This window comes from Mycobacterium malmoense, assembly GCF_019645855.1.
GTDB classification, from domain to species: Bacteria; Actinomycetota; Actinomycetes; order Mycobacteriales; family Mycobacteriaceae; genus Mycobacterium; species Mycobacterium malmoense.
Genome location: NZ_CP080999.1, coordinates 1,424,703 through 1,481,886 on the forward strand (window position 1 = coordinate 1,424,703; position 57,184 = coordinate 1,481,886).

Consider the following 57,184-nt stretch of genomic DNA (forward strand, 5'->3'; position numbering starts at 1 on the left):
TGTGCTCGAATTCCTCCGGATGCTTGGCCATGGCAACGCATGTCGAGTCGGCGCCCAAACACACGCTGAGCAGGAACGTCGTCATGGAGGCGGTGTCGGGTCGCGACTTCGCATACCGGACGGATCCGATCACGTCGCGGTACTCCAGCAGGCCGATGCCGGCCGTGCCGCCGTTTCCCGATCCGCTCAACCCGTGGTTGCGGATGTCGTAGGCCAGGATGTTGTAGCCCGCGTCGTGCAAGGCCTTGTACTCAGGCAGGAAGTTCACCTCGAATCCACCCAGGCCGCCAAACTCCGGCAGATGCCCCGGGTAGCCGTAGCGATTCCCGGGCAGGAAATGGTTGTGGATGATCAACGTGTCCGAATCGGCGGGGATAAACCAGCCTTCGAGCGATACGCCGTCCATCGACGGAAAGAACACGTCTTCGTAGTCCAGGCCGACCTCGCCGGGTCGACGCAAGACCGGCGCACGCCGCCCGGCCGTCGTGCCCGTCACCCACATGTCCAGGAAACTGTCGAGCGCAGCTTGGCCCCGCTGTTCTTCGTTCGGCATGTCAGACCTCCTCTAGAAACGAACACATCCGACGCTACGCATGCCCGGTCTGCATAGACAGATGCCCTTAACCGCTCAATCGGTGCATCAATTGGCCGGCGGCGTAGCGGCCACTGACCACGGCGCCGGTCACGGTCGCCGGATTGTTGACGCCGACGGCCTCACCCGCCAGGTAAAGCCGGTCGCCGATCGGTTCCTGCAGCCGGCGCCGGTCGTCGAGGCCGGATCCGGGCGCGTGAAACGAATATGTGCCGCGCGCGTAGGGGTCGACGGTCCAATCTGAGGTTCGCACCTCGACCGGGGAGATGTCATCGCCGAACAGCCGGCGGGCGACGGGCAGCGCGCCGGCCATCAGGTCACCGGGGGAGGACGACTCCACCGACCGGCCGCGGTCACCGGCGTTGAAAGCCAACACGATTGGGCCCGCGGCGCTCGGCAGGGTGAACCACTGCGACCACAGGCCCGGCCCGGCGCCGAGGAATTGGTAGAAGGCGTTCTCCACGTTCCAGGTTCGCCGGTCGAAGCGGAAGTAGCTCTTGGACAGCACGCCGAACCCCAGCGCGTTCACCGCGTGGGTGTGTCCGTCGGGAAGGGGCGGGTCGAACGCGATCGCACCGGATTTCAGCACGCCGAGGGGAACCGTGACGATCACGGCGGGTCCCTCGAACGATCGGTTTCCGGCCCGCACGACGACGGAGTCGTCGCGCCGGGCGATCGCGGTCACCGGCGTATTCAGCACGATATGAAGGCCGTCGGCAAGCAGCCGCGGCAGGGCGTCGTAGCCGCTGGTGATGACGTCCTGTTCGCCACCGGCGTATTCGCCCTTGTCAAATGTCTTGGCGGACAGCTGGTTTGCGTCGGCGGCGTATTCGTCCTCGATCTCGGTGGTCAGATAGAAAGCCAACTGGGCGTGGTCGGCATCGGAAAGCCCCGCGCTGGTAGCCGCCGAGTCGACGGCGGCGCCGAGGCTCCCGCCGTCGACCCGGTCACGGGCCCGTTCCACGAACTCGCGCCAGGTTTTCGGGTCGTAGTTCAGCGGCTGCAGCTGGGGATCGACCGCAAGCTTCGCCCACCCGTAGTAGTCGGTCGGGACGAGCTGCGCCCGCGCCCGCTGCGCCAGCTCCATCAGCGGATTGTCCGTCGCGCCGTGGATCCAGGACGCGCCCATCTCGAGCGGCACGCCCCAGTCGCGGTTGGTGTATACCCTGCCGCCGATGCGATCCCGGGCTTCGATGACGCGCACCGGCCGCCCCGCGTCGGCGAGGCTACGCGCGGCCGACAGGCCCGCCATCCCGGCGCCGACGACGAGCACCGACTCGGTGTCCGGTGCCGGCCGGCGACCCGACCCGCAGGCGGCCATCAGCCCGCCGCCGACCACGCTCGTCGTTGCAGCGAAGAACTCCCGACGGGACACCGGGGACATGGCTGTCAGGGTCTCACATCGCAACCGGCGCGGCGCTTTGCGTTTAGTTATTGGACGGTCGTGCCGAAATTCCCGGCGTGTATTCGGCCGATTTGGATCCGTTCGGCGTTGACTTCGGGCTAAACTCCCCACCATCCAGGGTGCGGCAATGCGGCCGCGTTCGAAGGGGGAGCGGCGATGGGTGCTCGGCGATCGACTCGCACAACCGAGCGGCTCCCGGACGGACTACCGCCGTGCCGCACCGTAACCGTGCGCGCGGCCGACGGAACCCCGTTGCACGCCGAGGTTTTCGGGCCGGCCGACGGCTATCCGATTGTGCTGACGCACGGCATCACCTGCGCGATCCGGGCGTGGGCGCACCAGATCGCGGACCTGGCCGCCGATTACCGGGTGATCGCGTTCGACCATCGCGGCCATGGGCGCAGCGGCGTTCCGCGCCGCGGCGGCTACAGCCTGAAACACCTTGCGTCCGACCTGGATTCGGTGTTGGAGGCGACGTTGGCGCCGCGCGAGCGCGCGGTGCTGGCCGGGCATTCGATGGGCGGCATCACCATCGCCGCCTGGTCGGCGCACTACCGGCACAAGGTGCGGCGGCGCGCCGATGCCGTCGCGCTGATCAACACCACCACCGGGGATTTGGTGCGGGAGGTGAAACTGCTGTCGGTGCCGCGCGAGTTCTCGCCGGCGCGAGTCCTGGCCGCGCGTGCCCTGATCAACGCGTTCGGCGGGTTTCCCCTACCGCCCGCGGCCGGGATCCCGAGCCGTTACCTGGTCGCGATGCTGGCGGTCGGACGCGACGCCGACCCGAGCGCCGCGCGAGTCGTCAACGAGTTGTTCGCCAAGACAGCGCCCGCCGGACGCGGGGGCTGTGCGAAGATGCTCGTCGACGCGTTGGGATCGCGGCATCTGGACCTGGACGGATTGACGGTGCCCACCCTGGTCATCGGCAGCGAACGCGATCGGCTGACGCCGATCAGCCAGTCCCGCAGGATCGCCCGCACCGCGCCCAACATCGTCGGCCTGGTCGAGCTGCCCGGCGGCCACTGCTCGATGCTGGAGCAGCCCGGTGAGGTGAGCCGGCACCTGCGGGCACTCGCGGAATCGGTGACCCACGACGTCCGGATCAGCTCATAGCAACGCCGTGATCTCGGCGGCCGCCCGCTGGCCCGACCTGACGGCGCCGTCGAGAAACCCGGTCCATTCGTCCGCGGTCTCGGTGCCGGCCCAGTGGATCGGCCCGACCGGTTCGCGCAACCACTGTCCGAACCGCGTCCATGACCCCGGCGGTACCGCGGCCGTCGGACCACCCGGCGCGAAATCCTCTGCGCCCCAACGGTAGTCGACATAGTCGAGGGGTTTGAGCGCCGCGTCGCCGAACAGCCTCGCGAGGCAGCGCAGCGCGTCGCGGCGGCGCTGCTCGGCGGGTAGCGAGTCGAACGCGCGGGCGTCGACGAAGCCCATCAGGATGCCCGGCCCGTCGGCGTGCGGACTGACGTCGAAGGTGATGAACACCGGGCCCTTGTCCGACAGCGCCTGGCCGGAGAATCCATCGGCCCGCCAGAACGGCGTCTCATAGGCCGCGTAGGCCTTGCTGAGCCGGCCCTGCGGCCAGTGCTGGGCGAGCTGTGCGTACTCGGCGGGCAGTGGGGGAGCGAACTCGATCGCCGCGCGATGGGCCGGCGGGATCGCGACGATGACGAACCCGGCCTCGGCCGCGCCGGCGTCGCTGGTGACCGTCACGCCCGCGCCGTGCCGGTCGATGCGGCGGACCGGTGCGTTGAGCACGACGCGCGAGCCCAGTTCGGCGGCCGCCGCCTCGGCGATCTGCTGGGTGCCGCCGCGGAAACGGTCCTGCTGGGCACCGTTTTCGACGTCGAGCAGCCGGTCCAGCCCGCCGGCGGCGTGCGTGTAGCGGGCGGCGTGCAGCATCGACACGTCGTCGGGTTCGCACCCCCAGGTCACCCGGGCCACGATGGCCAGCAGATCGCGCGACGAGGCGGTGGCGCGCACCGAGCGCAACCACTTGCCGAGCGACATGCCGTCCAGCTCGCGGGCGCGGCGAGCGTCCCAGGGGGCCGCCACCGGAATGCCGCGGGCGATCCTTTCGAATTGCCAACGCAGCCGGCCGATGTCGAGCAGTCCGGTCAGCGAAAGCTTGGGGATGGTGCCGCGGTAGGGACGCACCCAGCCGCGCCAGTGGATCACGTTCTTACCGTCGTTGTGGGTCGGAATGGTCGGGACCGCAAGCTCGGCCGCCAGCGCGAGGACGGCGTCTTGGGTCGGGCCGACGAAGGTGCCGCCCAGATCGGCGGGCAACCCCGCAACACTGCCGGTGAACGAGCGGCCGCCGACCCGGTCACGGCCCTCGAAGACCAGCACGTCATGGCCCTGTCGCGTCAGCTCCCGCGCCGCGGAAAGCCCGGCAAAGCCGGCACCGACCACGACAACGTCGACAACCCGCGGCGGCTTTGGCACGTCCCCTAGTCAACCGCATTTTGACGGATTCGTAGGATAAATTTCGATCGCCCGCCTTTCCAGGGCGGTTGCACGCCCGGAACGGTTAAGCAGGTACATGAGAGTCTTCACCGCGTTGTACGGGCCCACCGACGCCGTCGAGCGTGCGCGGGCGCTGCGCGACGCCGGGGCCAGCGGTGTTGCCACCTTCGAGGGTCAGCACGACGTGTTCGCCCCGCTGACGCTGGCCGCCACCGTGGGCGACCTGGACCTGATGACCAACGTGGCCATCGCGTTTCCGCGCAATCCGATCCACCTGGCGCACCAGGCTAACGATCACCAGCTGCTCAGCGGCGGGCGCTTCTTCCTCGGCCTCGGCACCCAGATTCGCCCGCAGATCGAGAAGCGGTTCGGGGCGCAGTTCGACCACCCGGTGGCCCGCATGACCGAGCTGATCGCCGCGCTGCGCGCGATCTTCGAAGCCTGGAACTCCGGTGGCCGCTTGAACTTTCGGGGCGACTACTATCGGCACACGCTGATGACTCCGGCCTTCAACCCGGGCCCGAACCCCTATGGCCCGCCGCCGATCTATGTCGGCGCCCTCGGGCCGAGGCTGACCCGCGCCGCCGCCGAGCACGCCGACGGCCTGCTGGTGATGCCGTTCGGCTCCACAAGGTTCCTGCGCGATGCCACGATGCCCGCGGTGCGCGACGGGCTGCAGGCCAGCGGCCGGCGGCCCGACGAGTTCGCCGTCATTCCCGAGATCATCGTGTCGGCGGGCGACACCGACGCCGACCGGGAACGGGCCGACGCGGGCACCCGTCAGCTGCTGGCGTTCTACGGGTCGACCCCGGCGTACCGGCCGGTGCTGGCCGCCCACGGCTGGGAGGACCTGCAGCCCGAACTCAACACGATGTCCAAACAGGGCCGCTGGCAGGAGATGGGCGGGCTCATCGACGACGAGATGATGCACACCATGGCCGCCTGCGGCACACCCGCGGAGGTCGCCGCCCACATCCGCGATCGCGTCGACGGCGTCTCGGACACCGTGTGCCTGTATCAGCCGGCGCCCATCGGGCCCGAGATCCTGGCCGCGATCATCGACGAGCTGAACCGCGAAGGGTAGCGCGCACGTTCGCATCACGGCGATGGCAAACATTCGCCGACGTCGACGCGTTGGCTAGCCTGCCACCACGTGATCATCACGGATCCTCCCTCGACGGCCGACCGGAAACCCCGTCTGCGGACGGTAGCGGTCGGCAGCATGATCGGCACCACCATCGAGTGGTACGACTTCTACCTTTACGCGACGGCGTCGGCGCTCGTGTTCAAACCGCTTTTCTTTCCCAACGTTTCCGCGACGGGCGGAACCTTGGCCTCGTTTGCCACCTACGCCGCCGGGTTCGGCGCGCGGCCGATCGGTGCCATCGTGTCGGGTCACTTCGGGGATCGGCTGGGGCGTAAGGCCGTTCTGGTGGCCGCGTTGCTGTCGATGGGTCTCGTCACGACCGCGATCGGAGTGCTGCCGACCTATGCCGAGGCGGGTCTGCTCGCGCCGACGCTGTTGGCGGTTCTACGTGTGTTACAGGGGCTTGCCGTGGGCGCCGAATGGGGAGGCGCCGCCGTGTTGTCCGTGGAGCATGCGCCGGCCGGCCACCGAGGACTGTTCGGCAGCTTCACCCAGCTGGGCTCCCCGGCCGGTATGTTGCTGGCGACGTCCGTCTTCTACCTGACCCGAAAGTTCACCGGCGCTGCCGCCTTCCTTGCGTTCGGATGGCGAATACCCTTCCTGCTCAGCATTTTTCTGGTAGCCCTTGGGGTGTTTGTCCGACTCAGGTTGGGCGATGCCGAGGTCTTCGAACGCGTTAAGCAACTCGATAAGCTCAGCCGCCTGCCGGTGGTAGAGGTGCTGCGCACCGATCCGCGTAATGTCTTGATCACCACGGGGTTACGGCTATCACAGATTGCGCTGTTCGTCCTGCTGACCACGTATTCGCTTACTTACCTTCAGGATTCATTCGGCAAGGGCAACGGGATCGGTTTGATCGCGGTGCTGATATCGTCGGCTCTCGGATTCGCCAGCACGCCGGGATGGGCGGTGCTGTCGGATCGGATCGGCCGGCGGCCACCGTATCTGTTCGGCGCACTTGCCGGCGTCGTGGCCCTGGCATTGTTCTTCGTGGCGGCGGGAAGCGGGTCGGCGATCACGGTCGCGGCCGCCTATGCGGCGCGGGAGACCTGCGGGGACACAATCGGGTGACTGCGGGGTGAGTTCATGAGCAGGATCTTTCTCAACGCCTTCGACATGGCCTGCGTCGGGCACCAGTCGGCGGGGCTGTGGCGCCATCCCGACGACCAAGGCTACCGGTACCGGGAACTCGGCTACTGGACCGAACTGGCCCGCATTCTGGAAGCCGGCGGGTTTGATGCGCTGTTCCTCGCCGACGTGCTCGGCGTCTACGACGTGTACGGGGCCTCACGGGACGCGGCGGTCCTCGATGCCGCGCAGTTCCCGGTCAACGACCCGACCGCGGCCGTTTCGGCGATGGCCGCCGTGACCGAGACCCTGGGGTTCGGGATCACGCTGTCGCTGACCTACGAGCAGCCCTACGCGCTGGCGCGCAGGTTGTCCACGCTGGATCACCTCACCGACGGCCGCGTGGCGTGGAACATCGTCACCTCCTATTTGGACAGTGCCGCACGCAATCTCGGCCTGGACGCGCAGATTCCGCACGACCAGCGCTACGAGATCGCCGACGAGTATCTCGAGGTTTGTTACAAGCTGTGGGAAGCGTCGTGGGAATCCGACGCCGTGGTGCGCGACCGCGAAAGGGGAGTGTTCACCGACCCGGCGAAGGTGCACGACATCGAGCACAAGGGCCGCTATTTCTCCGTCCCCGGTCCGTTTTTGTGCGAGCCGTCGCCGCAACGCACCCCCGTGCTGTTCCAGGCCGGCGCCTCGTCGCGGGGCGTCAGGTTCGCCGCGGCCCACGCCGAGGCGGTGTTCGTCTCCGGCCCGACGCCGCAGGTCGTGGGTGGTCCCGTGCGGGCACTGCGAACGGCCGCCGCCGAGCTGGGCCGCGATCCCCGTTCCATCAAGGTATTCACCATGGTCACCCCGGTGGTCGCCGAAACCCACGAGCGGGCCGTCGCCAAGCTGGACGAATACCGCCGGTCCGTCAGTCCCGCCGGCGCGTTGGCGCTGTTCGGCGGCTGGACCGGGATCGACCTGGCGGAACTCGACCCCGACGAGCCGTTGCGGTACGTCGAGACCGACGCGAACCGGTCGGCGCTGGCCTCCTTCACCACCGCCGCTCCCGAGCGCACCTGGACGGTGCGGGAACTGGCCGAGGAGATAGGCATCGGCGGCCGCGGCCCGGTCGTGACCGGTTCGCCGACCGAGGTCGCCGACGAACTCGAGCGGTGGGTAGCCGAAGCCGATGTCGACGGGTTCAATCTGGCCTACGTCACGACTCCGGGCACCTTCGTCGACTTTGCGAAGTTCGTGGTGCCGGAGCTGCGGCGCCGCGGGCGGGTCCCGGGGCACGTGCCGCGTTCCACCCTGCGCGAACGGCTCGGGGGCACCGGACCGCTGTTGGCTGACGACCACCCCGGCGCCGGATACCGATTACGGCGCCACCGTTAACCAGTCTTTGAAACCGGTCGGGTCGTGGCGGCCCAGCGCGCCGTGCTCGTAAAGACCCCAACCCTCCACCGGTTCGGAGTCGCCGTCGCGGCACAGCGCGCGGCCCACATGGTCGATCACGCCGAAGCCTGACCGCGCGACGATCGCCGGGTCGGTCATGTCGTAGGTCAGCCGTTCGACGAACTTTTCGCCCTTCCACATGCCGTGCAGCCAGTCCGAGTCGCCGCCGTAGCCGCCGCCGACGTGGATGGGGACCGGAAGCTTGGACTCCACGTCGAAGTGCACCGGAGTGCCGTCGGGGGTGGTCGCGTCGATCGTGGCGCCGGTCGGGATGCGGGTGCCGGAACGGTAGTGGATTTTGACCCGTGGCCAGCCCAACTGCTCGACGCGGCCGTCGCGCCACACCCGGGTGCAGTCGTTGAGTGAGCGGAACCCGTTGGGCTCCTCCTGGATGATCAGCACGATGGCGAAGTCGTCGAAAGCCATTGGCACGTAAAGCCACCACATGCCCTCGAATGGCGGGTCGGCGGGCCGGCCCGCGGGCTCGGGCTCACCGATCGGCCGGATGCCCCAGGACCGGTCGCGGCTGCCGAGCCAGGTCGCGGGGTCGACGGCGATCTCCTCGCCGTCGACGGCGATGCGGCCGCTCCAGCTGCCGAGCTGGGCGAACCGCTGGGCATCGAGCGTCACCCGGTTGCCGGACCGCAGGACGTGCGGCTGTTCCTGGACGACGTCGAACAGGCCTTCCCAGGTGAGATCGGCTGCGATGCCTTCGGTTTCGTCGAGGATCAGGCGCAGTTTGCGCAGCGGCTCGATCACCTCGATGCGGTAGCCGTTGACGTTCTGGTTGAGCCGGTCCTGGTCGATGGCGTCGGACAGGTGCACCGCTGTCTGGGTGTCCCCGCGGCGGATGAGCACGAACGCGTCCTTCACGCCCAGGTTCGGGTAGTAGCCGATGCCGCTGATCACAAAGATGTTTCCGGTGCGGTCGTGGGCGTTGAAGTAGGAGCGGTCGTAGAAGTTGCGGTCCGAGGAGCCCGGCCACGCGATCGGCTGCGGAAGCTGATGTACCGGGAACTCGTCGAGCGGGCCTAGCGCTTGCGGCATTACTGATCCTCTCCGATAAGACGTTTCATCAATCCGGCGTGGTAGAACAGCGACTCGACATCATCGGGTTTGTCGACCTCGCCGAAGTGCACCCGCCGCGCGCCGGTACGCATGAACACGCAAGCCCACATCACCCCGGAGTAGGCGTAAAACCACCGCAGGTCGCCCACTTCCACGCCGGTGAGTCGCCGGTAGGTGGCGCGGACGTCCTCTTCACGCATCACCTCCGGCAGGCCCGGCAGCGTCGCCAAACCGGCCAGTTCCTGAAAAACCATGTGCGCGTAGATCATCCACGCCACGTCCAGCTCGCGCGGCCCCAGCGTCACCATCTCCCAGTCCAGCACCGCCACCGGCCGAAAGTCGCGGTACAACACGTTGCCCACCCGGGCGTCGCCCCAGAGCAGCACGGGCTCGCGCGCGGCCGCCTCGGCCGGCCAGTTGTCTTCCAGCCAGTCGAAGGTCCGTTCCAGCAAGGGCGATCGGCCGATGTCGGGCACCGCGAAGTCGTACCAGGATCGCACCCAGTTGAAATGCCTGCGCAGCGCCGTGTCGCCCTCCCGTTGCCCGGAAAGGAAGGGGAATGTCTTCTCCGCGTTGGGGATTGAATGCAGGGCGGCCAGCAGGCCGACGGTGGTGTCCTGCAGTTCGCGCTGACGCTCGGCGGGCGCGTCGGCGAACCAGTTGCCGCCGAAGGTGTAGGGCATGACGTCGGGCGGCACCACGCCGTCGACGTAGTCCATCACGAAGAAGGGCGTGCCCAGGACGTCGCCGGTGGTCTCGAGCCAGCGCACGCGCGGGACGGGGACCTCGGTGAGTTCGCCGACCTTTCGTATCACCTCGAATTGGTGGTCGAGTCGATACGTCGGGAAGACCTGCACGTCCTCGGCGGTGGGTGCCACCCGCGCCACCAGCTTTTGCTCGATCGGCCGCCCGTCCTGCCGCCAGCGGGCGGTCAGGATGATGGTCTCCGACGACATGCCCGTCGAGTCCACGCCGCTTTCCACGGTCACCTCGGGCTCTGGATTCTCGGCCCCGCCGGGTAACACGGTCGACAGCCATTTCGACATCACCGCCGGCAGGGTGGTGACGTCACGGCTCGAGCGCTGCAGTCGGTCGATCTCTCCGATTACCGGTTCATTGGCCACAGTTGCCTCCATTCGCCGAGACTTCCTCGCGGCAATTACGATACGGTAGGTAGCGTTATGAAAGCAGACCCATCCGCCCTTGACAAGGCCCCCGGCGCCGGGAGGCCCCGGGATCCGCGCATCGACTCGGCCATCCTGTCGGCGACCGCGGAACTGCTTGTGGAGATCGGCTATTCGAACCTCAGCCTGGCGGCGGTGGCCGAGCGCGCCGGCACCACGAAATCGGCCCTGTACCGCCGGTGGTCGAGCAAGGCCGAGCTGGTGCACGAGACGGCGTTCCCGACGGCGCCCACCGCGCTGGAGTCGCCGGCCGGCGACATCGCCGCCGACGTCCGGATGATGATCGAGGCCACCCGCGATGTGTTCACCACCCCGGTGGTGCGCGCGGCGTTGCCCGGCCTGGTGGCCGACATGACGGCCGATCCCGCCCTCAACGCCCGCGTCATGTCACGCTTCACCGACCTGTTCACCGCGGTGCGGATACGGCTGGGCGAGGCCGTCGACCGGGGTGAGGCGCATCCCGGCGTGGACCCGGATCGGTTGATCGAGTTGATTGGGGGAGCGACGATGCTGCGGATGCTGCTGCGCCCGGACGAGCCGCTGGATGACACGTGGGTGGCGCAGACCGCCGCCATCGTCGTGCATGGGGTGACGGGGTGACGCGGCGACTGGCGGGACGGGCCGCGATCGTCACCGGCGCCAGCCGCGGCCTGGGGCGGGCGATCGCGCTGGCCCTTGCCGCGGAGGGCGCCGCCGTCGCCGTCGCGGGGCGCACCGAACAGGTGTGGGATGACCGGCTGCCGGGAACCATCGGTGAGACGGTCGCCGACATCGAGGCGGCGGGCGGGCGCGCGGCGGCGGTCCGGGCCGATCTGACCGACCGCGACGACATCGCCCGACTGGTGGGTTCGGCGCGAGATGCGTTGGGCCCCATCACCATTCTGGTGAACAATGCGGCGTTTACCGCACCGGGGCGCCCGCCGGTCGGCGGCGCCGAGCCGCGTGCTAAGCCCGCGTCGGCGGCGGCTAAGTCTGCATCGGGCGGCGGCAAACCGGATTGGCCGCCGTTCCTTGGTACGCCGTTGGCCGCGTATCGCCGGCATTTCGACATTGCGGTCTTCGCCGCCTACGAGCTGATGCAACTGGTGTGCCCCGACATGATCGACGCGGGTGGCGGCGCGGTCGTCAACATCACCTCGGTCGCGTCGCGGTTGCCCGGCGACGGACCCTATCCGGAACGCGGCGGCGGGGTCCTGCCCGGTTACGGCGGGTCCAAGGCGGCGCTCGAGCACCTCACCCAATGCGCGGCATTCGATCTCGCCGGCCACAACATCGCGGTAAACGCGCTATCGCCCTCCAAGCCGATCCTCACGCCGGGGCTGGCCTACTACGCCCGCGAATTTGTGGACACCGCGTCGGCGGATGAATTCGCTTGGGCAGCAGTGGAATTGGCACTGGCGGACCCGGCGGTGGTCACCGGGCGCACGATCGGGCATCTGCAGGTGCTCGACGGCAGCTTCCGGCCGTTCACGCTGGGCTAGCCGTGGGACGCGGCTTGGTTGCCGTCACGGCCTTGATAACCACGGCGTACAACCTGTGCCAGTGCGGGGAAGCAAACCCCGCGCGGAGCACGAGGCCGGTGGCGCGGCTCTTGGTGCGGGCTTTACCCCGGCGGCTGGTGGCCAGGGTTGGCAGCAGCCACCGCGAGAACTGGTCGACGAGCACCAGGTGACCACCGGGGCGCAGCACCCGGGCGCATTCGACGAGTCCGGCTTGTTGGTCGGCCCAGTGATCGAACGATGTCGTGCTGACGACGAGGTCAAAGGTGGCGTCGGGGTAGCCGAGCCGCTCGGCCACCCCGACGGTAAAGCTCAATCGATCGTCGTGAGTGAAAGTCCTTGCGGTTTCGACCATTTGGGGTGCGGGGTCGATGCCGCAAAGCTGTTGGGCAGCCGGGTAACGGCGGGCCAGGGTGCGCAGCAGGTAACCGGTCCCGGACCCCACATCCAGCACTTGACCGGGAGAGGCGGTGGTCGCGACGGCGAGATCGGCGGTCCGGTCGCCAATTTCATGGTGCAGCCGACCACGCCAGCCAAGGTCATACCCGGGCGCTCGATCGTCGAACGCGGCCAGGTCACGATACGGGGGCACCCGCTCAGTGTCCCACCGGCGAGCTCGACCTGGCGAGGGTTACCGTTCTGGGGCGCCCGGCGGTCCCACTGGTCCCGGTGCGCCAGGTCCGCCCGTGTCCTCTTCGGGTGGATCGGGGTCGGTGTGGAGGAGTTCGTCGGGCTTGCACGGCGGCCGCCAGCTCCGGCAGCTCCGGGGGGCGTGGGGGGCCGGTCAGGCAGCGCCTCGGCCGGAGGCGGGCGGCGAGCCGAAAGCGGCGCAGGACTTTCTTTGGGAGGCACGCGTAGTCGCGCCCATAGCATCTCGCGGACCGCGGGGACGGATTCGCTGCCGTCGGGGGGTTCGGCGATCTCGCCGAAGACCCGATACAGTCCGCGGTTGGTGCGTTCCTGAGTTTCGAGCCGCTCAGCGACCCCGACGCGGAAATGGTTGCCGACCAGATCCGAGCTGGTCTCGCGCAGCAGGTCCTGGGCGGCGTCGATCGCATCCAGCGCGGCGCTGATGCGTTCGCGTGCCTGCTCGGCGCTGATCGAGGAACCCACACCCGAATGCTATCGAACGCTTGTGCGAATACCGCCTGCCCGGCCGTCTCACCGCCCGATCTGTGCACAAAACCCCCACTGTGCACAAAACGGCCCCCGGCCGCCTCGTGCCACCGCGGCCATTGCTGGCGGATTGGCCGCCTGACGTGCCAGTATGAAACAAGCCCGTGCCGCAAAGGCGGCAGGTGACCGGTCGAGTGGTGTGCCAATGCCCGGTATTGACAAGCCGACGGGGCGCGTCGTCGCCCTGATCGTTCTCTTGATCTTTGTCGCCGCCGCCCTGCGCGGATACCTCCCGGCCCAAGGTCGTGCGGTGCGCGCGGAGCCCGGCAGCGGTCGGGCGGCGTTGATATTCGTCATAGCGGCCCTCAGCGCGACGCTCACCCTGCTGGCGATCGCGGTCGTTGCACGGTTGCGGGATCCCCGCGCCGCGGCACCGAATGTGGGAGACCTGTCCGAACTGCTCGGCACCGGCAAGGGCCGACGGAGTTGGCGCGTGTTGCTGATCGGACTCGGGGTGATCGCGGCCTGGCTGCTGATCGCGATGCTGCTGATCCGGCCCTTGGTGCCGCACGGTGCCATCCCCTCCGCGTCCGACCCCGCCCAGACCGCGTCGCTGTCGGGGCATGCCACCGGCCCGCCGCCGCGGCAACACCCGCAAAACGACGGCGGGGACATGTTCGGAATCCTGCTCGCCGGCACGGTCCCGGCGTTGGCGGTGATTGTCGCCGGATCGCTTATCATGTCGCGGCGGCGGTGGCGCGCGGCCGCAGCGGGTGCCACGGCCGACGACACCCCATACGCCGCGCCGGCGCCGCGTTCGGACTCTCTCGCGCGGGCGGCCGAGCGCGGACTGGCCGAGATGGCCGACGCCAGCCGTGAACCGCGGGAGGCGATCATCGCGTGCTACGCCGTGATGGAACATGAGCTCGCGAACGTTCCCGAAGCCGCCCCCCAGGACTTCGACACCCCAACCGAGGTGTTGGCCCGCGCCGTCGAACACCATGCGCTGCATGGCGATAACGCCGTGCGGTTGGTGAACCTGTTCGAAGAGGCACGCTTCAGTCCCCACGTGATGGACGAGGGACACCGTGAGGTGGCGGCACACGTGCTGCGGCTGGTGCTCGCGGAGTTGCGGAGCCCCCTGTGAAAAAGCTTATCGCGTTGGGCGTTTGCCTCATTGCCGGCACGGAGCTGTTGGCACTGATACTGCACGATCGCCGGTTCTTGCTGGCGGCCTCAGGCGCCGCCCTGGCCCTGGTGCTGCTGAATGTCCGGCATGTCCTGGGACGCGGAATCCAGCCCACGGTCGAGCTGGACCCCGACGATATGGGGGATTCGTTGCGCCGCTGGCTTTCCGCCACCGAGACGACGATCCGGTGGGCGGATTCCACCCGAGGCGACTGGGATCGCCATCTGCGTCCGATGCTCGCGCGGAGGTACGAAATGACAACGGGACAAAGACGATTCAAAGATTTGGCGGCCTACCACGCAAGCGGCCGCATGCTTTTCGGCGCCGAACTGTGGGAATGGGTTAATCCGAACAATGTCGCACGCGCCGTTGACCGCCAGCCCGGCCCCGGCCGTGCGGCGCTGGAAGAGATTCTGCGGAAGTTGGAGCAGGTATGACACTGCCGGTCGCTATGCCAGCTGGTAAGACCACCGCACACTGCGAGGCGGTGCTCGACGAAATCGAACGTGTGGTGGTGGGCAAGCGCTCGGCGCTCACGCTCATCCTCACCGCGGTCCTCGCGCGCGGCCACATTCTCATCGAAGACCTGCCCGGTCTCGGCAAGACGCTCATCGCAAGGTCTTTCGCCGCCGCATTGGGGCTGCGATTCACCCGGGTGCAGTTCACGCCGGACCTGCTGCCCGCCGACCTGCTCGGCTCGACCATCTACGACATGCAGTCGGGCCGCTTCACGTTCCGGGCCGGACCCGTGTTCACCAACCTGTTGCTCGCCGACGAGATCAACCGCACGCCACCCAAAACGCAGGCGGCGCTGCTGGAGGCGATGGCCGAGGGCCAAGTGAGCATCGACGGCGAGACGCATAAGCTGCCAACGCCATTCATCGTCCTTGCCACCGACAATCCGATCGAGTACGAGGGCACCTATCCACTGCCTGAGGCGCAGCTGGATCGGTTCGCGATCCGGCTGGAACTGCGGTACCTCTCCGAGCGGGACGAGACCTCGATGCTGCGCCGCCGCCTCGAACGCGGTGCGGCCGAACCGATGGTCAATCAGGTGGTGGACGCTCAGGATCTGCTGGCGATGCGCGAATCGGTCGAGCGGGTGACCGTGCACGACGACGTCTTGGGCTACGTGGTGTCACTGGCCACCGCCACCCGGCACCATCCGCAGGTCGCCGTCGGCGCCAGCCCGCGCGCGGAGCTCGACCTGGTCCAGCTCGCCCGGGCCCGCGCGCTGTTGCTCGGTCGCGACTACGTCATCCCCGAAGATGTCAAGGCGCTCGCCATCGCCACCGTCGCACACCGGATCACCCTGCGTCCGGAGATGTGGGTGCGAAAGATTCAGGGCGCCGACGTCGTCGAAGAACTGTTGCGGCGTCTGCCGGTGCCCCGAACAAATGGGGGAACCGGATGAGCTCGCTGTGATTGAGGGCCGTGAAGTCGAATTCCGCTGGCGCGCATCGCAACTGACGCGGGCGATCGGGACCTGCGCCGGGGTCGCGCTGGCCGCCGCCGTGATCGGCGCGCGCTGGCAGCTGATCGCCTTTGCGGCACCGCTGCTCGGTGTGCTGTGTTCGATCAGCTGGCAGCGCCCGGTGCCGAAGATCCGCGTGCACGGTAAGCCGAATTCGCAGCGATGCTTTGAAAACGAACAGGCGCGGCTGACCGTGTGGTTAACCGAAGAGTCCGCGGCGGCCGGACCGGCCGAGCTCACGGTTTCGGCCGTCCCGGGCATGCGGCTCGACGTGCTCGACTCCGATGCCCGTCACGCGAAAACCGTTGCGGTAACCGCACAACGGTGGGGCCGCTATCCCATCCGGGCCCGGGTCGACGTGGTCGCCCGCGGCGGGTTGCTGGCCGGAACGGCCACCGTCGACGCCGCCGACGTCATCGTGTTTCCGCTGACGCCACCGCAGTCGACGCCAATCCCGCAGACCGAGTTGCTCGACCGCCTGGGCGCTCACCTCACCCGGCATATCGGCCCGGGCGTCGAGTACGGCGACATTCGCCCCTACGTGCCCGGTGACCAGTTGCGGGTGGTGAACTGGCCGGTGACCGCGCGCCGCCGCCAATTACACGTGACGCAACGACTGACCGACCGTGCCCTCGACGTCGTGGTGCTGATCGACACCTATCGGCAGCCCGCGGGTCCCGCGACCGAGGCCACCGAACGGGTGGTACGCGGCGCGGCTCAGGTGGTGCAGACCGCGTTGCGGCACGGTGATCGCGCCGGGATCGTCGCCCTCGGCGGCAACCGCCCGCGGTGGCTCGGTGCCGACATCGGGCAGCGCCAGTTCTACCGGGTGCTCGACACCGTGCTCGGCGCCGGCGAGCAGTTCGAAAACACGACCGGCACATTGGCGCCGCGCGCGGCCGTTCCCGTGGGGGCGATCGTCATCGCGTTCTCCACGCTGCTCGATACGGAATTCGCGCTGGCGTTGATCGACCTCCGCAAACGCGGCCACGTCGTGCTCGCGGTCGACATCCTCGACGGCTCCCCGTTCGAAGGCCAGCAGGATGCCCTGGTGGATCGGATGTGGGCGTTGCAGCGCTCCGCCATGTATCGCGACATGGCCACCATCGGTGTCGACATCGTGTCTTGGCGAGGGGACAGCACCCTGGAGCAGTCGATGGGGGTGCTGCCGGATCGCCGGCGTCGGGTGCGGGGACGGCTCAGGTGAGAGCGATGGCACGTGCCTTGTCGACCGGTTTCGGCCTGCTGATGGTGGGCTTGGCCGCCGTCGGGTCCCATGGACCGGCGTTCGCGGCGGGTGCGGTAGCGCTGGTCGCGGTGGGTGTAGGAATGGCGTCTCGTCCGACCGCGACGTTCGCCGTGCTGCTGTCGGCGGCCACGATCGCGCTGTCCGATCCACCGCATGTGCTTGCCGCACTGTCCGGACTGTGCGCCGCCGCCTACCTGGCGTGCCGCCACGCAGCCGGCACGTCCCCGGGGGACGTCATGGGGAGTCGTCCGACAGTCGTTGCGGTCGCGGGGTTTACGCTCGCCGGAGTGGTCGCCACATCGTTCCCGCTGCAGTTGCCGTGGTTGCCGCTGGCGGCGCCGCTGGGAGTCCTGGCGATCTATGTGCTGGCCACGCGCCCGTTCTTCACCTGATCGACCGCCTGACACACGGGCCGTGCCCTTTCGCTGGCCGCAGAGCGAATCGCTTATTAAAGGTTTGTGAAAACGCAGGTTTTCACGTCGCGATTTCCCTAGTCTGTTGTCACCGATCGAGCGATATGCGCGATCGCCTAAGTCTTTGGCGGGACGTGAGGTCCCGAGGATCAATAATCGTTGCCCCGATCTGGGAGACCCGGGAGACCGAGGAAAGGACAGGCTCATGAGCTTCTTGACGGCTCCGCCGGAAATCACTTCGTTACTGATGTTCTCGGGTGCGGGTTCGGGGCCGATGCTTTCGGCCGCGGCCGCTTGGGATGGGTTGGCCGCCGAGTTGAGTTCGGCGGCAGAATCGTTTTCCTCGGTGACGTCGAACTTGGTGGGTGGGGCTTGGCAGGGTCCGGCGTCCCAGGCGATGGCCGCGGCGGCGGCGCCGTACTCGGGGTGGTTGAGCGCGGCCGCGACCCAGGCCTCGGGGGCGGCCGCGTCGGCCAAAGCGGTAGCCAGCGTGTTTGAGTCCGCGTTGGCGGCGACGGTGCATCCGGTGGCCGTGGCGGCCAATCGTTCTGGCCTGGTGCAGTTGGTAATGTCCAACGTCTTCGGCCAGAACGCCCCGGCGATCGCGGCGGCGGAGTCGGAGTACGAGCAGATGTGGGCGGCTGACGTGGCCGCGATGGTCGGGTATCACGGTGGCGCGTCGGCGGCGGCCACGCAGCTGGCGTCGCTGCCGCAGCTGTTGGAGAACCTGCCGGCCCAGGTCAGCGCCCAGATCGGCGGCCTCAATCTGGGCCTCGGCAACCTCGGCAACTTCAACCTGGGCGGCGGAAACAGCGGCAACGCCAACCTGGGGGCCGGAAACACCGGCAACTTCAACCTGGGCGCCGGGAACAGCGGCAACGCCAACGTGGGCGCCGGGAACAGCGGCAGCGGCAATGTCGGCTTCGGCAACTTCGGAAACAACAACTTCGGTTTCGGTAACGGAAGCGCCTACACCCGCCCGGTGGGTGGGGACGGGAGCACCCACATCAGCACCCCGTCCAGCTACAACGTGGGTAACGGCAACGTCGGCAGCTACAACCTGGGCAGCGGCAACGTCGGCAGCTACAACCTGGGCAGCGGCAACAGCGGCAGCGGCAACGTCGGCTTCGCCAACCTCGGCAACAGCGACTTAGGCTTCGGCAACGCCGGCAGCGGGGACATCGGCATCGGGCTGACCGGCAACAACGAGATCGGCATCGGCGGCCTGAACTTCAGTACCAGCAGCCTCAACTTCGGCCTCGGCAACAGCGGCAACCTCAACTTCGGCTTCGCCAACACCGGCAACTTCAACTTCGGCCTCGCCAACACCGGAAGCCACGACATCGGCATCGGGCTCACCGGCAACAACCAGATAGGTTTCGGCGGGTTCAACTCCGGCTCGGGCAACACCGGCCTCTTCAACTCGGGCGTCGACAACTCCGGCTTCTTCAACTCCGGCGGCGGGGTCGCCGGCTTGGGCGGCGGCGGAAACTGGGGCCTGTTCAACACGGGCACGGCGAACTCGGGCCTGTTCAACTCGGGCAGCTTCAACACCGGCTTGTTCAACAGCGGCACCTACGACACCGGTTTGTTCAATGCGGGCACGGTCGACACCGGGTTCTTGAACCCGGGCTCCTATGACATGGGCTTCGCCAACGCCGGCACCCACACCCAGGGCGCCCTGAACGCGGGCGCCTACGACCTGGGCGCCTTCAACGCGGGCCTGCAAAACGTCGGCTTCGGGAACGCGGGCTACTACAACACCGGATTCGACAACTCGGGCTCCGTCAACATGGGCAGCTTCAACTCGGGCTTCCTGAACACCGGTGGCTTCAACTCCGGCGGCACCAGCTCGGGTGGCTCGTTCGGCGTGTACACCGGTAACACGGGCTTCTTCAACTCGGGCACCGGGAACACCGGATTCGACAACTCGGGGAGCTGGAACACCGGCTTCTCGAACGCGGGCAGCGGCGTCACCGGCTTCGGCAGCTCGGCCGACCTCGGTACGGTCTCGGGCTTCGGGAACACGGGCAGCAGCGACACCTCGGGCTTCTTCAACACGGGCGATTACACCTCGGGCTACGGGAACGCGGCCAATAACGCGTCGGGCTTCCTGAACGCGGCGGGTGGTCAGGTCGAGGCGGGCTTCGCGAACTCGGGTGCCGGCGGTGACTCGGGCGTTGGGAACACGGGTGCCGGCGGCGACGTGGGCTTCTACAACTCCGGCGCCGGCAACAATGTGGGCTTCTTCAACTCCGGCAGCGGCGAATACACGGGACCCTCGGGCGGCGGTGCCTACAACGTGGGCTTCAACAACTCGGGCAGCTACCTCAACACGGGCTGGAACAACTCGGGCACCGACACGTCGGGTATTGGAAACTCCGGCACGATTGACTCGGGCGTCGGAAACTCGGGCAGCCATGACTCGGGCTACTTCAACAAGAGCAACAGCCAGTCGGGTTTCTTCAACTAAACCCTTGAGCCGCGTTGCCTGGCTGCTGACTCAGTGCAGCAGCTGGGCGGCGTGATCGGCCAGGTCGAGCAGCGGCTGCGGGAAGATCCCCAAAAGCACTGTGACCGCGGCACATACGGCGATGGCGGCCTTGCTCAAGATGCCGGGCGCCACCACCTGCGGGGTGTCGTCGGTTGCCTCCGTGAAGAACATCGACACAATGACCCGCACGTAGAAGTACGCGGCGACACCGCTGGCGATCACACCGATGATCACCAACGGCACCGCCCCGCCCTGGGCGGCGGCCCCGAACACCGCGAGCTTGCTGACGAATCCGCTCGTCAGCGGGATGCCGGCGAAGGCCAATAGGAACATCGAAAACATCACGCCCACAATGGGTGAGCGCTGCCCGAGCCCGGCCCAGTGCGACAGCGTGGCGTCCTCGACGCCGTGGGCGTTGCGGATCAGGCTCACCACGGCGAACGCGCCGACGGTGCTGAAGCTGTAGGCGACCAGATAGAACAACGTGGCGGAAAGACCCGCCGGATTGTCGGCGATCACGCCGGTGAGGATGAAACCGACGTGCGCGACCGACGAATACGCCAGCATCCGCTTGACGTCGGTCTGGTTGACCGCCGTGAGGGTGCCGACCGCCATGGTCAGGATCGATATCGTCCACAGCACCGGGCGCCACTGGTCGTGCAGCGGGGGTAGCGCGACGTAGACCACCCGGAGCAGCGCGCCGAACGCCGCGACCTTGGTGGCCGCCGCCATGAACCCCGTGATCGGCGTGGGCGCGCCCTGGTAGACGTCGGGAATCCAGGAGTGGAACGGCACCGCGCCGACTTTGAACAGCAGGCCGACCGACAGCAGCGCGACTCCGATCAACGCCATCGAGCTATCGCCATGGGCGGCAAGCGAATCCCGGATACCGGGCAGCAGCAGCGTGCCGGTCGCCCCGTAGAGCAGCGCCACGCCGTACAGGAAGAACGCCGACGAGAACGCACCCAGCAGGAAGTACTTCATCGCCGCTTCCTGGGACAGCAGCCGGCGATGACGGGCCAGCCCGCAGATCAGGTACAGGGGCAGCGAAAGGACTTCCAGCGCAACGAACATCGTCAGCAGGTCATTGGACGCGGGAAACACCATCATGCCGCCGACGGACAGCATCACCAGCGGGAAGAGCTCCGTCTGCGCGGCCCCGGCACGCTCCGCCTCGCGCTCGGCGTCGCTGCCGGGAACCGCGGACGCCTGCGGCGTAAAGGAATCCAACCCGCCCGTGTATCCGTGGGTGTTGACCCCCACCGCCATTTTGTTTTCCGCTTTTGCTTGCGTCCGCTCGGCCATCAGGATGACCGCCAGCGCCGAGACCAGCAGCACGGTGCCCTGCAGATATAAGGTCGGTCGGTCGATGGCCACCGCGCCCAGCACGGCGGTGCGGCCGGAGGCCTGAATCGAGCGGCTCACCACGATGACCGCGATGAATGCCGCGACCAAGCCGCCGAGGGCGAGCGTCACCTGGGTGCCATAGCGAATTCGCCTGGGCAGGAACGCTTCGGCCAGCACGCCGACCACGGCGATTCCGAAGACGATCAGCATCGGGCACAGCAGGAAGTACTCGACGCTGGGCGTGGGGAGGGTCATCGGTGCGGTCCTTCGGCTGTCCGGGGGGGCGCGCTCGGCGCGGGATCGTGCTGGCCGATGGTGGTCATGGTGTTCTCGACGGCGGGATTGATCAGGTCCAGCACCGGCTTGGGGTAGACCCCGATCACGATCAGCAGCGCGATCAACGGTGTGACGACAACCAATTCGCGGGCCCTCAGGTCACCGATGCGTTCGTTGCCGTTGGCGATCGGGCCGGTCATCACCCGCTGGTAGAGCCACAACATGTAGACGGCCGACAGCACCAGCGCGGTGACGCCGAACGCCGCCGCCAGCCAGTACCGGTTGAAAGTTCCCAGCAGCACCAGGAATTCGCTGATGAACGGCGCCAGGCCGGGCAGCGACAGGGTGGCCATGGCCGAGACGAGGAACGTGCCCGCCAGGACGGGTGCCACCTTCTGCACGCCGCCGTAGTCGGCGATCGCCCGGCTGCCGTGGCGTGTTATCAGGAAGCCCGCGATCAGGAACACCGCCGCGGTGGACAGGCCATGGTTGAGCATGTACAGCGTCGATCCGCTCTGCCCCTGGCTGGTCATCACGAAGATACCCAGGATGATGAACCCGAAATGCGAGATCGAGGTGTAGGCGATCAGCCGCATGATGTCGGCCTGGCCGATCGCCACGATCGCCCCGTAGACCACCCCGATGACGGCCAGCACGACGACCAGTGGACGGAAATACGTTGAGGCGCTGGGAAACAGCTGGAGACAGTAGCGCAGCATGCCGAAGGTGCCGACCTTGTCCATCACCGCCATCATCAGCACCGCGGTCGCCGGTGTGGCCTCGACCGCGGCGTCGGGCAGCCAGCGGTGGAAAGGCCACAGCGGGGCCTTGACCGCGAACGCGAACATGAAGCCCAGGAACAGCGCCTTGAACACCGCGGGGTCCGCGCCGTAGCGGCCCGAGGCGACGCCCGCCACGATGTCGCGGAAGTCGAACGTGCCCGAACCGTGCTGCGCGGTCACCACATACAGTCCGATCACCGCCGCCAGCATGATCAACCCCCCGAAGAGGTTGTACAACAAGAACTTCACCGCGGCGCGCGACCGGCCTCGGCCTTGCCCGAAGCCGCCGATCAGGAAGTACATCGGGACGAGCATGGCCTCGAAGAACACGTAGAACAGCAACACGTCCAGCGCGATCACCGAGATCAGCACCATCGACTCGATAGCCAGCGTCAGGGCGACGTAGGCGTGCACGCCGCGGGCTCTGCGCTCGCCACCATCGTTCCAGCCCGCCACCTGGAGCAGCGGAATCAGCACCGCGGTCAGCAGCACCAGCACCACCGCGATGCCGTCCACGCCGAGGGAGTAGCCCGCACCGAAAGCCGGTATCCACCGATGGCTTTCGACGAACTGGTAGGTCGGGCCCCCGGTCTTGAAGCCGACGGCGATGACGATCGCCACCGCCAGCGTTAGCACGCCGACCACCAGGCCGGTCCACTTGGCGAGCCGGCGCAGCCCCGGCGGCATCAGGATGACCAGCACCGAACCCGCCAGCGGCACCAGCCACAGCACGCTGCACCACGGAACGTCGTTGAGGAAAGCCCCGCTCACCACAGCCTCACCGCCAGGATCAGCGCGATCACCAGCACCGCGCCCGCCAGCATCGACAATGCGTAGTTGCGGGCGAAGCCGGTTTGCAGTCGCCGCAGGCGATTCGAAGTCCGACCGACCAGCGCCGCGAGCGCGTTGACCGAGCCGTCCACACCCGCGTTGTCGACTTCGACCAACGCCTGTGTCAGTTGCGCGCCGGGGCGCATGAACACCTCCTCGTTGAAGACGTCGCCGTAGAGGTCGGCGCGTGCGGCGGTGGTGAGCGCCGAGACCCGGACGGGGGCCACCCGGGGGATGGGCGCGGCGCCATACATCCGGTAGGCCACCGCGATGCCGACCGCGACGACAGCCAGCGCCAGGGTTGTGCTGGCCCAGGCTGGGAGGGCGCGGGCGGATTCTTCGTGAGCTCCGACGACCGGTTCGAGCCAGCGCGGCAGGGTGCCGCCGATGGCGAACAGGCCGCCGGAGAACACCGAGCCGACGGCAAGCAGGATCATCGGCCACGTCATCACCGCCGGCGCCTCGTGCGGATGGCTGCCCGGCGCCCAACGCTTTTCACCGAAGAAGGTCATCAGCATGACCCGCGTCATGTAGAACGCGGTGATGCCGGCACCCAGCAGCGCGGCCCCGCCCAGCAGATAACCCTGGACACCGCCGGCGCCCAGCGCCGCCTCGATGATGGCGTCCTTGGAGAAGAAGCCCGCGAACGGCGGCACGCCGATGATGGCCAGGTATCCGAGCCCGAACGTGGCGAACGTGATCGGCAGGGCGGCGCGCAGGCCGCCGTAGCGGCGCATGTCTTGTTCCTCGTGCATCGCGTGGATCACCGCGCCGGAGCCGAGGAACAGGCCGGCCTTGAAGAAACCGTGGGTGAGCAGGTGCATGATCGCGAAGGCGTAGCCGGCCGGACCCAGGCCGGCGGCGAGCACCATGTAGCCGATCTGGCTGATCGTCGATGCCGCCAACGCGCGCTTGATGTCGTCCTTGGCGCAGCCGATGATCGCCCCGAACAGCAGCGTGACGGCGCCGACGACGACCACGGCCAGCTGCGCGCCGGGCGCCAGGTTGTACAGGGGGTTGGACCGCACGATCAGGTACACACCGGCGGTCACCATGGTGGCGGCGTGGATCAGCGCGGACACCGGCGTGGGGCCCTCCATCGCGTCGCCCAACCAGGCCTGCAGCGGAACCTGGGCGGACTTGGCGCAGGCGCCCAACAGCAGCAGCAATCCCATCGCGGTCAGCACGCCGCGACTCGCCCCCGGCGCGCCGGCGAACACCCCGGCGTACGACAGCGTGCCGAAGGTGCTGAACATCAAGAACATTCCCAACGCCAACCCGGCATCGCCGACCCGGTTCATCACGAACGCCTTCTTGGCCGCCGCGGCCGCCGACGGTTTGTGATACCAGAAACCGATGAGCAGGTAGGAGGCCAGGCCCACGCCCTCCCAGCCGACGTAGAGCACCACGTAGTTGTCGGCGACCACCAGCAGCAGCATCGAGGCCAGGAACAGGTTGAGGTAGCCGAAAAACCGGCGGCGGTCCGGGTCGTCGGCCATGTAGCCGACCGAATAGATGTGGATCAGCGATCCCACACCGGAGATCAGCAGCACGAAACACAGGGACAGCTGGTCGATCTGCAGCCCGAAGTCGACCTGGAGCCCGCCGACCGGAATCCAGGTGAACAGCTTCTGGTGGATGGCGCGGTCGGCCTCGCCGCGGCCGAGCATGTCGGCGAGCAGCGTCACGCCCACCCCGAACGCCGCGAGGGCGGCGGCGCAGCCCAGCAGGTGACCCCACGCGTCGGTGCGTCTGCCCCCGAACAGCAGGATCGCGGCACCCGCCAGCGGCAGCGCCACCAACAGCCAGGTGTAGTGAGTCATGTTGGCGTTCTTCAGCCTTTGAGTAGGTTCGCGTCGTCGACCGACGCCGATTTGCGGGCACGGAAAATCGTCATGATGATGGCCAGGCCGATGACGACCTCGCAGGCGGCCACCACCATGGTGAAAAACGCGATCATCTGCCCGTCCAGGTGGCCGTGCATCCGCGCGAACGTGACGAAGGCCAGGTTGACGGCGTTGAGCATCAGCTCGACGCACATGAACATCACGATGGCGTTGCGGCGCAACAGCACCCCGGCGGCCCCGATGGTGAACAGCAGCGCCGAAAGGTAAAGGTAATTGGCCGGATTCATGACGCGCCGCCTTTCACGGCTTCGGCGGAGGACGTTTCCAGACCGTCCGCGCCACGGCTGTGCAGTATCCGTGACACCGACAGCTCCGAGTACGAGCCGTCGGGCAGCAGCGCGGCCACGTCCACCGCGTTATGACGGGCGTAGACGCCCGGGCTGGGCAGCGGGGTGGCGTGCCCGCCGGGCCGGAAGCGTTCCTCGGAGAGCTCTCGCTGCGTCTTGCGGCGCTCGAAACGCTCCCGGTGCGCCAGCACCATCGCGCCGACCGCCGCCGTGATCAGCAACGCGCTGGTCAACTCGAACGCCCACAGGTAACGCGAAAAGATCAGTGCCGCCAGGCCTTCCACGTTGCCGTTCGCGTTGGCGGTGGTGAGCCCGACGAACCCCCCGGTCGCCACGTTGCCGGTGCCGGCCAGCAGCAGGATGCCGAACCCGATGCCGGTGACCACCGCCGCGACCCGCTGCCCGCGCAGCGTCTCCTTCAGCGATTCCGCGGAGTCCACGCCGATCAGCATCAGCACGAACAGGAACAGCATCATCACCGCGCCGGTGTAGACCACGACTTGGACGACGCCCAGAAACAGCGCGTCCTGGATCATGTAGAACACGGCCAGGATGATCATCGTCATCGCCAGGAACATCGCCGAGTACACGGCGTTGACCGCCAGCACCACCCCGAGCGCGCCGACCAGCGCCAGCGCCCCGAGCACCCAGAACGTCACGGCCTCCCCGGTGGAGGTGCGAACGATGGTCTCCGAGGCCAGGTTTGAGGCCAGCGTGGCGTTCACCTCGCGTCTCCGGCATGCTCGGATTCCCGCAACCCGTCCGCGGTCACGTTGCCCTGGTAGTAGTCCTTATCGGTGGCGCCCGGCGCCCTGGGGTGCGGCGGCGCGAGCATGTCTTGCAGCAGCGGCGCGAGCAGCCGGTCCTTCTCGTAGATCAGGTCGGCGCGGTTGTCGTCGGCCATCTCGTAGTTGTTGGTCATCGTCAGCGCCCGGGTGGGGCAGGCCTCGATGCACAGGCCGCAGCCGATGCACCGCAGATAGTTGATCTGGTACACCCGGCCGTAGCGTTCCCCGGGCGAATACCTCAGCTCCTCGGTGTTGTCGGCGCCCTCGACGTAGATCGCGTCGGCCGGGCAGGCCCAGGCGCACAACTCGCAGCCGATGCATTTCTCCAGGCCGTCCGGGTACCGGTTGAGTTGATGACGGCCGTGGTAGCGCGGCGCCACCGGGCCCGGCTTCTCCGGATACTCCTCGGTGACGGTCTTTTTGAACATCGAACCGAGCGTCACGCCGAAACCTGCTACGGCGTCGAGAAATTTAGGCACGCGCTTTCTCCTTGCTCGCATCGACCTTCGGCGCCGGCAGCGGCGGTGTCGGGAATGCCGGCGCGGTGCTCCCAGGGCCCGCGATCTGTTTGGCCTCGCGGCGGAGCTGGCGCTCCATCGCGCGAATACCGGGCGTGCTGAACGGCTTTCGCAGCAACAGCACCAGCGTCGCGGCCACGACGATGCTGCTGATCACTAGCACCGGCGTCCAATGCGCGTACCCCTGGTTGCGCAGCGTGCGGATCACTGCCGCGATCATCACCCACAGCAGCGCGACCGGGATCAACAACTTCCAGCCGAGCGCCATGAACTGGTCGTAGCGCAGGCGGGGCAGGGTGGCCCGCAGCCAGAAATAGATGAACAGGAAGGTCCATACCTTGGCCGTGAACCAGATCAGCGGCCACCAGCCGGTGTCGGCCGCCGCCCACATGTTCAGCGGCCACGGGGCACGCCAGCCGCCGAAGAACATGGTCGCGGCCAGGGCCGACACCGTCGTCATGTTGACGTACTCGGCCAGCATGAACATCGCGAACTTCAGCGACGAGTACTCGGTGTGGAATCCCGCGACCAGCTCACCCTCGGCCTCGGGCAAATCGAATGGCGCCCTGTTGGTTTCGCCGACCATCGAGATGAGGTAGATCACAAACGACGGCAGCAGCAGGAACACGTACCAAACCCGGTCCTGCGCGGCCACGATCTGCGACGTCGACATGGAGCCGGCGTAGAGGAACACCGTCGCGAACGACAGGCCCATCGCGACCTCGTAGGAGATGACCTGCGCGGTGGAGCGCACCCCGCCCAGCAGCGGGTAGGTGGATCCGGACGCCCAGCCGCCCAGCACGATGCCGTAGACCCCGATCGCCGACAGGCCCAGGATGAACAACACCGCGACGGGAAGGTCGGTCAGCTGCAACGGCGTCCGATGGCCGAACACCGACACCTGAGGACCGAACGGGATGAAAGCGAACGCGGTGAACGCGGGGATCACCGAAATGACCGGCGCCGCAAAGTACACGAACCGGTCGATGCCACGGGGAGTGATGCTCTCCTTCAGCGCCAGCTTGATCCCGTCGGCCAGGCTCTGCAGGGCGCCCTTCGGGCCCACCCGGTTGGGGCCCGGCCGCAGCTGCATCCGGCCCAGCAGCTTGCGTTCGGCCAAAATCGCCACGAGCACCGTCAGCATCAGGAACACGAAGATCGCCAGCGCCTTGCCCAGCACCAGCCACCAGGTGTCGTGCCCGAAGGCGGTCAAGGTGGTCATGATGCCGCCGCATCGCGCGAGGGTGCGCAATTGTACGTCAATACCGGCGTGTCGGCGTGCAAACACGCACGCTCGCGGGGGCAAGGGGTCATGTGGGTACCTCGATGTTGACGATGCTGCCGATGGGCACGCCCAATTTCCGGTGCACCGCGCAACCCGGCGAGTTCAACGGGAGCCACACCACCCGGTCGGGCATGTCGGTGATGGCCAGCGGCAGGGCGATCGATCCGCGCTCCGTGCTGACCGTGACGTCGTCGCCGTCGGCGGCGCCGATCTCGGCGGCGGTGTCGGCCGACAGCCGGACGACGGGCTTGCGCGCGGTGCCGGCCAGATACGGTTCGCCGTCCTGCATTCGGCCCTCGTCGAGCAGCAACCGCCATCCGGTCAGCACGGCTTGTCCTTTGTCCGGCCCTGTCCGGGCCTGGGCCGCGACCTGTGGGGCGGCGGCGCGCTTGCCGTCCCAGGTGCCCAGCGCGGCCAGTTCGTCCCGGGCCGCCTCGACCGTCGTCGTTCCCAGATAGACGCCCATCTCGTCGGCCAGCGTGTCGAGCACCCGATGGTCCGACTGGTCGGTGCCGTGCAGCGCGGGCGCGAACGGGCGATAGCGGCCCTCCCAGTTGACGAAGGCGCCGGACTTCTGGGTCGTCGGGGCCACCGGGAACACCACGTCGGCGCGTTCGGTGACGGCGCTGCGCCGCAGCTCCAGGCTGACGACGAAGCCGGCGGCGTCCAGCGCGGCCAGCACGGCGTCGGGATCGGCGAAGTCGCCGGGTTCGACGCCGCCGACCAGCAGCGCACCCAGCGATCCGTCGGCGGCGGCGGCCAGGATACCGTCGGCGTCGCGCCCTGCCGCGGAGGGCAATTCGTCGACGTTCCACGCCGCGGCGACCTGCGCGCGAGCCGCGTCATCGGCGACCGGGCGGCCACCGGGCAGCAGCGCGGGCAGCGCGCCCGCCTCCAGCGCGCCGCGCTCGCCGGCCCGGCGGGGCACCCACGCCAGCCGGGCGCCGGTGGCGTCGGCGAGCCGGGCCGCTGCCGACAACCCGCCGGGCACGGTCGCCAAGCGTTCCCCGACCATGATGACGGCCCCGGGCGTGGCCAAGAGGTCACCGATTTCGCCGGTGGCCAGCCCATCCAGCGCCGACGGCTCGTCGCCGGGAACGGTCTTGAGCAGCCGGCCCGACATCTTCGTCAGCGAGCGAGTCTCGAACGGCGCGATCGCATACACCGGCACCCCGTGTTTGCGGGCGGCCTTGCGCAGCCGCAGGAACACGACGGGCGACTCGTCTTCCGGCTCGAACCCGACGAGCACCACCACCGGCGCCGATTCCAGGTCGGCATAGCTTACGGTGATCGGCCGCCCGGCGATGCGGGCCGCCAAAAAGTCGGCCTCCTCGGCCGAGTGTGGACGGGCGCGAAAGTCGATGTCGTTGGTGTCCAACGTGATTCGCGTGAACTTGCTGTACGCGTAGGCGTCTTCCCAGGTGACCCGGCCGCCGACCAGCACGCCGGCGCGCCCGCGGGCGGCCTCGAGCCCCTGGGCCGCCGCCGCCATCGCGTGCGACCACGACGCGGGCACCAGCGACCCGTCCGCGTCCCGAACCAGGGGAGTGGTGAGCACGTCCGGCTGGGTCGTGTACTGGAAGGCCCATCGGCCCTTGTCGCAGTTCCACTCCTCGTTGACTTCGGGGTCGTCCCCGGCAAGCCGGCGCAGCACCTTGCCGCGGCGATGGTCGGTGCGCTCGGCACATCCGCCCGCGCAGTGCTCGCACACGCTCGGGCTGGACACCAGGTCGAACGGGCGGGCCCGGAACCGGTAGGCCATTCCGGTCAGCGCACCCACCGGGCAGATTTGCACCGTGTTGCCCGAAAAATACGAGTCGAAGGGCTCATTGGCGTAAATGCCGACCTGCTGCAGGGCGCCGCGCTCCTGCATGTCGATGAACGGATCGCCGGCGATCTGCTGGGAGAACCGCGTGCAACGCGCACACAGGATGCAGCGCTCGCGATCCAGCAACACCTGCGAGGAGATGTTGATCGGCTTGGCGAACGTGCGCTTGACGTCGGTGAACCGGGAATCGGCCCGGCCGTTGGACATGGCCTGGTTCTGCAGCGGGCATTCGCCGCCCTTGTCGCACATCGGGCAGTCCAGCGGATGGTTGATCAGCAGCAGCTCCATGACGCCGTGCTGGGCCTTGTCGGCGGCCGGCGATGTGAGCTGGGTGCGCACCACCATGTCGTCGGTGGCGACGGTGGTGCACGACGCCATCGGTTTACGTTGTCCCTCAACCTCGACCAGGCACTGCCGGCACGCGCCGACCGGGTCGAGCAGCGGGTGGTCGCAGAACCGCGGGATCTGGATGCCCATCAACTCGGCCGCGCGGATCACCAAAGTTCCCTTGGGAACGCTGATTTCGACACCGTCGATGGTCAGCGTCACCATCTCGGGCTGGGCCACCCGGTTATCGGTTTTGGCCGCTTGAGTCATGCGTCACCTCCGTCCGCAATAAGCATGGAGTCTTGGGGGTCGAACGGGCAGCCGCCCGTCTCGACGTGGGCGACGTACTCGTCGCGGAAGTGCTTGATCGACGACATCACCGGGCTGGCGGCGCCATCGCCCAACGCGCAGAACGACTTTCCCAAGATCGTGTCGGAGATGTCCAACAGCTTGTCGATGTCCTCTTGGGTGCCCCTGCCGGTCTCCAGCCGTTCGTAGATCTGGTCCAGCCAGAAGGTGCCCTCGCGGCACGGCGTGCATTTGCCGCACGATTCGTGCTTGTAAAACTCGGTCCAGCGGCGCACCGCGCGCACCACGCAGGTGGTCTCGTCGAAGATCTCCAGCGCCTTGGTCCCCAGCATCGAGCCGACGCCACCAACACCCTCGTAGTCCAGCGGTACGTCGAGGTGCTCGTCGGTCAGCAGCGGCGTCGACGATCCGCCGGGCGTCCAGAACTTGAGCCGGTGCCCGGCCCGCACCCCACCGGCATAGGCGAGCAATTCGCGCAACGTGATCCCGAGCGGCGCCTCGTACTGGCCGGGCCGGGTGACGTGTCCGGACAGCGAATACAGCGTGAAGCCGGGCGATTTCTCGCTGCCCATCGACCGGAACCAGTCGGCCCCGTTGAGGATGATCGACGGGACGCTGGCGATCGTTTCGACGTTGTTGATCACCGTGGGGCAGCCGTACAGCCCGGCCACGGCGGGGAACGGCGGCCGCAGCCGCGGCTGGCCGCGCCGGCCCTCCAGGGAGTCGAGCAGCGCGGTCTCCTCACCACAGATGTAGGCGCCCGCGCCGGCGTGCACCACCAGCTCCAGGTCGAAGCCGGAACCGTTGATGTCGCGACCCAGGTATCCGGCGGCGTAGGCCTCGGCGACTGCGTTCTGCAGGCGGCGCAACACCGGCAGCACTTCTCCGCGCACGTAGATGAACGCGTGACTGGCCCGGATCGCGTAGGCGGCGATGATGACGCCCTCGACGAGCACGTGCGGTGTGGCCAGCATCAGCGGAATGTCTTTGCACGTACCGGGTTCCGACTCGTCGGCGTTGACCACCAGGTAGTGCGGCTTGGCGGCCGGGCCGGTGTCGCCCTGCGGGATGAACGACCACTTCGTCCCGGTCGAGAAGCCCGCGCCGCCGCGTCCACGCAGCCCCGAGTCCTTGACGACCCCCATCACCGCGTCGGCCTCCATCGCCAGGGCCTTCTGCAGGGCCTGGTAGCCGTCATGGCGGCGATAGGTCTCCAACGTCCACGACTCGGGATCGTCCCAGTAGCGGCTGATCACCGGGGTCAACGGCGTTGCCTGGGCGCTAGCCATGACTGGCCTCCGGCCCGGCCGGCGCCTGCATGCCCAGCTCCTTCGCGACCTTCAGACCGGCCAATGTCGCCGCGCCCGCGCCGCCCTGGCCCTGGTCGGGGCGGTCGTCAGGCAGGCCGGCCAGGATGCGCGACGTCTCGCGGAAGGCACACAGCGGGGCACCCCGGGTGGGCGCCGCGGGTTTGCCGGAGCGCAACGAGTCGACGAGCTCGCGGGCCGACTCCGGCGTCTGGTTGTCGAAGAATTCCCAGTTGACCATCACCACCGGCGCGTAGTCGCAGGCGGCGTTGCATTCGATGTGTTGCAGGGTGATCTTGCCGTCGGGAGTGGTCTGGTCGTTGCGGACGCCGAGATGGTTGACCAGCGTCTCGAATATGGCGTCGCCACCCATCACCGCGCACAGCGTGTTGGTGCAGACGCCGACCAGGTAGTCGCCGGTGGGTCCGCGGCGATACATCGTGTAGAAGCTCGCCACCGCCGCCACCTCGGCGCCGGTCAGCCCCAGCAGCTCGCCGCAGAACTCCAGACCCGCCGGTGTCAGATAGGAGTCCTCGGACTGCACCAGGTGCAGCAACGGCAACAGCGCCGAACGCTTGTCGGGGTAGCGGCCGACGATCTCCTTGGCGTCGACCTCCAGCCGCGCGCGCACCTCCGGTGAATACGACTGGGGCGCGCCGTCGACCACGAACGCGTTGGGCTCGTCGGGCGGCGGTCCGAGCCGGATGAACACCGGCTGACCCTGCGGGCCGGTCTTCGCCTGACGACGATGCGGCCGCGTGGCGGCCGAGGAGGAGTCGGGCAATTGGCTCATCGGTCCACCCCGCCCATGACCGGGTCGATGCTGGCGACCGCGGCGATCAGGTCCGCGACCATCCCGCCTTCGCACATCGCGGCGACCGACTGCAGGTTGGTGAACGACGGATCCCGGTAGTGCACCCGGTAGGGGCGGGTGCCGCCGTCGCTGACCATGTGCACGCCGAGCTCGCCGCGGGGCGATTCCACGGCGACGTAAACCTGGCCCGGCGGAACGCGAATGCCCTCGGTGACCAGCTTGAAGTGGTGGATCAGCGCCTCCATCGAGCTGCCCATGATCTTGGCGATGTGCTCGGGTGAGTTGCCCATGCCGTCCGGGCCCACCTTCAGGTCGGCGGGCCAGGCGATCTTGCGGTCCTCGACCATCGTCGGGCCCGGCCGCAACTTGTCCAGACACTGCTCCACGATCTTCAGCGACTCCCACATCTCCTTGACGCGAATGATGTAGCGCCCGTACGCATCACAACCGTCGTCGGTGATCACATCGAATTCGTAGTTCTCGTAGCCGCAGTAGGGCTCGCTTTTCCTCAGGTCATGCGGCAGCCCGGTGGACCGCAGGATCGGGCCGGTGATGCCCAGCGCCATGCATCCGGTCAGGTCCAAATAGCCCACGCCCTCGGTGCGGGCCTTCCAGATGGCGTTTTCGTTGAGCAGCTCGCCGAGTTCGCGCAGCGGCTGGCGCAGCTGCTCGAGGGCTTCCGCGATGTCGCTTTTCGCGTTGGGCGGCAGGTCCTGCGCCACGCCGCCGGGGCGGATGTAGGCGTGGTTCATCCGCAGCCCGGTGATCGATTCGAAGACGTTGAGGATGATCTCGCGGGCCCGGAAGCCGATGAACATCGCGGTCATCGCGCCCAGTTCCATGCCGCCGGTGGCCAGCGCGACCAGATGCGACGAGATCCGGTTGAGCTCCATCATCATGACTCGGATGACGTTGACCCGCTCCGGTATCTCGTCGGTGATGCCGAGCAGCTTCTCCACGCCCAGGCAGTAGGCGGTCTCGTTGAAAAACGGTGACAGGTAATCCATTCGGGTCACGAAGGTGACGCCCTGGGTCCAGTAACGGTATTCGAGGTTTTTCTCGATTCCGGTGTGCAGGTAGCCGATTCCGCACCGGACCTCGGTGACGGTCTCGCCCTCGATCTCGAGGATCAGCCGCAACACGCCGTGGGTGGACGGGTGCTGGGGCCCCATGTTGACGACGATGCGTTCACCGGGATCCGCGCTGCGGGCGGCGTCGATGATCTGGTCCCAGTCCTGACCGCCCGCGACCACGACGGTTTCGGTCTCGCTCATCAGTTATAGCCCCTGCGCTCGTCGGGTGGGGGTATCTGCGCGCCCTTGTATTCCACCGGGACGCCGCCCAGTGGGTAGTCCTTGCGTTGCGGATGCCCGTCCCAGTCGTCGGGCATCTCGATTCTGGTCAGCGACGGATGGCCGTCGAAGACGATGCCGAAGAAGTCGTAGGTCTCGCGCTCGTGCCAGTCGTTGGTCGGGTAGACCGCAAACAGCGACGGGATGTGCGGATTACTGTCCGGCGCAGCCACTTCCAGCCGGAGGCGGCGGCCGTGGGTGATCGACTGCAGCGGGTAGACGGCGTGCAGTTCCCGGCCGGTCTCGTGCGGGTAGTGCACCCCGCTGACGCCCAGACACAACTCGAAGCGCAGCTCCGGTTCGTCGCGCAGCCGCTGGGCGACCCGCGGCAGCAGCTCCCGGCGCACGTGCAGGGTCAGTTCGCCGCGGTCGACCACGACTTTCTCTATCGCGTCGTGAAATTCGACACCGTCGTGCTGCAGCGCCTCGGCCAGCCGGTCGGCGATGTCGTCGAAGTAGCCGCCGTAGGGCCGGGGGCTACCGCCCGGCAGCGTGACCTCGCGCACCAGCCGCCCGTATCCGGAGGTGTCGCCGGTGCCCGAGACCCCGAACATGCCGCGACGAACGTCGATCACCTCTTCGTCAGGACCGGCGATCGCTTCCCGCGGGTCTTGGCCGGGTGAGCTCATCGCAGCAGTCCGCGCATCTCGATCGTGGGCCGCGCCGCCAGCGCCGCCTGCTCGGCCTCGGCGATGGCGTGTTCCCGGTTGACGCCCAGCGGCATTTCCTGAATCTTCTCGTGCAGCTTGAGGATTGCGTACAGCAGCATCTCCGGGCGCGGCGGGCAGCCGGGCAGGTAGATGTCCACCGGAACGACGTGGTCGACGCCCTGCACGATCGCGTAGTTGTTGAACATCCCGCCGGACGACGCGCACACGCCCATGGACAGCACCCACTTCGGCTCGGCCATCTGATCGTAGATTTGCCGCAGCACCGGGGCCATTTTTTGGCTGACCCGCCCGGCCACGATCATCAGGTCGGCCTGCCGGGGTGTCGCCGAGAACCGCTCCATGCCGAACCGTGCGATGTCGAACCTGGGGCCCGCGGTGGCCATCATCTCGATCGCGCAGCAGGCCAACCCGAACGTCGCCGGCCACAGCGAGTTCTTGCGGACGTAGCCCGCGACCTTTTCGACGGTCGACAGCAGGATGCCGCCGGGCAGCTGTTCTTCCAGGCCCACGTCTTACCTCAATCCCACGTCAGGCCGCCGCGGCGCCACACGTAGGCGTAGGCCACGAAGACCGTCAGCATGAACACCACCATCTCGACCAGCGCGAACGTGCCCAACGCGTCGTAGCTGACCGCCCACGGATACAAGAACACGATCTCGATGTCGAAGACGATAAACAGCATTGCGGTCAGGTAATACTTCACCGGGAACCGCTGCCCGCTCGCCGCGTGCGGGCCGGCTGCCGACGGTCCAGAAGGTCCCGTCGGTTCGATTCCACACTCGTAGGCCGCCAGCTTCGACTTGTTGTAACGCGACGGGCCGACCAGGCTCGCGATCGCCACCGAGCCCACGGCAAAGGCGGTGGCGATCGCGCCTAGCACCAGGATGGGAATGTAGACGTTCAACTCGCTCCATGATCCGTCGTACGGGCCGTCTTCCAGGCTGCTGGGTGGCGACCGGGCGGGTGGCCGGGCTGCTGTGACGAACCGGGTCTGCAGCCCGTCACAGTGATCTTCAACATAGCGTCGTTGCGGTCGGCGCACTTGCCCGGGGTGGTGCTATTCGCGCGGTTTTAACGTCGCCGCATCCGGGCGCGCCGTCGGGGCGTGCCGATACCGAAGGCGCGACGGCACACAGCCGCATGTTCCGGGCCCGCCGGCACGGCCAACGTTTCCGTGTCGGCGCAGGTGAGGACGGATAGCGCGGTGGGCGGGGCCTAGCGAGCCGGGGTGCGCAGCAGCCCGAGCACCGTGCGGCCCAGCACGATGGGGTCGAGGGGGTGCGGCACCGCGGCCTCGGCGCGCGACCAGTTGGCCAGCCACGCGTCGTCCCGCCGGCCGGTGAGCACGACGATCGGCGGGCACGTCGCGAGTTCGTCCTTGAGCTGTTTGGCGATTCCCATGCCGCCGGTCGGGGCGGCTTCCCCGTCGAGGATGGCCAAGTCGATGCCGCCCTCGTCCATCGTGCGTATCACCATGGGGCCGGTCGCCACCTCGACGTAGCTCAACTCCGGCAGGTCCGGGTGCAGATGCTTTCCCAGTGCGCGCATGACCTGTTCGCGGGTTTCGGCGTTGTCGCTGTAGACGAGGATCCGCAGGGGGCCGCTGGAGTCGGGCACGGTCAGATGGTACTGGGGCCGCACCGGCTCTACCGGGGCGCCCGAGCAAAGACGGCTTCCGCGGCCGCCGTCACCGTCGCGCCCATCATGCCGAACTTGTTCCAGCCCAGGCCGAATTGGGATCGATCGACCGTGGTTTCGCCGGAGATCTGGATCGCGCCGTCGCCGAGTGCGGCGACCGTAACGGGCAGAGGCAGCGGCGCGGTGATGCCCTTGATGGTGAAGTCGGCCCGAAGGTCGGCGGCGTTGCCTTTAGGCGGGCCCTTGGCCGGGTGGACTGCGGTGACGACGACGCTGATCTCTGCGAAGCGCTCGACGTCGAAGAAGTCGGCCGAGCGCAGGTGCTGATCGCGACGGCCGATGCCGGTGCTGATCGACGCGGCCCGGATGTCGAGGCGGCCGAAAACCGCGCCCTTGCCGGTCAGTTGCCCGTCGCCGCTGAACTCGGTGAAGCGGCCCTTGACGGTGAGCAGGCCCCACATGTTTTTGACCTTGAAGGTGATGGCCGAGCGATCCGGCACCAGGTTCCATACGCCGGACATGTCGGGATCGATTAGCAGTGTTTCCAGGGTCGTCATGGTTACCTCGTCCGTTTCGGTCGCCCTTAAAGCTAACCGATCGACGGCGCGATGTCGGTGGGGAAGCGTCGCCGAGCTATTCGCTGTCGTATCCGGGGTGGGCAACCGCCAGGCGGTGTCGCACCAGCGTGCGCAGGCAGGCGATGACCTCGTCGGCGCGCCCGTCCATCTCGCCCGCCCGGATGGCGGCCGCGAGCCCGTCCTCGTCGGCGAAGCCCAATCCGGCCAGCGCCGCGCGGGACTCCGCCTCGCTTTCGTCGAGCAGTTCGCGCTCGACGATGCGCAACGCGTTGGCGGCCACCCTGGCATGGAAGTTGACCTGTCCGCTGGTCGCCTCCCGGACATCGGTTTCCAGGAACTCGGCCACCGCGGCCACGAGTTCGGCGGCGAGCGGGCGACCGTAGGCGCCGATCACGGGCGTACCTCCTCCAGCAGGTTGAGCAGGTCCCACTCGGTCTCGCAGACCCGGCGGCCGATCGTCGCCAACTCCACCGAGCGGAATTGACCGCTCAAATGCCGCTCCGCCTGGTGGCGGCAGATGACGCCCCAACGCAGCGTGGCCAGCACCAGCCACCAGTGAAACGCCGCTCGGTCGACGGTAGTCGCGCTGGCCTGTTCGTAGGCCCGCACGAAGCTCTCAACGCTGCCGAGTCCCCCGGCTCCCAGGCTGGCCGGGGCGCCGAACCGCCAGGCCCGGATGCAGAACCAGGCCAGGTCTTCGCATGGCTCGCCGACGTGCACCAGCTCCCAGTCGAGGACGGCGGCCAGGTCGGACCTGTCGACGATCAGGTTTCCCATCCGGTAATCCCCGTGCACCAGAACCGTGGGCGACGGCTGGGACTTTCCAGGCCGGTGGGCGGCGAGCCAGCGAAACGCCCATTCGAAGGTGGCGGTGGTGTCGCCCATGGCGTCGAGCCGCTCGCGCCACTGCGCGAGTTGGTCCTCGCGGGCCAGGCCGAGATCGCGGGTGTCGGCCCGGTGGATGGCGGCCAGCGCCCGCGCGCATTGCCGCAGCAACCTCGTGCGGCCCGCGTGCCCGTCGGCGTCGTCGAGCCGACGCTGGATGCGCCGGGCGATCGTCTCGCCTTTGATCTCATCGCAGATCAGGAGCGGGTTACCCAGTGCCGCAACGGAATCCGACGCGACCAGGATGTGGGGGACAGGTGCACCGGCCGCCGCGGCCGCGGCCTGCGCGCGAGCCTCGAGCTCCATGCCGGCGTGCACGTCGTCGGGTGGCCCGGTGCGCACGATCAGCTTGCGGCGTTGCCCGCCCGTGACGGCATCGAACGCCCACGTGGTGCGGCTGGCGCCACCGGTCAGCGCGCGCAGGTTCTCGACCGTGACGCCGGCGCCCAGCACCGTGGCCAGTTTGGCGGCCAGTTCCCCGGTCGGCGTCACGTGCCGAACCTGAACAGCCGCTGCGCCACTCGGCGAATCTGGATCTCCTCGGCGCCCTCGGTGATCCGGTAGCGGCGGTGGTGGCGGTAGATGTGCTCGAACGGCTCGTGCCGGCTGTAGCCGAGGCCTCCGAAGACCTGCATGGCGCGGTCGGCGGCGTCGCAGACCAGTCGGTTGGCGCGGTAATTGGCCATCGACACCTTGTCGGAGACCTCCATGTGGTGGTCACGGTCCAAATGCCAGGCCGCGTACCGCACCAGCAGCCGCACCATCTGGGCTTCGGTCTGCAGCTCCGCCAGCGGCCACTGCACGGCCTGGTTGACCGACAGCGGCTTGCCGAACACCGTCCGCTCGCCGGCGTATTCGGCGGCCCGGTCGATGCAGTATTGCGCCGCGCCCAGGCTGCTGGCCGCTTGTCGGATCCTGTTCTCGTGCAGGAAGGTCTGCGCGACCTCCAGGCCGCGGTCCACCTCGCCGAGCACCGTGTCGGCGGGCACCCGCACGTCGGCCAGCTCGACTTCGCCATGGTCGGAGGGCATGTTGAACGTCCACCAGTAGTAGGGGACGGTGAATCCGGGCGCATCGGTCGGGACCAGGAAGGCGGTGATGCCCCGGGCCGCCCCCGGCTCACCGGAGGTGCGGGCGAAGATCAGGTCGTGGGTCGCGCGGTGCACCCCGGTGTTGAACCGCTTGGCGCCGTTGATCACCCAGCCGCCACCGTCGGGTTCGGCGCGCGTTTCCAGCCAGGTCGCATCGGATCCGTGCCGCGGCTCGGTGAGGCCGAACGCCATGGAACGCTCCCCGGTGATCAGCGCCTCCGACCAGACGCGGCGCTGCTCGTCGGTGCCGAAGCGTTCCATCATGATCACCTGCGGAAAATTACCGACGATCGACGACTCGTTCTGCAGGTCGTTGTGCAGCCCAAGGCCCTTGTGCGCCAGGTGCTCCCGGATCACGGCCATGTCGAGGTTGGTGCCGTCGCGGCCGCCCAGCGACGCCGGTAGGCCGTAGCGCAGCCAGCCCGCCCTGTCGGCCCGCCTGCGCATCTCGGCGAGCAGGTCCTCCCACTCGCGTGACGGGATGCCGCCATTGTCCCAATCGGTGCGGGCGTGCTCTCGACGATGGTCGAAATACTGGATGTGTTGGCGTTCCAGCGGATTGATTTCGGCCTCGATGAACGCGTCCATCTCGACGAGTAGACCCGGAAGATGTTCTGGCAGAGTGAAATCCACGTCGATCTCCTTGAGCGGGGGTCACGCCCTGATTCGATCGCCGGCGCGCAGCAGGGCGCTCGGCAGATCATGGCCGACGACCGATTTGGCGACTTCCGCGGCGGCGATGGCGGCCCGCAGGTCGACGTCGACGTGGATACCGCTGTCCCGCAACAGGTACACCAGGTCTTCGGTGGCGATGTTGCCGGTGGCCCCCGGCGCGAACGGGCAGCCGCCCAGGCCGCCGACCGAGGCGTCCAACCGGCTGACCCCGGAGCCGACCGCCGCGTAGGCGCTGGCCAGTCCGGTGCCGCGGGTGTTGTGGAAATGCCCGCCCAGCGGCAGGTCGCCGATCACCGGCCGCAGCTGTGCGATCAGCGAACTCACCCGTCCCGGGGTGGTGGTACCGATGGTGTCGGCGACGCAGAACCGGTCGACGCCGCGGTCGCGGGCGGCCGCGGCGATGTCGAGCACCCGCCGGGGCGGGGTGGGGCCCTCGAACGGGCAATCCCACGCGGTGGCGACGATGACCTCGACGGTGACGCCGCCGTCGTGCGCGATGGCGACGATCTGGTCGATCTGGTCGGTGGCCTCGGCGCTGGTCCGCCCGACGTTGGCCTCACTGAACGCGTCGCTGGCCGCCACCACGTACTCGATCGACCGCAGACCCGCGGCGACGGCCCGCCTGGCGCCGTTGGGGCTGGCCACCAGGGCGGAGAACTCGATGTCCGGGTAGTCGTGCAGCCGCGCGGCGAGTTCGGCGGCGTCGGCCATCGACGGCACCTTCGACGGGGACACGAAGGCGGTGGCCTCCACCTCACGCACCCCGGTGGCGGCGACCGCCGCCAGCAGTTCCAGCTTGGCGGCCAACGGGATTGGCTTCTCGATCTGCAGGCCGTCGCGCAGCGACACCTCGCGGATGTCCACGTGCCGGGTCATAGCACCCCCTCGCCGCGCAACTCACGGAGCTGCTCGGCGGTCTTGCCCAGCAACCCGAGGTAGACCTCGTCGTTGTGCTGTCCCGGGCGCGCGGGGCCGGCGTTGCGGACGCGGCCCGGGGATTCGGAGAGTACCGGCACGATGCCCGGCCCCAAGACGTTGCGCCCGAGGCGTTCATCGAAGTGCTCGACCAGCATGCCGCGGGCCCGCAGCTGGGGGTCGTCGACCACCTCCGCGACGGTGTTGATCGGCCCCGCGATAACGCCCGCGCCACTGAGGGTTTCGATGATGTCGCCGGGGTGCCGCTGCGCGGCCCACGCGCCGATGATCGCGTCGAGCTCGTCCTGGTTGCGGCCGCGGGCGCCGTGCGTGGCGAACCGGTCGTCGGTGGCCAGCTCCGGACGCCCCATGGCCTTGCACAGCCGGGCGAACACGGTGTCCTGGTTGGCGGCGATCACCACCCAGGAGCCGTCCGCGCCGCGGTAGATGTTGGACGGCGCGATGCCCTCCAGCCGGGTACCCGACGGTCCGCGCACCACCCCGCCGACGTCGTAGTCGGGAATCGTGGATTCCTGTACGGCCAAACAGGATTCGGTCAGCGCGACGTCGACCACCTGGCCGCGGCCGGTGAGGCTCCGGCGGTACAGCGCGGCCAGCGCGCCCTGGGCGCCGAACATGCCGGCCAGGCTGTCGCCGAGCGAGAGCGCCAGCCGGGGCGGCGGCCCGCCCGGGAAGCCGTTGAGGTGCCGCAGCCCGCTGGCCGCCTCGGCCACCGAGGCGTAGCCGGCCTTGTGCGCGTCGGGTCCGGTCTGCCCATAGCCGGAGACCCGGACCAGGATGATGCCCGGGTTGCGCGCGCTGAGCACGTCGTAGCCCAGGTTCCATTTCTCCAGGGTGCCCGGGCGGAAGTTTTCCACCACGATGTCGGACTTCTCGACGAGTTCACAGAACAGCTCCCGGCCGCGTGGCTTCCGCAGGTCGAGCGTGACGGCCCTCTTGTTGCGCGCGTGGACGGTCCAGAAGACGTGGTGGCCGTCGAGTTCGGCCTGGCCCCACGTTCGCAACGGATCCGGGGCGCCGGGGGGTTCCACCTTGATGACGTCGGCGCCCAGGTCGCCGAGCAGCCGTCCGGCGAACGGCCCGGCGATCAGGGTGCCGAGCTCGAGTACCCGGATGCCGTCCAGGGGGCCGCTATTGTCCCCGAGCTCGATAACGGATTCCATGGACGACTCCTGGGCTGCGCCGTAGAAAGCTGAAAGTGACACTACTTTGTGCCGCACCCGAGCCGCGAGACGCGGTCACATCCGCCACAGGCGTCTCTCCGCGGAAGGGGACACCCGATGTGCCCGCCTCCGCGCGACAATCACCTGTGCGGGTCGTCGCCCAGCGAAATTGTCGCTCGGAGCCGGGCACACCGTCGATCGGTTCTGCGCTGAGGCTGGTGTGGCCGATGCGACCTGACGCGGTCACAAGGCGACCGCCAGCGCCCCCTCAATCGCGGACACGCAGCACGACTTTTCCCTTGGCGGTGCGATTCTCCAGGGACGCGACCGCCGCGGCGGCCTCGTCCAGCGGATAGACCACCGGCTCCGGGGGAGGCAGCCGGCCCGAGCTGAGCAGGCGCTCCACCGCGGCCCACTGCTCGGCCAGCGCGCCCGGATGTGTCCCGGCCCAGGCACCCCAGCCGACACCGACAACATCGATGTTGTTGAGCAGCAGCCTGTTTACCTTCACGGTGGGAATCTCACCGCCGGTGAAGCCGACCACCAGCAGCCGCCCGCCCGGCGCAAGCGAGCGCAGCGAATCGGTGAACCGGTCGCCGCCCACCGGGTCGACGACGATGTCCACGCCGCGGCCGTCGGTCAACTCCTTGACCGCGTCTTTGAAGCCCTCGGTCAGCACCACATCGGTCGCGCCCGCCGCGGTGGCGATGTGGCCCTTCTCGTCGGTGCTGACCACCGCGATGGTGCGCGACGCCCCGAGCACCGGCGCCAGCCGCAGCGCCGACGTCCCGATCCCGCCGGCCGCGCCGTGCACCAGCACCGTCTCGCCCTGCTGCAGGCGGCCGCGCACCGTCAGCGCGAAGTACACGGTCAGGTCGTTGAACAGCAGGCCGGCGCCCGCCTCGAAGCTCACGTTGTCCGGCAGCTTGAACACCCGGTCGGGGGAGAGCACCGCGACCTCGGCCATGCCGCCGGTGAGCATGGTCAGCCCGACGACCCTGTCGCCGGAACGCACGGGGGAGCCGTCCGGCGCCGATCGAACCACCCCGGCGACCTCGGCTCCGAGGACGAACGGGGGATCCGGCCGGTACTGGTAGAGGCCGCGGGTCAGTAGGGCGTCGGGGAATGCCGCGCCGGCGGCGTGCACCTCGACCACCACGCCGTCGCCGGTGGGTTCGTCGACGTCGGCCACCTCGATCCCGTCGGGCCCATCGAGCCGAGTCACCCGTATCGCGCGCATGGTCGAATAGCCTACTGCCAGCTCAGAATCCGCCGGCGACCCGCACCACCGCCCGCCCGCGGTGCGCCCCGGCGCGCACCCGATCGAGCACGCCGACGACGTCCTTGACGTCGACCTCGCTGGTGAGCGAGTCGAGGTGACGCGGCCGCAACGAATAGCCCAGCAGCGCCCACAGGTTGCGGCGTGGGCCGATCGGCAGTTGCACCGAGTCCATCCCCAGCAGTGCGACGCCGCGCAGGATGAACGGCATCACCGTGGTGTGCAGCGCCGCACCGCCGCCGCCCATCGCGCCGTGGCCAGCGGCCGCGGTTTGGCGTCGGGATCGGCGGGCAGCCGGCCGATAACCTCCCCGGCGCCAAGCCCTTTCAGCAGTTCGGCCGCCGTTTCCTTGCCGGTCGAGGCCACCACCCGATAGCCGGCGGCCGCCAGCAGGTCGACGCTGACGGAGCCGACACCGCCGGAGGCGCCGGTGACGACGACCGACCCGGCGCCGGGCTCGACACCCCAGTCGATCAGCGCCCGCACGCTCATCGCGGCGGTGAAGCCGGCGGTCCCGATCGCAGCGCCCTCGCGCGGGCTCAGCGCGCCGAGCGGCACCACCTGGTGCCGATCTGGTACCCGTGCGCCAGCACCGTGTCGCCGACGGCGAAGTCGGGGGATTGCGACTCGACCACCTCGCCGGTCAGGTCGATGCCCGGCACGACCGGGTAGTGGCGCACCACGCCGCCACCGGGTGTCAATGCCAGCGCGTCCTTGAAGTTGACGCTCGAATACAGCACCCGGATCGTCACGTCGCCGGGCGGCAGGTCGGACGGGCTGAGAGTCTCGACCGACGCGGTGACCCGGTCACCGTCTTGGCGCGCGACAAGCGCTCGAAACGTGTCCATGACACGACGCTAGCCTTGGTCGATGCAGAGCCTTCCGCTTGGTCGCTGATGCCAGCGCACGTCCGCCGCGCCAGCGCCGCCGATGCCGCAGCGTGCGTCGACGTCTACCGCCCGTACGTGCTGGACACCGCGGTTACGTTCGAGACGGATGTCCCGACGGCCGAGGAGATGGCGGGGCGTATCGAGGGCGCCCTCGCGACGCACGAATGGCTGGTGCTCGAATTCGACGGCGACATCGGTGGTTACGCCTATGCCCACCAATTCAATCCGCGTGCGGCGTACCAATGGTCGGTGGAGACGAGCGTCTACGTCGCCCGCGACCACCAGCGCCACGGCGGTGGCCGGATGCTCTATGCCGAATTGTTGCAAAGGCTGACCCAACGCGGCTTCCGGCGAGCATTCGCCGGTATCGCCCAACCCAATGACGCCAGCAACGCGCTGCACCGGGCGTTCGGCTTCCGCCCGGTGGGCCGCTACCGGCGCGTCGGCTGGAAACACGGGGCGTGGCACGACGTCGAGTGGTGGCAGCTCGACCTTGTCGGGCCCGACGACGAAGACCCGCCGCTACTTGAGTTCGGCCGACGATAGGCCCAGCAGGCGGCGGGCGACGACGAGCTGCTGGATTTGTTGGGTGCCCTCGAAGATGTCCATGATCTTCGAGTCGCGTGCCCACTTCTCTAACAGAGTTTGCTCGGAATAGCCTGTGGTGCCGACCAATTCGACGGCCTTGAGCGTGATGTCGCTGCCCACCCGACCCGCCTTGGCCTTGGCCATCGAGGCTTCTTTGGAGTTCGGGATCTTGTTGTCGGCCTGCCACGCCGCGCGCACGGTCAGCAGGTAGCTCGCCTCGAAGTCGGCCTCCATCCGCAGGAATTCGGCCGCGGCCGCGCTTTGGGCGTGTGACGGTTTGTCGTAGGAGATCTCCACGCCGGCCTCGGTCAGGATCTTGCGCAGTTCCTCCAGCGTGGCCCGGGCGATGCCGAGGGCCATGCCGGCGACGACCGGCCGGGTGTTGTCGAAGGTCTCCATCACCCCGGAAAACCCCTTGCCCGACTCGATTTCGGGATTGCCCAGCAGATTGTCCTTCGGTATCCGCACGTTGTCGAACCGGATGACGGCGGTGTCGGAGCCCTTGATCCCGAGCTTGTTCTCGAGCCGCTCGACGGTGACACCGGGGTGCTCGCGCGGCACGATGAACGACTTGATCGCCGGCCGGCCCAGTGACTTGTCCAGCGTCGCCCACACCACGATGTGCGTGGCCCGCGAACCCGCGGTGACGAAGATCTTTTCGCCGTTGATGACGTACTCGTCGCCGTCCAGCGTGGCGGTGGTGGACACCGCCGCGGAGTCGGATCCAAAGCCCGGCTCGGTGATCGCCATCGCCGCCCACACCCGGCCCAGGCGTTTCAGCTGCTCGTCGGTGGCGACACCGGAGATCGCGGCGTTGCCCAGGCCCTGATAGGGCATCGACAGCATCAGCGCCGCGTCGCCCCAGCTGGCCTCGATGGTCTGCAGCACCGCCGCTATGTTGGCGCCGTTGCGGTTTTCTTCCTTGCCTTCGCCGCTGCGGAACGCCTCGGCCCCGGTGAGCCCCAGGGCGTTGGACTCGGCGGCCCCCGAGAACAGGTTGGACAACGTGTCCAGCTCGACCGGGTAGGCGTGTTCCTTGAGGTCGTATTTGCGGGCGATCGGCCGCATCATCTCCGCGGCGCCCTGGTGTGCCTTGTCCATCACCGCTTGCATCTTGCGGGGAAGTTCCAGATTGATTGCCATGATTGAACTTTCAGCTCGCTTGAGATAAACGACCTAGATAACTACTAGATAACTACGACGCCCTCGGCCACACCGATGGCCCGCAGGTCGCGATACCACCGCTCGACCGGGTGTTCCTTCGTGTAGCCGTGGCCGCCGAGCAATTGCACGCCGTCCAGGCCGATCTGCATGCCCTTGTCGGCGCCGAGCCGCTTGGCCAGCGCCGCCTCGCGGGCGAACGGCAGGCCCTGCTCGGCGCGCGCCGCGCCACGCCAGGTGACCAGCCGCAGCCCATCCAATTCGATGGCGATGTTGGCGCACATGAACGCCACGGCTTGACGATGGGCGATCGGCTCGCCGAAGGCCTGGCGTTCCTTCACATACGGGACGACGTAGTCGAGCACCGCGTGCGAGGTGCCGACCGCCAGCGCCGCCCAGCCCAGCCGGGACAGCGCGATCGCCTCCGAGTAGGCCTCGTCGTGTTCGGCGTCGCTCGCATCCGGTTCACCCAGCCGCGCGCTCAACGGGACCGACACCCCGGACAGCTCGACCCGGCCCAACGCCGCCGCCCGGATTCCCATGCTCGGATCCGCTTTGACCGTAAGGCCTTTGGTGGACGACTCGACGATGAACAGCGCCGGCTTGCCGTTCAGTTGGGCTCCCACGACGAACAACTCGGCGTCGGCGGCGGCGGGGACCAACGACTTCACGCCGTCGAGCCGATACCCCCGTGGCGTGCGCACGGCGGTGGTCTTGAGCCGGGTGGGGTCGAACAGCGGTTGCGGTTCGGCGATGGCCACGCAGGCCTGCGGGACGTTTTCGCCCGCGAACTCGTGAAGGTAGGTGGCCTGCTGGTCGCCGCTGCCCCAGTGGGTCAGTGCGGACGCCACGCCCCCGGGCGCCAGGATCGGCAGCGCAAGGCCCATGTCGCCGTAGGCGAGCGCCTCGGCCACCAGCACGTTGGTCACGCTGGAGCGGTGTGCGGCGATGCCCTCGAAATCCTCGGGGATGTTGATCGCGGTGATGCCCAACTCCGCGGCCTTGGCGATCAGCTCCGGCGGGTAGGTGGCGGCCTCGTCGGCGTCGTGCGCCGCGGGTCGCAGGATCTCTTCGGCGAATTCGTCGACGGTCTCGACGATCATCTTCTGGTCCTCGTCGGGCGTCAGGTCGAAGTAGTCCTTGCCGCTGGACTTCAGGCGGGTCGGTCCGCCGCGGAGGTTCTGGATCCGCTTGAACTGCCGGGAGGCGGCGCCGGCGGTGGAGAATATCGTCTTCGTGCCGTAGCGCAGGCCCCGGTTGAGCGGATCGCGCAGGCGGTATTTGTCCAGGAACTCCTGGCCGACGATCGGGGTGAGCAGCGCCAGGGTGATGTCGATGCCGGTCCGTTTGTGGGGTTGCAGCCCGACGCCGGTCTTGCGGCCGCGCCGTTTAAACCGCGAGCGGGAGGTTTTTGACGTCCGTTGTGAACCCGAAAGGGTGTCGGTCATTTCAGCAGCCTCGGTCGTTGGGCGATGCGGATCCATCTATCTTACTCCGGAGTAATATTAGCGGGCTCGCCGTGTTAATTAATTCACACCTGACTCGGCGCGCGCAGGCTGGCCAGCACCCGGTCGTGCAGCAGGCCGTTTGTTGCCACGGCGCTGCCGCGGTGCGGGCCCGCGGTCCCGTCCAAGCCGGTGAACGCCCCGCCCGCCTCGCGCACCAGGATGTCGAGTGCCGCCAGATCCCACACCGAGACCTCCGGTTCGGTGGCGATGTCGACGGCCCCCTCGGCAACGAGGCAATAGGACAGAAAGTCGCCGTAGGCCCGGACCCGCCACACCGCGTCGGTCAGCTCGATGAAGCGCTCACGCAGGCCGCGCTGGGCCCACCCCGACAGGCTGGAGAACGACAGGCTGGCCGAGCCCAGCTCCGCTACCGAGGAAACGGACAGCCCGCGCGGCGGCGCGTCGCCGACCACCGCGTGCGCGCCCCGGCCGCGCGCCGCCCACCACCGACGCTGGAGCGCCGGCGCGCTCACGACACCGACCGAAGGGACGCCGTCTTCGAGCAGTGCGATCAAACTGGCCCAGACCGGCACCCCGCGCACGAAGTTCTTCGTGCCGTCGATCGGGTCGATGATCCATTGCCGTCCGCTGAAGGTGGCGGTTCCGCCGAACTCCTCGCCGACGATGCTGTCCTCCGGCCGTTCGCGCCCGAGCACGCCCCGCAGGTCGGTTTCGACCGCGCGGTCGGCGTCGGTTACCGGCGTCAGGTCCGGTTTGGTGTCGACGCGCAGGTCGAGCGCGCCGAACCGGGCGGCGGTCAGTGCGTCGGCGCGGTCGGCCAGCAGCAGCGCCAGCGTCAGATCGTCCCGGCTCATGGAAGCAGTCCTACCATGGGCCGGGTGTGGGAATTCGGTGTGCTGCTCGTGCTGGTGGCGGTCTTGGGGGTCTTTCTTGCCCAGCGGTTCATTCCACGCGGCCCGCGCGGTCAGCTGGTGAGCGGCACCCTGCTGGTGACCGGGGTCAGCCCGCGGCCGGACGCCGACGGTGAGCAATACGTCACCATTGCCGGTGTCATCAACGGGCCCACGGTCAATGAGCACGCCGTGTACCAGCGCATGGCGGTCAGCGTCGACCGATGGCCGACCATGGGCCAACTGCTCCCGGTGGTGTATTCGCCGAAGAATCCGGACAACTGGAGGCTCGCGCCGGCCGAACCGTCCTCCGGTTAGATATCAAGGGGCCGGTGCCCCGCCGAATCCAATGGTGACCACCAAGTGATGCAGCATCGCGACGAAGGTGATCGCCCACACCGCGAGCAGGGCCAGTTCGCGACGCCCTTCCCCGAGAGCGCATGGGCGTGCTGCTGGTACATCGCCATCGAGAGGATGCCCGTGGCCATCACCAGTGCGAAGTAAGCGGGATTGAGGGTTCGCGCCGCATCGGCCGGTCCAGGTGGTCATGCGCCCCTCGGTTCTGTACGGCCCCCTCGCCCGTCCAAGTATGTACCAGCCAACGCCAACAGCGTTTACGGGCAACACAATTACGGCAATGTCGGGCTTCGCCCGGTGACCAACAAGCGACGACGCGAAAACACAATCCGGTTCCGCGGCGGTGGCAACAATAGCCTTTGCCGATAGGGGTTGATAGGGACCAATGGCACCCATTTGTGAATCCAACGCCCCTGGGGACCAGGGCTTCACGTCAATAACGTTACCGGTGGACCAAACTGATGATTTAGCCTTTCCGACCAGCACGGGAGACCGCGATGCTTCATTCAGCTCCGATGGTCGTCGTCGGTGTCGACGAATCGGAAGCGGGCACCGATGCGGCCCGCTGGGCGACCGACAAGGCCACGCGCTCCGGCGACTTGTAGGGGCTTGTCCGTCCGGACTGGTCCGATCTGCGGAGGGGCGTTGTGGTAAAGGTCTTCTTGGTTGACGATCACGAGGCGGTGCGGCGCAGCCTAACCGAATTGCTTGGTGAGGACCCCGAACTCGACCTGGTGGGCCAGGCGGGATCGGTCGCCGAGGCGATGGCGCGGATCCCCGCGGCCAGCCCGGACGTTGCCGTGCTCGACGATCGGCTGCCCGACGGCAACGGCATCGAACTATGCCGTGATCTGTTGTCGTGCATGCCGGATCTGCGGTGCGTGATCCTGACGTCGTACACCTCCGACGAGGCGATGCTGGACGCGATCCTGTCCGGCGGCAGCGGATACGTCGTCAAAGACATCAAGCGAATGGAATTAGCCTGCGCCATCAAAGATGTGGGCGCCGGGCGGTCGCTGCTCGACGAGCGGGCCGCGGCCGCGCTGACCGCGAAACTGCGGCGGGCCGCCGAGACCAACGACGGGCTGCCGGGCTTCGACGATCGGGACCGGGCGTTGTTGGGCTTGCTCAGCGACGGCCTGACCAACAAGCAGATCGCCGATCGGATGTCGTTGGCCGACGAAGCTGTGAAGAAGCACGTCTCGCGCTTGCTGGTCAAATTGGGCGTGGCCCGTCGAAACCCAACCCACTTTATCGCCAGCGGAATTGAAGCACATACGATCACCCGGGAATGGACAGGGCGGATCGACTGACGATGACCAAGCGGGCCCCGACTGGCGACGCGGCCGGTATGCGTCCGCTGCGCCACACACTGTCTCAACTGCGTCTCGGCGAACTCCTGATCGAGGTGCAGGACCGCATCGAGCAGATCGTCGAGGGGCGCGACCGCCTCGACGGGCTGGTCGAGGCGATGTTGGTGGTGACGTCCGGCCTAGAGCTGGACGCCACCCTGCGATCGATCGTGCACTCGGCGACCAATCTCGTCGACGCCCGCTACGGCGCTCTGGAAGTGCACGACCGGGACAACCGCGTGTCGCAATTCGTCCACCGGGGCATCGACGAGGAAACCGTCCGGCGCATCGGCCACGTACCCGAAGGCCGGGGCATCGTCGGCTTGCTGATCCAAGACCCCAAACCGCTACGGCTGGACGATATTTCGCGGCATCCGGCCTCGGTCGGGTTTCCCGCGCACCACCCACCGATGCGGACTTTCCTGGGAGTGCCGGTTCGGGTGCGCGACAGATCGTTCGGCACCCTGTATTTGTCCGACAAGACCAATGGGCAGCCGTTCAGCGACGACGACGAGGTGCTGGTTAGGGCGCTGGCCGCGGCAGCGGGAATTGCCATCGCGAACGCCCGGCTCTACGCGCAGGCCAAGGAGCGCGAGTCGTGGATAGAGGCCACCCGCGACATTGCCACCGAATTGTTGTCCGGCACCGAACCCGGGACGGTATTCCGGCTGGTCGCCGAGGAGGCGCTCAAGCTGACCGCGGCGGACGCGGCCCTGGTGGCCGTCCCGGTCGACGAAGAGATGCCGGAAGCCGACGTGCCAGAGCTGGTGGTGATCGAAACCGTAGGCAGCGCTATGGCTTCCGTCGCCGGGAAAACCATTGCCGTGGCCGGCACATCGGTCGGCGGCGTGTTCGTCAACAGCGCGCCGCGGCGGGTCGACCGGATCGAATTGGACGGCGTGGAGGCCGGCCCCGCGCTGATCCTGCCGCTGCGGGCCACCGACACCATCGCCGGTGTGGTTGTGGCGTTGCGGCAAGGCGATTCGGCCTCCTTCACCGACGAGCAACTCGAGATGCTGGCCGCGTTCGCCGACCAGGCCGCGCTGGCCTGGCAGCTGGCCACCGCGCAGCGCCGGATGCGTGAACTCGATGTGGTCACCGACCGGGAGCGTATCGCGCGCGATCTTCACGACCACGTGACCCAGCGGCTCTTCGCGATCGGTCTGGCGTTGCAGGCCACGGTCCCGCGGGCACGCGATTCCGAAGTGCGGCAACGGCTTACCGAGGCCGTGGATGACCTGCAGGGCGTCATCCAAGAAATCCGCACCACCATCTTCGACTTGCAGGGAACCGCGCAGGGAACCACCCGGCTCCGGCGGCGAATCGACGAGGCCATCGCCCAATTCGGTAGCTGTGGGCTGCGCACCACCGTGCAATACGTCGGGCCGCTGTCGGTGGTCGACGGGGCGCTGGCCGACCACGCCGAGGCGGTGGTCCGGGAAGCGCTCAGCAACGCCGTGCGGCACGCGGAGGCCACCACCGTCATGGTCCGGGTCGCGGTCGGCGACGACTTGTGCATCGAGGTGAGCGACAACGGCCGCGGGATGCCCGACGAGTTCACCAGCAGCGGTTTGACCAACCTGCGGTGGCGGGCGGCCCAGGCCGGCGGTGAATTCACGATCGAAAGCACACCCGACACCGGCGGAACGCTGCTGCGCTGGTCGGCGCCCCTGCTCTAGCCGTGGCCGATGCGCAGCAGCTCGACCAGGCTGGGCAGCTTGACGCGCGGACGCCCGTGCGGCTCGCCGGCCGCCCGCTCGTGGCGATCGATGAGCCGCCAGTGCGCGGAGGTGACCAGCTTCGGCTGGCGTGAGGCCAGCCAGGCGGCCAGCTTGTCGGCACGGTCCTCGGGGAAATCCGCGAGTTCGCCGGCGGCCGTCAAGTCACCCAGCACGGTGTCGACAGTGTCCTGGGAGTCCTTCTTATTGGTGCCGATCACGCCGGTCGGCCCGCGCTTGATCCACCCGACGACGTATTCGTTGCGGCTGCCCTGCACCCGGCCGTCGGCGTTGGGGATCGTCGCGCTCTTGTCGTCGAACGGCAGCCCCGGGGTGGGCACACCGCGGTAACCGACCGACCGCACGACCAACTGCACAGGCAGCTCCTCGCGCTCGCCGGTGTCCTTGGCCGCAACCCGCCCGCCCTCGTCGGTGACCAGTTCGTTGCGCCCGAGCACGATGGACTCCACTTTGCCCTCACCCTTGATCTCGATCGGAGATGTCAAGAACCGGAAGACTATTCGACGATGACCGGGCCGCGGCGCGCGCTGCGCATAGTCGCGCAACGCCTTGATGTTCTGCTTCGTCGTCTTGCCCGCCGCGGCCGCGTCCTCGTCGGTGATGTCCTGCAGCTGCGCCGGATCGACGATCACGTCGACCCCGTCGAGATCCGCCAGCTCACGCAGCTCCAGCGTGGTGAACGCCGCCTGCAGCGGTCCGCGCCGGCCGACGATGACCACCTCCTCCAGGCCGCACGGACGCAGCGATTCCAGCGCGTGGTCGGCGATGTCGGTAATCGCCAGCACGTCGGGGTCGGTGACCAGGATGCGTGCGACGTCCAGCGCCACGTTGCCGTTGCCGATCACGACGGCGCGCGCACCCGACAGATCCGGCGTCGCGTGTTCGAAGTTCGGATGCGCGTTGTACCAACCCACGAAGTCGACGGCGGAGATGCTGCCCGGCAGGTCCTCACCGGGAATGTTCAGCGCGCGGTCGGACTGCGCCCCGACGGCATAGATGACGGCGTCGTAGCGCTCGGCGAGTTCGCCCGCCTCGACATGCTCACCCACCACGACGTTGCCGAAGAAGCGGAAGCGGGGGTCTTCGGCGGTGTTTTCGAATTGCCTGCTGATCGATTTGATCTTCGGGTGATCCGGCGCGACGCCGGAGCGCACCAGCCCCCACGGCGTCGGCAGCATCTCGAGCATGTCGACGGCCACGTCGAAGTCCTGCGACGCGTCGGCCGCCTTCAGCAAGGATGCCGCGGCGAAGAAACCCGACGGCCCGGAGCCGACGATGGCTATGTGATACAGGTGGTGCCTGCGCATAGTCGAGCCTTTTGTTCGTGCCCGGCTACGTGGCAAGGGGCTGTCGCAGCGTAGTCGCGGGCGCACATGGTGGTCACTTGATGCTAAACGCTGTTCCCCGGACCATGACCTGAGCATTCAACGCCGGCTATGGCGCCGGTAACGTGGGCGGCTGTGGAACCCGACCGTCAAGCCGAGATAGCCGCCCTCGACTCCGCCCTGACCACGGTGGAGCGGGTGCTCGATGTGGAGGGTCTGCGCGGCCGGATCGAAAAACTCGAGCACGAGGCGTCCGATCCCAAGCTGTGGGACGACCAGGCCCGGGCGCAGCGGGTGACGAGCGAGTTGTCCCACACGCAGGGCGAGCTGCGCCGGGTCGAGGGGCTGCGGCGGCGCCTTGACGACCTGCCGGTGCTCTACGAGCTGGCCGCCGAAGAGGGCGGCGCCGCCAGCGGCATTGAAACCCTCGCCGAGGCCGACGCCGAGCTCAAGGCGCTGCGCGCCGACATCGAGGCCGCCGAGGTGCGCACGCTGCTCTCGGGCGAATACGACGAGCGCGAGGCGCTGGTCACCATCCGGTCCGGCGCCGGCGGGGTGGACGCCGCCGACTGGGCCGAAATGCTGATGCGGATGTACATCCGGTGGGCCGAGCAGCACAAGTATCCCGTCGAGGTGTTCGACATCTCCTATGCCGAAGAGGCCGGCATCAAAAGCGCCACCTTCGTCGTGCACGCGCCGTTCGCCTACGGCACCTTGTCCGTCGAACAGGGCACCCACCGGCTGGTGCGGATCAGCCCCTTCGACAACCAGAGCCGGCGGCAGACGTCGTTCGCCGAAGTCGAGGTGCTGCCGGTGGTGGAGACCACCGATCACATCGACATCCCCGAAGGCGACGTGCGCGTGGACGTCTACAGGTCCAGCGGGCCGGGCGGCCAATCGGTGAACACCACCGACTCCGCCGTTCGTTTAACCCACATCCCGACGGGTATCGTCGTGACTTGCCAGAACGAAAAATCGCAACTGCAGAACAAAGTTTCGGCGATGCGCGTGCTTCAGGCAAAGTTGTTGGAGCGCAAGCGATCAGAAGAGCGCGCCGAGCTGGACGCGTTGAAAGGCGAGGGCGGCAGCTCCTGGGGCAACCAGATGCGCTCCTACGTGCTGCACCCCTATCAGATGGTCAAGGATTTGCGAACCGAGTACGAGGTGGGCAATCCGGCCGCCGTTCTCGACGGAGACATCGACGGGTTCCTGGAAGCGGGGATCCGGTGGCGCAACCGAAAAGATGACGACTAACACCACTGTCTTTGCCTCGACCGCCTCGTTAAAGGCGCTGGGCTGGCACGACTTTTGGCGCGGCGACGCCGGCCAATGGATCATCACCCGCGGTCTGCGGATCGTCATGCTGCTGATCGCGGCGGTGCTGGCGGTCCGGTTCGTCAGCTGGGTGGCACAACAGGTAACCCGGCAGCTCGACCTGGGCTTTGCCGAAAGCGACGCGCTGGTGCGTTCGGAGGCGACGAAGCACCGCCAGGCGGTGGCGTCGGTGATCTCCTGGGTGTCGATCGTCATCATCGCGATCGTGGTGGTCCTGCAGATCGCCGAAATCCTCCGGTTTTCGGTCGGGGGCCTGATCGCGCCGGCCACCGTGCTGGGCGCGGCGCTGGGTTTCGGTGCCCAGCAGCTGGTCAAGGATCTGCTGTCGGGCTTTTTCATCATCGTCGAGAGGCAGTACGGCTTCGGGGATCTGGTCAGGCTCACCATCAGCGGGGCGTCGACCGATGCCAACGGCACCGTCGAGAACGTGACGTTGCGGGTGACCAAGCTGCGTTCTCCCGACGGGGAGGTGTTCACCGTGCCCAACGGCCAGATCGTGAAATCGGTCAACCTCTCCAAGGACTGGGCACGCGCGGTGGTGGACATTCCCGTCTCGACCAGCGTCGACCTGAACCGGGTCAACGAGGTCCTGCATCAGGAGTGCGAGCACGCGCGCGACAACCCGACGCTGAAAGAGTTGCTGCTGGATTCACCCACGGTGATGGGGGTGGAGAGCATCGAGGTCGACACCGTCACGCTGCGCCTGGTCGCCCGCACGCTGCCGGGCAAGCAGTTCGAGGCGGGCCGCCAGTTGCGGGTGCTGGTCATCCGGGCACTCGCCCGGGCCGGCATCGTGACCGCCGCCGACGCGAAGGTGGGCATCGTTGACGACGCCGCCCTCCCGGCCGCCAAGGAAGCCGATCCGGTGCAGCAGCGGTGAAGTTCACCCTGAACATCCTCGAGAAGCGCGGCGGCGATGCGGAACGACGCTGGCCGAGCTACATCCTCGGCGGCCGGGTCCGCACGTCGACCGTCGTGTTGATCGTCGCGTTCCTGGCGCTGTGGTGGGTCTACGACACCTACCGCCCGGCGCCTGCTCCCAAGCCGGCCGCTCCGCAGGTGGTGCCGCCCGGTTTCGTGCCCGACCCGAACTACACCTGGGTGCCGCGCAGCCGAGTGCAGCAGCCGCCGGCCACCGTGACGATCACGGCCACTCCCACCACCACGGCGCCGCCGACGCCCACCACGGCGGCACCCAGCCCGACCCCGACCACACCGCCCCCGCCGTTCGTGCCGCCGACGCTGCCGTGCCTGCTGCCGCCGCCGTTCTGCCCGCCCAGCGCGAGCCCGACCACACCGCCGACACCGCCGCCGCAGTTGCCGCAGCCGGGGCCCGGCCCGGCGCCGGCGTCGACGCCACCGGCCGGCTGACTTCGCTTGCCCAGCGAAATTCACCGCTACACTGGCGTGCCGTGATCACCCTGGACCATGTCAGCAAGAAGTACAAAGCGTCGGCGCGTCCGGCGTTGGACGATGTCAACGTCAAAATCGACAAGGGTGAATTCGTCTTCCTGATCGGCCCGTCGGGTTCGGGCAAATCGACGTTCATGCGGCTGCTGCTGGCCGAGGACACGCCGACAACCGGAGACATTCGACTCTCGAAGTTCCACGTCAACAAGCTGCCCGGCCGCCACGTACCGAAGCTGCGTCAGGTGATTGGCTGCGTATTCCAGGATTTTCGGCTGCTGCAGCAAAAGACGGTGTTTGAGAATGTCGCCTTCGCGCTGGAGGTGATCGGGAGGCGCCGGGACGCGATCAATCGGGTGGTCCCCGACGTGCTCGAGACGGTCGGGTTGTCCGGGAAAGCCAACCGGCTGCCGCACGAGCTGTCGGGTGGTGAGCAGCAACGGGTGGCGATCGCCCGGGCGTTCGTCAACCGGCCCCTGGTGCTGCTGGCCGACGAGCCCACCGGCAACCTCGACCCGGACACCAGTAAGGACATCATGGATTTGTTGGAGCGAATCAACCGCACCGGCACCACCGTGCTGATGGCGACGCACGACCACCACATCGTCGACTCGATGCGGCAGCGGGTCGTCGAGCTGTCGCTGGGCAGGCTGGTGCGCGACGAGCAGCGCGGCGTCTACGGGATGGATCGCTAAGTGCGCTTCGGCTTCCTGTTCAACGAGGTCCTGACCGGCCTTCGCCGCAACGTCACCATGACGGCCGCGATGATCCTGACGACGGCGATTTCGATCGGCCTGTTCGGCGGCGGCCTGCTGGTGGTTCGGCTGGCCGACAACTCGCGGGCCATCTACCTCGACCGCGTCGAAACCCAGGTCTTCCTCGCCGAAGACGTCTCCGCCAACGACCCGTCCTGCAGCGCCAACCCATGCAAGGCGCTGCGGGAAAAGATCGAGGGGCGCGAAGACGTCAAATCGGTGCGGTTCTTGAACCGTCAAGACGCCTACGAGGACGCGATCCGGAAGTTCCCGCAGTACAAGGACGTCGCCGGCAAGGATTCGTTTCCCGCGTCGTTCATCGTCAAGCTGAATAATCCCGAGCAGCACAAGGACTTTGACTCCGCGATGCAGGGACAGCCCGGGGTGCTTTCCGTGCTCAACCAGAAAGACCTGATCGACCGGCTGTTCGCGGTCCTGAACGGCTTGAGCAACGCCGCGTTCGCCGTCGCGCTGGTGCAGGCTATCGGCGCAATTCTGTTGATTGCCAACATGGTCCAGGTCGCGGCGTACACGCGGCGCACGGAAATCGGGATCATGCGACTAGTCGGGGCCAGCCGCTGGTATACCCAGCTGCCCTTCCTGGTGGAAGCGATGGTCGCCGCGTCCGTCGGCGTGGCCATCGCCATTGCCGGCTTGATTCTGGTGCGCGCGTTGTTCTTGGACAACGCGCTGAACCAGTTCTACCAAGCCAATTTGATCGCGCGGGTCGACTACGCCGACATCCTTTACATCGCGCCCTGGCTGATTCTGCTCGGCGTGTCGATGGCAGGGTTGACCGCCTACGCAACGTTGCGCCTCTACATCCGGCGGTAGCTGTGGTCAAGGACTCCGGCCGGACCAAGGCGGCGGGCGGCAAGCGTGGCAGCAAACAGATTATCGCCACCAATCGCAAAGCGCGGCATAACTATTCGATTATCGAACTGTTCGAGGCCGGAGTGGCTTTAGTCGGCACCGAGGTGAAGAGCCTGCGCGAGGGGCAGGCGTCGCTGGCCGACGCGTTCGCAACCGTCGACGACGGCGAAGTGTGGCTGCAAAACATGCACATTCCGGAGTATCAGCATGGTAGCTGGACCAACCATGACCCCCGCCGCAAGCGAAAGTTGTTGCTACACAGGCGACAGATCGACACCCTGATCGGAAAGATTCGGGATGGTAACCTCGCGCTGGTGCCGTTGTCATTGTATTTCTCCGAGGGCAAG

General features: G+C 67.9%; 53 protein-coding genes and 3 pseudogenes (2 of these 56 only partly in view). 22 read left to right on the forward strand and 34 right to left on the reverse strand.

What is annotated here, in order from left to right; translation table 11 throughout:
- A protein-coding gene (locus K3U93_RS06720) for an alpha/beta hydrolase family protein (protein WP_083010300.1) crosses the window boundary here: on the reverse strand, window positions 1-553 show its 5' portion. The gene continues 368 nt to the left of window position 1, outside the view; the window shows 553 of its 921 coding nt (coding positions 1-553); it begins with the start codon at window positions 551-553; its stop codon lies beyond the left edge, outside the window.
- 67 nt (window positions 554-620) lie between these two features.
- A complete protein-coding gene (locus tag K3U93_RS06725) occupies window positions 621-1,976 on the reverse strand; it encodes a flavin monoamine oxidase family protein (RefSeq protein ID WP_083010301.1) in 1,356 nt (451 codons plus the stop codon).
- Between the two features lie 177 nt (window positions 1,977-2,153).
- Here K3U93_RS06725 and K3U93_RS06730 point away from each other — a divergent pair, with 177 nt between their 5' ends.
- The gene (locus K3U93_RS06730) at window positions 2,154-3,110 is read left to right on the forward strand and encodes an alpha/beta fold hydrolase (protein ID WP_083010302.1); all 957 of its coding nucleotides are present in this window, start codon (window positions 2,154-2,156) and stop codon (window positions 3,108-3,110) included.
- Here K3U93_RS06730 and K3U93_RS06735 read toward each other — a convergent pair.
- Window positions 3,105-4,451 (reverse strand): flavin monoamine oxidase family protein, encoded by a 1,347-nt coding sequence (locus tag K3U93_RS06735; RefSeq protein ID WP_083010303.1) that lies wholly within the window; start codon window positions 4,449-4,451, stop codon window positions 3,105-3,107. The two genes, K3U93_RS06730 and K3U93_RS06735, sit on opposite strands and share 6 nt — an antisense overlap.
- A 97-nt stretch (window positions 4,452-4,548) precedes the next feature.
- Between K3U93_RS06735 and K3U93_RS06740 the strand changes: the two genes are divergently transcribed.
- The 3 genes from K3U93_RS06740 to K3U93_RS06750 all read left to right on the forward strand — a co-directional run bounded on the left by K3U93_RS06740 (window position 4,549) and on the right by K3U93_RS06750 (window position 8,076).
- Window positions 4,549-5,556, forward strand: a complete 1,008-nt coding sequence (locus K3U93_RS06740; RefSeq protein ID WP_083010304.1) for a TIGR03617 family F420-dependent LLM class oxidoreductase — start codon at window positions 4,549-4,551, stop codon at window positions 5,554-5,556.
- Window positions 5,557-5,694: 138 nt separating this feature from the next.
- Entirely contained in the window at window positions 5,695-6,690 is a 996-nt protein-coding gene (locus tag K3U93_RS06745; RefSeq protein ID WP_254893602.1) for an MFS transporter, read from the forward strand.
- Window positions 6,691-6,705: 15 nt separating this feature from the next.
- Entirely contained in the window at window positions 6,706-8,076 is a 1,371-nt protein-coding gene (locus tag K3U93_RS06750; protein WP_083010305.1) for an LLM class flavin-dependent oxidoreductase, read from the forward strand.
- Here the strand turns inward: K3U93_RS06750 and K3U93_RS06755 are convergent.
- Both K3U93_RS06755 and K3U93_RS06760 read right to left on the reverse strand, forming a co-directional pair.
- On the reverse strand, window positions 8,059-9,183 hold the full coding sequence (locus tag K3U93_RS06755; RefSeq protein WP_083010306.1) for an Rv3169 family protein: 1,125 nt from the start codon (window positions 9,181-9,183) through the stop codon (window positions 8,059-8,061). The two genes, K3U93_RS06750 and K3U93_RS06755, sit on opposite strands and share 18 nt — an antisense overlap.
- Window positions 9,183-10,328, reverse strand: a complete 1,146-nt coding sequence (locus K3U93_RS06760) for a phosphotransferase family protein (RefSeq protein WP_083010307.1) — start codon at window positions 10,326-10,328, stop codon at window positions 9,183-9,185. Before K3U93_RS06760 ends, K3U93_RS06755 begins: the two co-directional genes overlap by 1 nt.
- Before the next feature lie 57 nt (window positions 10,329-10,385).
- Here K3U93_RS06760 and K3U93_RS06765 point away from each other — a divergent pair, with 57 nt between their 5' ends.
- Window positions 10,386-10,988 carry a TetR/AcrR family transcriptional regulator gene (locus K3U93_RS06765; protein ID WP_083010308.1) on the forward strand — a complete coding sequence of 201 codons (603 nt, stop codon included), beginning with the start codon at window positions 10,386-10,388 and terminating at the stop codon, window positions 10,986-10,988.
- Window positions 10,985-11,869: an SDR family NAD(P)-dependent oxidoreductase gene (locus tag K3U93_RS06770; RefSeq protein WP_083010309.1), complete on the forward strand. Its 885-nt coding sequence runs from the start codon at window positions 10,985-10,987 to the stop codon at window positions 11,867-11,869. The genes K3U93_RS06765 and K3U93_RS06770 overlap by 4 nt, the downstream gene beginning before the upstream one ends.
- Here K3U93_RS06770 and K3U93_RS06775 read toward each other — a convergent pair.
- The gene (locus tag K3U93_RS06775) at window positions 11,856-12,479 is read right to left on the reverse strand and encodes a class I SAM-dependent methyltransferase (protein WP_083010310.1); all 624 of its coding nucleotides are present in this window, start codon (window positions 12,477-12,479) and stop codon (window positions 11,856-11,858) included. The genes K3U93_RS06770 and K3U93_RS06775 overlap by 14 nt on opposite strands.
- A 139-nt stretch (window positions 12,480-12,618) precedes the next feature.
- Window positions 12,619-12,988: pseudogene (locus K3U93_RS24775) on the reverse strand (DUF222 domain-containing protein); the annotation flags it as partial.
- A 220-nt stretch (window positions 12,989-13,208) separates the two neighbouring features.
- Between K3U93_RS24775 and K3U93_RS06780 the strand changes: the two are divergent.
- The 6 genes from K3U93_RS06780 to K3U93_RS06805 all read left to right on the forward strand — a co-directional run bounded on the left by K3U93_RS06780 (window position 13,209) and on the right by K3U93_RS06805 (window position 19,801).
- Window positions 13,209-14,150: a DUF4129 domain-containing protein gene (locus K3U93_RS06780; RefSeq protein ID WP_176219938.1), complete on the forward strand. Its 942-nt coding sequence runs from the start codon at window positions 13,209-13,211 to the stop codon at window positions 14,148-14,150.
- Window positions 14,147-14,629, forward strand: a complete 483-nt coding sequence (locus K3U93_RS06785; protein ID WP_083010311.1) for a hypothetical protein — start codon at window positions 14,147-14,149, stop codon at window positions 14,627-14,629. Before K3U93_RS06780 ends, K3U93_RS06785 begins: the two co-directional genes overlap by 4 nt.
- Before the next feature lie 14 nt (window positions 14,630-14,643).
- Window positions 14,644-15,606 carry an AAA family ATPase gene (locus K3U93_RS06790; RefSeq protein WP_420915376.1) on the forward strand — a complete coding sequence of 321 codons (963 nt, stop codon included), beginning with the start codon at window positions 14,644-14,646 and terminating at the stop codon, window positions 15,604-15,606.
- 7 nt (window positions 15,607-15,613) lie between these two features.
- A complete protein-coding gene (locus K3U93_RS06795) occupies window positions 15,614-16,873 on the forward strand; it encodes a DUF58 domain-containing protein (RefSeq protein ID WP_083010359.1) in 1,260 nt (419 codons plus the stop codon).
- A gap of 5 nt (window positions 16,874-16,878) precedes the next feature.
- Window positions 16,879-17,307, forward strand: coding sequence for a hypothetical protein (locus tag K3U93_RS06800; RefSeq protein WP_083010313.1), 429 nt, complete (start codon window positions 16,879-16,881; stop codon window positions 17,305-17,307).
- 226 nt (window positions 17,308-17,533) lie between these two features.
- A complete protein-coding gene (locus K3U93_RS06805) occupies window positions 17,534-19,801 on the forward strand; it encodes a PPE family protein (protein WP_083010314.1) in 2,268 nt (755 codons plus the stop codon).
- Between the two features lie 30 nt (window positions 19,802-19,831).
- Here K3U93_RS06805 and nuoN read toward each other — a convergent pair whose 3' ends face one another.
- The 23 genes and pseudogenes from nuoN to K3U93_RS06920 form a co-directional block, all read right to left on the reverse strand.
- Window positions 19,832-21,424 carry an NADH-quinone oxidoreductase subunit NuoN gene (gene nuoN / locus K3U93_RS06810; RefSeq protein WP_083010315.1) on the reverse strand — a complete coding sequence of 531 codons (1,593 nt, stop codon included), beginning with the start codon at window positions 21,422-21,424 and terminating at the stop codon, window positions 19,832-19,834.
- Window positions 21,421-22,998, reverse strand: coding sequence for an NADH-quinone oxidoreductase subunit M (locus K3U93_RS06815; RefSeq protein ID WP_139796889.1), 1,578 nt, complete (start codon window positions 22,996-22,998; stop codon window positions 21,421-21,423). The genes nuoN and K3U93_RS06815 overlap by 4 nt, the downstream gene beginning before the upstream one ends.
- The gene (gene nuoL / locus K3U93_RS06820) at window positions 22,995-24,881 is read right to left on the reverse strand and encodes an NADH-quinone oxidoreductase subunit L (protein WP_083010317.1); all 1,887 of its coding nucleotides are present in this window, start codon (window positions 24,879-24,881) and stop codon (window positions 22,995-22,997) included. Before nuoL ends, K3U93_RS06815 begins: the two co-directional genes overlap by 4 nt.
- A gap of 11 nt (window positions 24,882-24,892) precedes the next feature.
- Window positions 24,893-25,192 (reverse strand): NADH-quinone oxidoreductase subunit NuoK, encoded by a 300-nt coding sequence (gene nuoK / locus K3U93_RS06825; RefSeq protein WP_008259456.1) that lies wholly within the window; start codon window positions 25,190-25,192, stop codon window positions 24,893-24,895.
- A complete protein-coding gene (locus tag K3U93_RS06830) occupies window positions 25,189-25,965 on the reverse strand; it encodes an NADH-quinone oxidoreductase subunit J (protein ID WP_139796899.1) in 777 nt (258 codons plus the stop codon). Before K3U93_RS06830 ends, nuoK begins: the two co-directional genes overlap by 4 nt.
- Window positions 25,966-25,973: 8 nt before the next feature.
- On the reverse strand, window positions 25,974-26,540 hold the full coding sequence (gene nuoI, locus K3U93_RS06835) for an NADH-quinone oxidoreductase subunit NuoI (RefSeq protein WP_420915377.1): 567 nt from the start codon (window positions 26,538-26,540) through the stop codon (window positions 25,974-25,976).
- Window positions 26,512-27,771, reverse strand: a complete 1,260-nt coding sequence (nuoH, locus tag K3U93_RS06840; protein WP_139796900.1) for an NADH-quinone oxidoreductase subunit NuoH — start codon at window positions 27,769-27,771, stop codon at window positions 26,512-26,514. Before nuoH ends, nuoI begins: the two co-directional genes overlap by 29 nt.
- A gap of 97 nt (window positions 27,772-27,868) precedes the next feature.
- Window positions 27,869-30,268 carry an NADH-quinone oxidoreductase subunit G gene (locus K3U93_RS06845; protein WP_083010320.1) on the reverse strand — a complete coding sequence of 800 codons (2,400 nt, stop codon included), beginning with the start codon at window positions 30,266-30,268 and terminating at the stop codon, window positions 27,869-27,871.
- Window positions 30,265-31,596 (reverse strand): NADH-quinone oxidoreductase subunit NuoF, encoded by a 1,332-nt coding sequence (nuoF, locus tag K3U93_RS06850; RefSeq protein ID WP_071511036.1) that lies wholly within the window; start codon window positions 31,594-31,596, stop codon window positions 30,265-30,267. The genes K3U93_RS06845 and nuoF overlap by 4 nt, the downstream gene beginning before the upstream one ends.
- Complete coding sequence (gene nuoE, locus K3U93_RS06855) at window positions 31,589-32,407, reverse strand: NADH-quinone oxidoreductase subunit NuoE (RefSeq protein ID WP_083010321.1); 819 nt, start codon at window positions 32,405-32,407, stop codon at window positions 31,589-31,591. The genes nuoF and nuoE overlap by 8 nt, the downstream gene beginning before the upstream one ends.
- On the reverse strand, window positions 32,404-33,702 hold the full coding sequence (gene nuoD / locus K3U93_RS06860) for an NADH dehydrogenase (quinone) subunit D (protein WP_083010322.1): 1,299 nt from the start codon (window positions 33,700-33,702) through the stop codon (window positions 32,404-32,406). Before nuoD ends, nuoE begins: the two co-directional genes overlap by 4 nt.
- Complete coding sequence (locus K3U93_RS06865) at window positions 33,702-34,409, reverse strand: NADH-quinone oxidoreductase subunit C (protein ID WP_083010323.1); 708 nt, start codon at window positions 34,407-34,409, stop codon at window positions 33,702-33,704. The genes nuoD and K3U93_RS06865 overlap by 1 nt, the downstream gene beginning before the upstream one ends.
- A complete protein-coding gene (locus K3U93_RS06870; protein ID WP_071511040.1) occupies window positions 34,406-34,960 on the reverse strand; it encodes a NuoB/complex I 20 kDa subunit family protein in 555 nt (184 codons plus the stop codon). The genes K3U93_RS06865 and K3U93_RS06870 overlap by 4 nt, the downstream gene beginning before the upstream one ends.
- A gap of 8 nt (window positions 34,961-34,968) precedes the next feature.
- Entirely contained in the window at window positions 34,969-35,355 is a 387-nt protein-coding gene (locus tag K3U93_RS06875; RefSeq protein ID WP_071511041.1) for an NADH-quinone oxidoreductase subunit A, read from the reverse strand.
- Between the two features lie 311 nt (window positions 35,356-35,666).
- A complete protein-coding gene (locus K3U93_RS06880) occupies window positions 35,667-36,068 on the reverse strand; it encodes an Rv3143 family two-component system response regulator (protein WP_071511067.1) in 402 nt (133 codons plus the stop codon).
- Window positions 36,069-36,097: 29 nt separating this feature from the next.
- Window positions 36,098-36,646 (reverse strand): YceI family protein, encoded by a 549-nt coding sequence (locus K3U93_RS06885; RefSeq protein WP_083010324.1) that lies wholly within the window; start codon window positions 36,644-36,646, stop codon window positions 36,098-36,100.
- A gap of 76 nt (window positions 36,647-36,722) precedes the next feature.
- A complete protein-coding gene (locus tag K3U93_RS06890; RefSeq protein WP_071511043.1) occupies window positions 36,723-37,061 on the reverse strand; it encodes a DUF6285 domain-containing protein in 339 nt (112 codons plus the stop codon).
- Entirely contained in the window at window positions 37,058-38,044 is a 987-nt protein-coding gene (locus K3U93_RS06895; RefSeq protein WP_083010325.1) for a phosphotransferase family protein, read from the reverse strand. The genes K3U93_RS06890 and K3U93_RS06895 overlap by 4 nt, the downstream gene beginning before the upstream one ends.
- A complete protein-coding gene (locus tag K3U93_RS06900; protein ID WP_083010326.1) occupies window positions 38,041-39,276 on the reverse strand; it encodes an acyl-CoA dehydrogenase family protein in 1,236 nt (411 codons plus the stop codon). Before K3U93_RS06900 ends, K3U93_RS06895 begins: the two co-directional genes overlap by 4 nt.
- Window positions 39,277-39,297: 21 nt before the next feature.
- Window positions 39,298-40,194: a hydroxymethylglutaryl-CoA lyase gene (locus K3U93_RS06905; protein ID WP_083010327.1), complete on the reverse strand. Its 897-nt coding sequence runs from the start codon at window positions 40,192-40,194 to the stop codon at window positions 39,298-39,300.
- Window positions 40,191-41,417: a CaiB/BaiF CoA transferase family protein gene (locus K3U93_RS06910; RefSeq protein WP_083010328.1), complete on the reverse strand. Its 1,227-nt coding sequence runs from the start codon at window positions 41,415-41,417 to the stop codon at window positions 40,191-40,193. Before K3U93_RS06910 ends, K3U93_RS06905 begins: the two co-directional genes overlap by 4 nt.
- A gap of 268 nt (window positions 41,418-41,685) precedes the next feature.
- Complete coding sequence (locus K3U93_RS06915; protein ID WP_071511048.1) at window positions 41,686-42,657, reverse strand: NADPH:quinone oxidoreductase family protein; 972 nt, start codon at window positions 42,655-42,657, stop codon at window positions 41,686-41,688.
- A 22-nt stretch (window positions 42,658-42,679) separates the two neighbouring features.
- Window positions 42,680-43,544: pseudogene (locus K3U93_RS06920) on the reverse strand (alcohol dehydrogenase catalytic domain-containing protein).
- Window positions 43,545-43,592: 48 nt separating this feature from the next.
- On the opposite strand from K3U93_RS06920, the gene K3U93_RS06925 reads away from it, so the two are divergent.
- On the forward strand, window positions 43,593-44,132 hold the full coding sequence (locus K3U93_RS06925; protein WP_083010329.1) for a GNAT family N-acetyltransferase: 540 nt from the start codon (window positions 43,593-43,595) through the stop codon (window positions 44,130-44,132).
- Here K3U93_RS06925 and K3U93_RS06930 read toward each other — a convergent pair.
- The 3 genes from K3U93_RS06930 to hisN all read right to left on the reverse strand — a co-directional run bounded on the left by K3U93_RS06930 (window position 44,109) and on the right by hisN (window position 47,658).
- Complete coding sequence (locus K3U93_RS06930; RefSeq protein ID WP_071511050.1) at window positions 44,109-45,317, reverse strand: acyl-CoA dehydrogenase family protein; 1,209 nt, start codon at window positions 45,315-45,317, stop codon at window positions 44,109-44,111. The genes K3U93_RS06925 and K3U93_RS06930 overlap by 24 nt on opposite strands.
- Before the next feature lie 44 nt (window positions 45,318-45,361).
- Entirely contained in the window at window positions 45,362-46,783 is a 1,422-nt protein-coding gene (locus K3U93_RS06935) for an acyl-CoA dehydrogenase family protein (protein WP_083010330.1), read from the reverse strand.
- 83 nt (window positions 46,784-46,866) lie between these two features.
- The gene (gene hisN / locus K3U93_RS06940) at window positions 46,867-47,658 is read right to left on the reverse strand and encodes a histidinol-phosphatase (RefSeq protein ID WP_083010331.1); all 792 of its coding nucleotides are present in this window, start codon (window positions 47,656-47,658) and stop codon (window positions 46,867-46,869) included.
- A gap of 15 nt (window positions 47,659-47,673) precedes the next feature.
- Between hisN and K3U93_RS06945 the strand changes: the two genes are divergently transcribed.
- The 3 genes and pseudogenes from K3U93_RS06945 to K3U93_RS06955 all read left to right on the forward strand — a co-directional run bounded on the left by K3U93_RS06945 (window position 47,674) and on the right by K3U93_RS06955 (window position 51,082).
- Complete coding sequence (locus tag K3U93_RS06945; RefSeq protein ID WP_139796890.1) at window positions 47,674-48,012, forward strand: hypothetical protein; 339 nt, start codon at window positions 47,674-47,676, stop codon at window positions 48,010-48,012.
- 686 nt (window positions 48,013-48,698) lie between these two features.
- Window positions 48,699-49,347: pseudogene (locus K3U93_RS06950) on the forward strand (response regulator); the annotation flags it as partial.
- Between the two features lie 19 nt (window positions 49,348-49,366).
- A complete protein-coding gene (locus tag K3U93_RS06955; protein ID WP_083010333.1) occupies window positions 49,367-51,082 on the forward strand; it encodes a GAF domain-containing sensor histidine kinase in 1,716 nt (571 codons plus the stop codon).
- Here K3U93_RS06955 and K3U93_RS06960 read toward each other — a convergent pair.
- Window positions 51,079-52,449 (reverse strand): FAD-dependent oxidoreductase, encoded by a 1,371-nt coding sequence (locus tag K3U93_RS06960; protein WP_083010334.1) that lies wholly within the window; start codon window positions 52,447-52,449, stop codon window positions 51,079-51,081. The genes K3U93_RS06955 and K3U93_RS06960 overlap by 4 nt on opposite strands.
- 153 nt (window positions 52,450-52,602) lie before the next feature.
- On the opposite strand from K3U93_RS06960, the gene prfB reads away from it, so the two are divergent.
- The 6 genes in view from prfB to smpB are tightly spaced (at most 41 nt apart) and all read left to right on the forward strand, a layout consistent with a single transcriptional unit that may run on beyond the window.
- Window positions 52,603-53,721, forward strand: coding sequence for a peptide chain release factor 2 (prfB, locus tag K3U93_RS06965; protein WP_071511055.1), 1,119 nt, complete (start codon window positions 52,603-52,605; stop codon window positions 53,719-53,721).
- Window positions 53,711-54,682, forward strand: a complete 972-nt coding sequence (locus K3U93_RS06970) for a mechanosensitive ion channel family protein (protein WP_083010335.1) — start codon at window positions 53,711-53,713, stop codon at window positions 54,680-54,682. The genes prfB and K3U93_RS06970 overlap by 11 nt, the downstream gene beginning before the upstream one ends.
- Window positions 54,679-55,173: an Rv3103c family proline-rich protein gene (locus K3U93_RS06975; RefSeq protein ID WP_083010336.1), complete on the forward strand. Its 495-nt coding sequence runs from the start codon at window positions 54,679-54,681 to the stop codon at window positions 55,171-55,173. The genes K3U93_RS06970 and K3U93_RS06975 overlap by 4 nt, the downstream gene beginning before the upstream one ends.
- Window positions 55,174-55,214: 41 nt before the next feature.
- Window positions 55,215-55,904 carry a cell division ATP-binding protein FtsE gene (ftsE, locus tag K3U93_RS06980; protein WP_083010337.1) on the forward strand — a complete coding sequence of 230 codons (690 nt, stop codon included), beginning with the start codon at window positions 55,215-55,217 and terminating at the stop codon, window positions 55,902-55,904.
- A complete protein-coding gene (ftsX, locus tag K3U93_RS06985; RefSeq protein WP_083010338.1) occupies window positions 55,905-56,798 on the forward strand; it encodes a permease-like cell division protein FtsX in 894 nt (297 codons plus the stop codon). It abuts the gene before it with no gap.
- Between the two features lie 2 nt (window positions 56,799-56,800).
- Window positions 56,801-57,184, forward strand: partial view of an SsrA-binding protein SmpB gene (gene smpB / locus K3U93_RS06990; protein WP_071511060.1) — the 5' portion only. 126 nt of this gene lie beyond the right edge of the window; the window shows 384 of its 510 coding nt (coding positions 1-384); the start codon lies at window positions 56,801-56,803; its stop codon lies beyond the right edge, outside the window.

Bases quoted from the DNA above. Each gene is read 5' to 3' on its own strand.
- K3U93_RS06725 (WP_083010301.1), bottom strand. From the start codon at position 1,976: ATGTCCCCGGTGTCCCGTCGGGAGTTCTTCGCTGCAACGACGAGCGTG.
- K3U93_RS06730 (WP_083010302.1), top strand. From the start codon at position 2,154: ATGGGTGCTCGGCGATCGACTCGCACAACCGAGCGGCTCCCGGACGGA.
- K3U93_RS06740 (WP_083010304.1), top strand. From the start codon at position 4,549: ATGAGAGTCTTCACCGCGTTGTACGGGCCCACCGACGCCGTCGAGCGT.
- K3U93_RS06745 (WP_254893602.1), top strand. From the start codon at position 5,695: ATGATCGGCACCACCATCGAGTGGTACGACTTCTACCTTTACGCGACG.
- K3U93_RS06750 (WP_083010305.1), top strand. From the start codon at position 6,706: ATGAGCAGGATCTTTCTCAACGCCTTCGACATGGCCTGCGTCGGGCAC.
- K3U93_RS06755 (WP_083010306.1), bottom strand. From the start codon at position 9,183: ATGCCGCAAGCGCTAGGCCCGCTCGACGAGTTCCCGGTACATCAGCTT.
- K3U93_RS06765 (WP_083010308.1), top strand. From the start codon at position 10,386: ATGAAAGCAGACCCATCCGCCCTTGACAAGGCCCCCGGCGCCGGGAGG.
- K3U93_RS06780 (WP_176219938.1), top strand. From the start codon at position 13,209: ATGCCCGGTATTGACAAGCCGACGGGGCGCGTCGTCGCCCTGATCGTT.
- K3U93_RS06790 (WP_420915376.1), top strand. From the start codon at position 14,644: ATGCCAGCTGGTAAGACCACCGCACACTGCGAGGCGGTGCTCGACGAA.
- K3U93_RS06800 (WP_083010313.1), top strand. From the start codon at position 16,879: ATGGCACGTGCCTTGTCGACCGGTTTCGGCCTGCTGATGGTGGGCTTG.
- K3U93_RS06805 (WP_083010314.1), top strand. From the start codon at position 17,534: ATGAGCTTCTTGACGGCTCCGCCGGAAATCACTTCGTTACTGATGTTC.
- nuoN (WP_083010315.1), bottom strand. From the start codon at position 21,424: ATGACCCTCCCCACGCCCAGCGTCGAGTACTTCCTGCTGTGCCCGATG.
- nuoL (WP_083010317.1), bottom strand. From the start codon at position 24,881: ATGACTCACTACACCTGGCTGTTGGTGGCGCTGCCGCTGGCGGGTGCC.
- nuoK (WP_008259456.1), bottom strand. From the start codon at position 25,192: ATGAATCCGGCCAATTACCTTTACCTTTCGGCGCTGCTGTTCACCATC.
- nuoI (WP_420915377.1), bottom strand. From the start codon at position 26,540: ATGCGAGCAAGGAGAAAGCGCGTGCCTAAATTTCTCGACGCCGTAGCA.
- K3U93_RS06845 (WP_083010320.1), bottom strand. From the start codon at position 30,268: ATGACTCAAGCGGCCAAAACCGATAACCGGGTGGCCCAGCCCGAGATG.
- nuoF (WP_071511036.1), bottom strand. From the start codon at position 31,596: ATGGCTAGCGCCCAGGCAACGCCGTTGACCCCGGTGATCAGCCGCTAC.
- nuoE (WP_083010321.1), bottom strand. From the start codon at position 32,407: ATGAGCCAATTGCCCGACTCCTCCTCGGCCGCCACGCGGCCGCATCGT.
- nuoD (WP_083010322.1), bottom strand. From the start codon at position 33,702: ATGAGCGAGACCGAAACCGTCGTGGTCGCGGGCGGTCAGGACTGGGAC.
- K3U93_RS06865 (WP_083010323.1), bottom strand. From the start codon at position 34,409: ATGAGCTCACCCGGCCAAGACCCGCGGGAAGCGATCGCCGGTCCTGAC.
- K3U93_RS06885 (WP_083010324.1), bottom strand. From the start codon at position 36,646: ATGACGACCCTGGAAACACTGCTAATCGATCCCGACATGTCCGGCGTA.
- K3U93_RS06905 (WP_083010327.1), bottom strand. From the start codon at position 40,194: ATGACCCGGCACGTGGACATCCGCGAGGTGTCGCTGCGCGACGGCCTG.
- K3U93_RS06910 (WP_083010328.1), bottom strand. From the start codon at position 41,417: ATGGAATCCGTTATCGAGCTCGGGGACAATAGCGGCCCCCTGGACGGC.
- K3U93_RS06915 (WP_071511048.1), bottom strand. From the start codon at position 42,657: ATGCGCGCGATACGGGTGACTCGGCTCGATGGGCCCGACGGGATCGAG.
- K3U93_RS06925 (WP_083010329.1), top strand. From the start codon at position 43,593: ATGCCAGCGCACGTCCGCCGCGCCAGCGCCGCCGATGCCGCAGCGTGC.
- K3U93_RS06930 (WP_071511050.1), bottom strand. From the start codon at position 45,317: ATGGCAATCAATCTGGAACTTCCCCGCAAGATGCAAGCGGTGATGGAC.
- K3U93_RS06935 (WP_083010330.1), bottom strand. From the start codon at position 46,783: ATGACCGACACCCTTTCGGGTTCACAACGGACGTCAAAAACCTCCCGC.
- hisN (WP_083010331.1), bottom strand. From the start codon at position 47,658: ATGAGCCGGGACGATCTGACGCTGGCGCTGCTGCTGGCCGACCGCGCC.
- K3U93_RS06945 (WP_139796890.1), top strand. From the start codon at position 47,674: ATGGGCCGGGTGTGGGAATTCGGTGTGCTGCTCGTGCTGGTGGCGGTC.
- K3U93_RS06955 (WP_083010333.1), top strand. From the start codon at position 49,367: ATGACCAAGCGGGCCCCGACTGGCGACGCGGCCGGTATGCGTCCGCTG.
- K3U93_RS06960 (WP_083010334.1), bottom strand. From the start codon at position 52,449: ATGCGCAGGCACCACCTGTATCACATAGCCATCGTCGGCTCCGGGCCG.
- K3U93_RS06970 (WP_083010335.1), top strand. From the start codon at position 53,711: ATGACGACTAACACCACTGTCTTTGCCTCGACCGCCTCGTTAAAGGCG.